54 protein-coding genes, 1 pseudogene and 1 riboswitch (2 of these 56 cut by a window edge) are annotated in these 54,017 nt (G+C 71.9%); of the genes and pseudogenes, 30 read left to right on the top strand and 25 right to left on the bottom strand.

The window, feature by feature from the left end; genetic code table 11:
* Positions 1–526, top strand: the 3' portion of a protein-coding gene (locus tag ACIRPU_RS20800; RefSeq protein WP_403869220.1) for a pentapeptide repeat-containing protein. Its footprint begins 191 nt before the window's first position; the window shows 526 of its 717 coding nt (coding positions 192–717); its start codon lies off the left edge, out of view; the stop codon is at positions 524–526.
* A 193-nt stretch (positions 527–719) separates the two neighbouring features.
* Here ACIRPU_RS20800 and ACIRPU_RS20795 read toward each other — a convergent pair whose 3' ends face one another.
* The gene (locus ACIRPU_RS20795) at positions 720–1,220 is read right to left on the bottom strand and encodes a hypothetical protein (protein ID WP_384108992.1); all 501 of its coding nucleotides are present in this window, start codon (positions 1,218–1,220) and stop codon (positions 720–722) included.
* A 58-nt stretch (positions 1,221–1,278) separates the two neighbouring features.
* On the opposite strand from ACIRPU_RS20795, the gene ACIRPU_RS20790 reads away from it, so the two are divergent.
* Complete coding sequence (locus tag ACIRPU_RS20790) at positions 1,279–2,766, top strand: M1 family metallopeptidase (protein ID WP_403869217.1); 1,488 nt, start codon at positions 1,279–1,281, stop codon at positions 2,764–2,766.
* A 10-nt stretch (positions 2,767–2,776) separates the two neighbouring features.
* Here the strand turns inward: ACIRPU_RS20790 and ACIRPU_RS20785 are convergent, their stop codons facing one another.
* Positions 2,777–3,751 (bottom strand): GNAT family N-acetyltransferase, encoded by a 975-nt coding sequence (locus ACIRPU_RS20785; RefSeq protein WP_403869214.1) that lies wholly within the window; start codon positions 3,749–3,751, stop codon positions 2,777–2,779.
* Positions 3,752–3,880: 129 nt separating this feature from the next.
* Between ACIRPU_RS20785 and ACIRPU_RS20780 the strand changes: the two genes are divergently transcribed.
* On the top strand, positions 3,881–4,459 hold the full coding sequence (locus tag ACIRPU_RS20780) for a carboxymuconolactone decarboxylase family protein (RefSeq protein WP_403869211.1): 579 nt from the start codon (positions 3,881–3,883) through the stop codon (positions 4,457–4,459).
* Positions 4,456–5,325, top strand: coding sequence for an RNA polymerase sigma-70 factor (locus ACIRPU_RS20775; RefSeq protein WP_403869208.1), 870 nt, complete (start codon positions 4,456–4,458; stop codon positions 5,323–5,325). The genes ACIRPU_RS20780 and ACIRPU_RS20775 overlap by 4 nt, the downstream gene beginning before the upstream one ends.
* Before the next feature lie 169 nt (positions 5,326–5,494).
* Here the strand turns inward: ACIRPU_RS20775 and ACIRPU_RS20770 are convergent, their stop codons facing one another.
* Positions 5,495–6,070 (bottom strand): TerD family protein, encoded by a 576-nt coding sequence (locus ACIRPU_RS20770; RefSeq protein WP_355706052.1) that lies wholly within the window; start codon positions 6,068–6,070, stop codon positions 5,495–5,497.
* Positions 6,071–6,275: 205 nt separating this feature from the next.
* On the opposite strand from ACIRPU_RS20770, the gene arfB reads away from it, so the two are divergent.
* Positions 6,276–6,713 (top strand): alternative ribosome rescue aminoacyl-tRNA hydrolase ArfB, encoded by a 438-nt coding sequence (gene arfB, locus ACIRPU_RS20765; protein WP_355706051.1) that lies wholly within the window; start codon positions 6,276–6,278, stop codon positions 6,711–6,713.
* 126 nt (positions 6,714–6,839) lie between these two features.
* The gene (locus tag ACIRPU_RS20760; RefSeq protein WP_403869204.1) at positions 6,840–7,712 is read left to right on the top strand and encodes a sigma-70 family RNA polymerase sigma factor; all 873 of its coding nucleotides are present in this window, start codon (positions 6,840–6,842) and stop codon (positions 7,710–7,712) included.
* Positions 7,713–7,748: 36 nt separating this feature from the next.
* On the opposite strand, the gene ACIRPU_RS20755 is transcribed toward ACIRPU_RS20760, so the two are convergent.
* A complete protein-coding gene (locus ACIRPU_RS20755; protein WP_403869201.1) occupies positions 7,749–8,225 on the bottom strand; it encodes a GNAT family N-acetyltransferase in 477 nt (158 codons plus the stop codon).
* A 50-nt stretch (positions 8,226–8,275) separates the two neighbouring features.
* Positions 8,276–8,866: a flavin reductase family protein gene (locus ACIRPU_RS20750; RefSeq protein ID WP_403869198.1), complete on the bottom strand. Its 591-nt coding sequence runs from the start codon at positions 8,864–8,866 to the stop codon at positions 8,276–8,278.
* A 365-nt stretch (positions 8,867–9,231) separates the two neighbouring features.
* Here ACIRPU_RS20750 and cdgB point away from each other — a divergent pair, with 365 nt between their 5' ends.
* Both cdgB and ACIRPU_RS20740 read left to right on the top strand, forming a co-directional pair.
* The gene (gene cdgB, locus ACIRPU_RS20745; protein ID WP_403869195.1) at positions 9,232–10,899 is read left to right on the top strand and encodes a diguanylate cyclase CdgB; all 1,668 of its coding nucleotides are present in this window, start codon (positions 9,232–9,234) and stop codon (positions 10,897–10,899) included.
* 156 nt (positions 10,900–11,055) lie between these two features.
* Entirely contained in the window at positions 11,056–12,006 is a 951-nt protein-coding gene (locus tag ACIRPU_RS20740) for a carbohydrate-binding protein (protein ID WP_403869192.1), read from the top strand.
* 18 nt (positions 12,007–12,024) lie between these two features.
* Here the strand turns inward: ACIRPU_RS20740 and ACIRPU_RS20735 are convergent, their stop codons facing one another.
* The 3 genes from ACIRPU_RS20735 to ACIRPU_RS20725 all read right to left on the bottom strand — a co-directional run bounded on the left by ACIRPU_RS20735 (position 12,025) and on the right by ACIRPU_RS20725 (position 15,265).
* Positions 12,025–12,954 carry a 1-phosphofructokinase family hexose kinase gene (locus tag ACIRPU_RS20735; protein WP_403869189.1) on the bottom strand — a complete coding sequence of 310 codons (930 nt, stop codon included), beginning with the start codon at positions 12,952–12,954 and terminating at the stop codon, positions 12,025–12,027.
* 146 nt (positions 12,955–13,100) lie between these two features.
* Positions 13,101–14,324, bottom strand: coding sequence for an N-acetylglucosamine-6-phosphate deacetylase (gene nagA / locus ACIRPU_RS20730; protein ID WP_403869186.1), 1,224 nt, complete (start codon positions 14,322–14,324; stop codon positions 13,101–13,103).
* Entirely contained in the window at positions 14,324–15,265 is a 942-nt protein-coding gene (locus ACIRPU_RS20725; protein ID WP_403869184.1) for an ROK family protein, read from the bottom strand. The genes nagA and ACIRPU_RS20725 overlap by 1 nt, the downstream gene beginning before the upstream one ends.
* Positions 15,266–15,430: 165 nt before the next feature.
* On the opposite strand from ACIRPU_RS20725, the gene ACIRPU_RS20720 reads away from it, so the two are divergent.
* The 3 genes from ACIRPU_RS20720 to otsB all read left to right on the top strand — a co-directional run bounded on the left by ACIRPU_RS20720 (position 15,431) and on the right by otsB (position 18,085).
* On the top strand, positions 15,431–16,720 hold the full coding sequence (locus ACIRPU_RS20720) for an ABC transporter substrate-binding protein (RefSeq protein WP_403869181.1): 1,290 nt from the start codon (positions 15,431–15,433) through the stop codon (positions 16,718–16,720).
* Positions 16,721–16,921: 201 nt separating this feature from the next.
* Positions 16,922–17,170, top strand: coding sequence for a DUF3263 domain-containing protein (locus ACIRPU_RS20715; protein ID WP_355706042.1), 249 nt, complete (start codon positions 16,922–16,924; stop codon positions 17,168–17,170).
* A 27-nt stretch (positions 17,171–17,197) separates the two neighbouring features.
* Positions 17,198–18,085 (top strand): trehalose-phosphatase, encoded by an 888-nt coding sequence (otsB, locus tag ACIRPU_RS20710; RefSeq protein WP_403869178.1) that lies wholly within the window; start codon positions 17,198–17,200, stop codon positions 18,083–18,085.
* Here otsB and ACIRPU_RS20705 read toward each other — a convergent pair.
* Positions 18,073–19,485 (bottom strand): trehalose-6-phosphate synthase, encoded by a 1,413-nt coding sequence (locus ACIRPU_RS20705; RefSeq protein ID WP_403869175.1) that lies wholly within the window; start codon positions 19,483–19,485, stop codon positions 18,073–18,075. The two genes, otsB and ACIRPU_RS20705, sit on opposite strands and share 13 nt — an antisense overlap.
* A gap of 116 nt (positions 19,486–19,601) precedes the next feature.
* Positions 19,602–20,546: a glucosyl-3-phosphoglycerate synthase gene (locus ACIRPU_RS20700; RefSeq protein ID WP_355706039.1), complete on the bottom strand. Its 945-nt coding sequence runs from the start codon at positions 20,544–20,546 to the stop codon at positions 19,602–19,604.
* A gap of 169 nt (positions 20,547–20,715) precedes the next feature.
* A riboswitch (SAM riboswitch) is annotated at positions 20,716–20,881 on the top strand.
* Between the two features lie 15 nt (positions 20,882–20,896).
* Here ACIRPU_RS20700 and thrC point away from each other — a divergent pair.
* The 4 genes from thrC to groL all read left to right on the top strand — a co-directional run bounded on the left by thrC (position 20,897) and on the right by groL (position 25,250).
* The gene (thrC, locus tag ACIRPU_RS20695) at positions 20,897–22,213 is read left to right on the top strand and encodes a threonine synthase (RefSeq protein WP_403869172.1); all 1,317 of its coding nucleotides are present in this window, start codon (positions 20,897–20,899) and stop codon (positions 22,211–22,213) included.
* A gap of 134 nt (positions 22,214–22,347) precedes the next feature.
* Positions 22,348–22,623: a ubiquitin-like small modifier protein 1 gene (locus ACIRPU_RS20690; protein WP_171397997.1), complete on the top strand. Its 276-nt coding sequence runs from the start codon at positions 22,348–22,350 to the stop codon at positions 22,621–22,623.
* Between the two features lie 453 nt (positions 22,624–23,076).
* Positions 23,077–23,283 (top strand): cold-shock protein, encoded by a 207-nt coding sequence (locus ACIRPU_RS20685; RefSeq protein WP_062645468.1) that lies wholly within the window; start codon positions 23,077–23,079, stop codon positions 23,281–23,283.
* 344 nt (positions 23,284–23,627) lie between these two features.
* Positions 23,628–25,250: a chaperonin GroEL gene (gene groL, locus ACIRPU_RS20680; protein ID WP_171397996.1), complete on the top strand. Its 1,623-nt coding sequence runs from the start codon at positions 23,628–23,630 to the stop codon at positions 25,248–25,250.
* A 79-nt stretch (positions 25,251–25,329) separates the two neighbouring features.
* Here groL and ACIRPU_RS20675 read toward each other — a convergent pair whose 3' ends face one another.
* The 4 genes from ACIRPU_RS20675 to ACIRPU_RS20660 all read right to left on the bottom strand — a co-directional run bounded on the left by ACIRPU_RS20675 (position 25,330) and on the right by ACIRPU_RS20660 (position 28,217).
* Complete coding sequence (locus ACIRPU_RS20675) at positions 25,330–26,010, bottom strand: Uma2 family endonuclease (RefSeq protein WP_403869167.1); 681 nt, start codon at positions 26,008–26,010, stop codon at positions 25,330–25,332.
* Between the two features lie 58 nt (positions 26,011–26,068).
* Positions 26,069–26,914: a hypothetical protein gene (locus ACIRPU_RS20670; RefSeq protein WP_403869506.1), complete on the bottom strand. Its 846-nt coding sequence runs from the start codon at positions 26,912–26,914 to the stop codon at positions 26,069–26,071.
* Between the two features lie 288 nt (positions 26,915–27,202).
* Positions 27,203–27,394, bottom strand: a complete 192-nt coding sequence (locus tag ACIRPU_RS20665; RefSeq protein WP_403869164.1) for a DUF397 domain-containing protein — start codon at positions 27,392–27,394, stop codon at positions 27,203–27,205.
* Entirely contained in the window at positions 27,375–28,217 is an 843-nt protein-coding gene (locus ACIRPU_RS20660; protein ID WP_403869160.1) for a helix-turn-helix domain-containing protein, read from the bottom strand. The genes ACIRPU_RS20665 and ACIRPU_RS20660 overlap by 20 nt, the downstream gene beginning before the upstream one ends.
* A 115-nt stretch (positions 28,218–28,332) precedes the next feature.
* Here ACIRPU_RS20660 and ACIRPU_RS20655 point away from each other — a divergent pair, with 115 nt between their 5' ends.
* Both ACIRPU_RS20655 and ACIRPU_RS20650 read left to right on the top strand, forming a co-directional pair.
* Positions 28,333–28,566 carry a hypothetical protein gene (locus tag ACIRPU_RS20655; protein WP_403869157.1) on the top strand — a complete coding sequence of 78 codons (234 nt, stop codon included), beginning with the start codon at positions 28,333–28,335 and terminating at the stop codon, positions 28,564–28,566.
* Entirely contained in the window at positions 28,563–28,790 is a 228-nt protein-coding gene (locus ACIRPU_RS20650; protein ID WP_403869154.1) for a hypothetical protein, read from the top strand. Before ACIRPU_RS20655 ends, ACIRPU_RS20650 begins: the two co-directional genes overlap by 4 nt.
* Here ACIRPU_RS20650 and ACIRPU_RS20645 read toward each other — a convergent pair.
* Complete coding sequence (locus ACIRPU_RS20645; protein ID WP_403869151.1) at positions 28,775–29,455, bottom strand: class I SAM-dependent methyltransferase; 681 nt, start codon at positions 29,453–29,455, stop codon at positions 28,775–28,777. The two genes, ACIRPU_RS20650 and ACIRPU_RS20645, sit on opposite strands and share 16 nt — an antisense overlap.
* Before the next feature lie 179 nt (positions 29,456–29,634).
* On the opposite strand from ACIRPU_RS20645, the gene ACIRPU_RS20640 reads away from it, so the two are divergent.
* The 4 genes from ACIRPU_RS20640 (at position 29,635) to ACIRPU_RS20625 (ending at position 35,145) form a co-directional block, all read left to right on the top strand.
* The gene (locus ACIRPU_RS20640) at positions 29,635–30,762 is read left to right on the top strand and encodes an NADH:flavin oxidoreductase (protein WP_403869148.1); all 1,128 of its coding nucleotides are present in this window, start codon (positions 29,635–29,637) and stop codon (positions 30,760–30,762) included.
* Between the two features lie 58 nt (positions 30,763–30,820).
* Positions 30,821–31,675 (top strand): metallophosphoesterase, encoded by an 855-nt coding sequence (locus ACIRPU_RS20635; RefSeq protein WP_403869145.1) that lies wholly within the window; start codon positions 30,821–30,823, stop codon positions 31,673–31,675.
* Between the two features lie 247 nt (positions 31,676–31,922).
* Positions 31,923–33,395: an MFS transporter gene (locus ACIRPU_RS20630; protein WP_403869142.1), complete on the top strand. Its 1,473-nt coding sequence runs from the start codon at positions 31,923–31,925 to the stop codon at positions 33,393–33,395.
* Between the two features lie 151 nt (positions 33,396–33,546).
* Positions 33,547–35,145: a carboxylesterase/lipase family protein gene (locus tag ACIRPU_RS20625; RefSeq protein WP_403869140.1), complete on the top strand. Its 1,599-nt coding sequence runs from the start codon at positions 33,547–33,549 to the stop codon at positions 35,143–35,145.
* Between the two features lie 82 nt (positions 35,146–35,227).
* On the opposite strand, the gene ACIRPU_RS20620 is transcribed toward ACIRPU_RS20625, so the two are convergent.
* A complete protein-coding gene (locus tag ACIRPU_RS20620) occupies positions 35,228–35,797 on the bottom strand; it encodes a hypothetical protein (RefSeq protein WP_403869138.1) in 570 nt (189 codons plus the stop codon).
* Between the two features lie 178 nt (positions 35,798–35,975).
* On the opposite strand from ACIRPU_RS20620, the gene ACIRPU_RS20615 reads away from it, so the two are divergent.
* Positions 35,976–37,502, top strand: coding sequence for a subtype B tannase (locus tag ACIRPU_RS20615; protein ID WP_403869135.1), 1,527 nt, complete (start codon positions 35,976–35,978; stop codon positions 37,500–37,502).
* On the opposite strand, the gene ACIRPU_RS20610 is transcribed toward ACIRPU_RS20615, so the two are convergent.
* From ACIRPU_RS20610 to ACIRPU_RS20600, 3 genes are all read right to left on the bottom strand, one after another.
* On the bottom strand, positions 37,441–38,922 hold the full coding sequence (locus tag ACIRPU_RS20610; protein WP_403869132.1) for a PTS transporter subunit EIIC: 1,482 nt from the start codon (positions 38,920–38,922) through the stop codon (positions 37,441–37,443). The two genes, ACIRPU_RS20615 and ACIRPU_RS20610, sit on opposite strands and share 62 nt — an antisense overlap.
* 16 nt (positions 38,923–38,938) lie before the next feature.
* A complete protein-coding gene (gene murQ / locus ACIRPU_RS20605; RefSeq protein WP_403869129.1) occupies positions 38,939–39,874 on the bottom strand; it encodes an N-acetylmuramic acid 6-phosphate etherase in 936 nt (311 codons plus the stop codon).
* A 77-nt stretch (positions 39,875–39,951) separates the two neighbouring features.
* Positions 39,952–40,845 carry a MurR/RpiR family transcriptional regulator gene (locus ACIRPU_RS20600; RefSeq protein WP_403869126.1) on the bottom strand — a complete coding sequence of 298 codons (894 nt, stop codon included), beginning with the start codon at positions 40,843–40,845 and terminating at the stop codon, positions 39,952–39,954.
* Positions 40,846–40,900: 55 nt separating this feature from the next.
* On the opposite strand from ACIRPU_RS20600, the gene ACIRPU_RS20595 reads away from it, so the two are divergent.
* Positions 40,901–41,284: a hypothetical protein gene (locus ACIRPU_RS20595; RefSeq protein ID WP_355706025.1), complete on the top strand. Its 384-nt coding sequence runs from the start codon at positions 40,901–40,903 to the stop codon at positions 41,282–41,284.
* Positions 41,285–41,291: 7 nt separating this feature from the next.
* Positions 41,292–41,558, top strand: coding sequence for a DUF4031 domain-containing protein (locus ACIRPU_RS20590; protein WP_403869123.1), 267 nt, complete (start codon positions 41,292–41,294; stop codon positions 41,556–41,558).
* Between the two features lie 196 nt (positions 41,559–41,754).
* Here ACIRPU_RS20590 and ACIRPU_RS20585 read toward each other — a convergent pair.
* Together ACIRPU_RS20585 and ACIRPU_RS20580 are read right to left on the bottom strand one after the other, a co-directional pair.
* A pseudogene (locus ACIRPU_RS20585) lies at positions 41,755–42,249 on the bottom strand (GNAT family N-acetyltransferase); the annotation flags it as partial.
* An 11-nt stretch (positions 42,250–42,260) separates the two neighbouring features.
* Positions 42,261–42,905, bottom strand: a complete 645-nt coding sequence (locus ACIRPU_RS20580) for a hypothetical protein (RefSeq protein WP_403869120.1) — start codon at positions 42,903–42,905, stop codon at positions 42,261–42,263.
* A 124-nt stretch (positions 42,906–43,029) separates the two neighbouring features.
* Here ACIRPU_RS20580 and ACIRPU_RS20575 point away from each other — a divergent pair, with 124 nt between their 5' ends.
* Positions 43,030–43,740 carry a copper homeostasis protein CutC gene (locus tag ACIRPU_RS20575; RefSeq protein WP_403869503.1) on the top strand — a complete coding sequence of 237 codons (711 nt, stop codon included), beginning with the start codon at positions 43,030–43,032 and terminating at the stop codon, positions 43,738–43,740.
* Positions 43,741–43,785: 45 nt separating this feature from the next.
* On the opposite strand, the gene ACIRPU_RS20570 is transcribed toward ACIRPU_RS20575, so the two are convergent.
* The gene (locus ACIRPU_RS20570; protein WP_403869118.1) at positions 43,786–45,873 is read right to left on the bottom strand and encodes a HelD family protein; all 2,088 of its coding nucleotides are present in this window, start codon (positions 45,871–45,873) and stop codon (positions 43,786–43,788) included.
* 313 nt (positions 45,874–46,186) lie between these two features.
* Here ACIRPU_RS20570 and ACIRPU_RS20565 point away from each other — a divergent pair, with 313 nt between their 5' ends.
* A complete protein-coding gene (locus tag ACIRPU_RS20565; protein ID WP_403869115.1) occupies positions 46,187–46,369 on the top strand; it encodes a hypothetical protein in 183 nt (60 codons plus the stop codon).
* Between the two features lies 1 nt (position 46,370).
* Here ACIRPU_RS20565 and ACIRPU_RS20560 read toward each other — a convergent pair whose 3' ends face one another.
* On the bottom strand, positions 46,371–48,017 hold the full coding sequence (locus ACIRPU_RS20560; protein ID WP_355706021.1) for a DNA repair helicase XPB: 1,647 nt from the start codon (positions 48,015–48,017) through the stop codon (positions 46,371–46,373).
* 161 nt (positions 48,018–48,178) lie between these two features.
* On the opposite strand from ACIRPU_RS20560, the gene ACIRPU_RS20555 reads away from it, so the two are divergent.
* Entirely contained in the window at positions 48,179–48,733 is a 555-nt protein-coding gene (locus ACIRPU_RS20555) for a hypothetical protein (RefSeq protein WP_403869112.1), read from the top strand.
* A 109-nt stretch (positions 48,734–48,842) separates the two neighbouring features.
* On the opposite strand, the gene ACIRPU_RS20550 is transcribed toward ACIRPU_RS20555, so the two are convergent.
* Positions 48,843–51,482: a helicase-associated domain-containing protein gene (locus ACIRPU_RS20550; protein ID WP_403869109.1), complete on the bottom strand. Its 2,640-nt coding sequence runs from the start codon at positions 51,480–51,482 to the stop codon at positions 48,843–48,845.
* A 288-nt stretch (positions 51,483–51,770) separates the two neighbouring features.
* Between ACIRPU_RS20550 and ACIRPU_RS20545 the strand changes: the two genes are divergently transcribed.
* Both ACIRPU_RS20545 and ACIRPU_RS20540 read left to right on the top strand, forming a co-directional pair.
* A complete protein-coding gene (locus ACIRPU_RS20545) occupies positions 51,771–52,784 on the top strand; it encodes a hypothetical protein (protein ID WP_403869106.1) in 1,014 nt (337 codons plus the stop codon).
* 23 nt (positions 52,785–52,807) lie between these two features.
* Complete coding sequence (locus tag ACIRPU_RS20540; RefSeq protein WP_403869103.1) at positions 52,808–53,455, top strand: HAD family hydrolase; 648 nt, start codon at positions 52,808–52,810, stop codon at positions 53,453–53,455.
* Here ACIRPU_RS20540 and ACIRPU_RS20535 read toward each other — a convergent pair.
* Positions 53,431–53,682: a hypothetical protein gene (locus ACIRPU_RS20535; protein ID WP_355706862.1), complete on the bottom strand. Its 252-nt coding sequence runs from the start codon at positions 53,680–53,682 to the stop codon at positions 53,431–53,433. The genes ACIRPU_RS20540 and ACIRPU_RS20535 overlap by 25 nt on opposite strands.
* 181 nt (positions 53,683–53,863) lie before the next feature.
* Between ACIRPU_RS20535 and ACIRPU_RS20530 the strand changes: the two genes are divergently transcribed.
* On the top strand, positions 53,864–54,017 hold the start of the coding sequence (locus ACIRPU_RS20530; RefSeq protein WP_020130260.1) for a cold-shock protein. It continues 230 nt past the right edge of the window; 154 of the gene's 384 nt are visible here — the first part of the coding sequence; it begins with the start codon at positions 53,864–53,866; its stop codon lies beyond the right edge, outside the window.

Raw genomic sequence — 54,017 nt, 5'->3', positions numbered from 1 at the left:
GGACGGCGGGGGCGCCCGCTTCATGGACTGCGCTCTGACGGGCTGCGCGCTGGACGAGACGCGGTTGCGCCACACCCGCTTCCTCGACTCGGTCCTCAGCGGCATCCGGGGCGTCGGCACCGACCTGGCGGAGGCGACCCTGCGCGATGTCGAGCTGCTCGACGCCCGTCTGGGCGGCACCCAGTTGTACGGCGCCGTCCTGGAACGGGTCGTGATCCGCGGCGGCAAGATCGACTACCTGAACCTGCGCCAGGCGCGGCTGCGGGACGTGGTCTTCGAGTCGTGTGTCCTGGTGGAGCCGGACTTCGGCGGCGCCCGCCTGGAGCGGGTCGAGTTCGTCGACTGCGCCCTGAAGTCCGCCGACTTCACCTCGGCGACCCTGGCCGACGTCGACCTGCGCGGCGCGGTGGAACTCGGCCTCGCGGGCGGCGTGGACCGACTGTCGGGCGCGGTGATCTCCGCGGCCCAACTGCTGGATCTGGCACCCGTGTTGGCGGCGGAGCTGGGAATCAGGGTGGAGGGCTGAGGAAGCGGTGAGAGGCCCCGGGGGCGGGGCGCGGGGCCTGAATGCCGGGGCACGGGGGCTGGGGCCGAGGCGTTGAGGTTGGCGCGCGGTTCGACGTGCGGGGTCCCGGGGCGTGGGGGCCGAGGCGCGGAGGTCGAAGCGCGGGGTCCGGGTCGTGGGGGCCGAGGCGCAGGGTTTCCCGGGCCCTGGAGGGTTACCTCACTCGGGGGAAGCGGGCCTGAAGTGTCCAGATTGCCGGGTTCTCGGCCAGGTCCTCGTGCAGGTCGGTCAGGTCGGCGAGGAGGTCGTGCAGGAAGTCGCGGGCCTCGCGGCGGAGTTCGGCGTGGGAGAAGGAGAGCGGGGGCTCCTCCGCCGGCATCCAGTCGGCCTCGATGTCCACCCAGCCGAAGCGGCGCTCGAACAGCATGCGGTCGGTGGACTCGGTGAAGTCCAGTTCCGCGTACTGCGGGCGGGAGGCGCGGGAGCCCGCCGGGTCCTGGTCGATCAGCTCCACGATGTCGCACAGCGCCCACGCGAAGTCCAGTACCGGCACCCATCCCCAGGCTGTGGACAGCTCACGGTCCGCCTTGGTGTCGGCGAGGTAGACGTCGCCGCAGAACAGGTCGTGGCGGAGGCTGTGGACGTCCGCGCGCCGGTAGTCCTTCTGCGGCGGGTCCGGGAAGCGGTTGGAGAGGGCGTAGCCGATGTCGAGCACGTAGGCGATGGTGTCACGCCCCCGCACGAGAGCCGGTCGGCCCCATAAGATCACTGACATGTCCCGATCGGTACGCCTTGTCCCCGCGGTGGCCGCCGTGGCCGCCGCGGCTCTCGTGCTCGCCCTGACCGCGTGCGACGACGAGGGGGCGCCGGACACCTCGGGCGCCCAGGCCCGGGACGCCTCGGGCGCACCGGGCGTCGGCGACCCGTACTTCCCGAAGGCGGGCAACGGCGGCTACGACGTCTCCCACTACGGCCTCACCCTCGCCTACACCCCCGACGGCAGCCGGCTCACCGGCACCGCCGTCGTCACCGCCCGCGCGACCGAGGACCTCGCCGCCTTCGACCTCGATCTGGCGGGCATGAAGGTCGAGGAGGTGACCGTCGGGGGCGACACGGCCGGGTTCCGCCGGGACGGCCAGGAGCTGATCGTCCGGCCGCCCGGCGCCCTGTCCGACGGGGAGACCTTCGAGGTCCGGGTCCGCTACTCCGGCAGCCCGCGGACGATCACCGACCCGGACGGCTCGAAGGAGGGCTGGCTGCGCACCGCGGACGGAGCGCTCGCCCTCGGTGAGCCGACCGGTTCCATGGCCTGGTTCCCCGGCAACCACCATCCTTCCGACAAGGCGTCGTACGACATCGCCGTGACCGTCCCGAAGGGCCTGACGGCCGTCTCCAACGGCGAGTTGCGCAGTGCGACGACGGCGGAGGACGGCCGTACGACCTTCACCTGGCACACCGCCGAGCCGATGGCGAGTTATCTGGCGACCGTCGCGATCGGCCGCTACACCGTCACCCGCTCCACCCTCCCTCGCTCCACCGGCACCGGCACCGGTACGGCCACCGGCTCCGGCGCCGGGGCGAAGGACGGGCTGCCGGTGTACATCGCCGTGGACCCGTCCCAGGTGGCCGCGAGCCGCAAGGTGCTCGCCCGGCTCCCCGAGGTCATGGAGTGGGCGCAGTACAACTTCGGCCCCTACCCGTTCTCCTCCACCGGCGCGATCGTCGACCGTCCCGAGGACGTCGAGTACGCCCTGGAGACCCAGAGCCGTCCCGTCTACCCCGGCCTCGACCTGGCGACCCTCGTCCACGAGACGGCCCACCAGTGGTTCGGCGACTCCGTCACGCCGAAGAGCTGGCAGGACATGTGGCTCAACGAGGGCCTGGCGACCTACGCCGAGTGGCTGTGGACGGAGGACGAGGGCGGCGACACGGCGGAGGAGACGTTCACGGAGCTGTACGACCACGGCGAGGACGCGTACGAGGACCTGTGGGCGTTCCCGCCCGCGAAGCCGACGAGCGCGGCACACATCTCCGACACCCCCGTCTACCAGCGCGGCGCGATGGTGATCCACCGCATCCGCCGGACCGTCGGCGACGACGCCTTCTACGACATCGTGCAGGGCTGGGCCGCCGCCCACCGCCATGGCAGCGTCGGCACCGCCGACTTCACGGCGTACGTGGAGGAACAGGCGCCGGACGAGGACTTCGACGAGATCTGGGCGGACTGGCTGTACGGGGAGGGCAAGCCCGCCCGCCCGTGAGCCGGCGCCGTCACGCGGGTCCCGGACGGCGGTGGCCGCTCTCCGCCTCCCACGCGTCGAGCAGCCGGGCGAGGCCGGGCGGCCACACCGGCTCCGCCTCCCGCGCGAGCTCCGCACGCGGCCACCAGCGCCAGCCGAGGATGCCGTCCGAGGCGTGGGAGGCCGCGAGGTCGGGCCCGCCGGGTTCGCGACGCGGGCCGGGGGAGACGTAGATGTGCTCGTGCTGGCTGACGAGGATGCCCATGCGGGTGAAGTCGTGTTCCCAGGTGCACAGCAGGGGCCCCGGCTCCAGGTCCGCCCACCCGGTCTCCTCGCGCAGCTCCCGCAGCGCCCCCGCACGCGGCGACTCGCCCTCCTCCAGACCGCCGCCGGGCAGCGCCCAGTGGATGCCGACGTCGGCGTCGTGGTACCGGAAGAGGAGGACGGCGCCCTGCGGATCGACGACGGCGACCCGGGCCGCACGGCGGGACGTGCGCAGCGGTTTGCGCAACACGGCGCAGGGCCGGCCGAGTCGGAGGTCGGGCCGGTGCCCGATGACCTGGTATCCGAGGGCGGTCCAGAAGGCGAGCCCCTCGGGGTTGGCGTCGAGTACGGCGAGTCGCAGGGCGTCGCGCCCGGCCGCCCGGAAGCGGTCCTCGACCTGCTGGACGATCCGCCTGCCGTGTCCTTGCCCCTGCAGGGCCGCGTCCACCATCAGCAATCCGACCCATGGATCGGGATCGGCCGGGTCGGGATGCCGGTCGAGCGTGACCACGACCCCGGTCAGCCGCCCCTGACTGCGGGCGAGGAGCACCTCCACCCCCTCGTGCGCCAGTTCCCGCGCGAGCGCCGCCGCCACCTGCTCCGGCCGGATGTCGTCCGGGTCCGGGAAGTCACCGCTGAGGGCGTGGAACGCGTGCTGGGAGGCGTAGAGCGCGGTGAGTTCGGTGAGGAGGGGCGCGGGGATGTCGTGGTCGACGGTGAGGGGGAGCGCGCTGAGGAGCATGGGGAGCACGCTAGTCGGACGGCCCCGGACTCACGTGGTAGCACCGGATGTCACATTCGCCGACCCGGCGGTGTCTTCATGCCAAACAGGCCGAACGCGCCGAACAGGCCGCCGGACGAGGAGAGCAGCATGACACCGCGTATACCGAAGGCCGAGCTCCCCACCGAGTTGAGGGAGAACCTGATCAAGCAGCTCGGCGCCGTGCCCGAGCCGCTCGAGGTGGTGTTCAACAACCCCGAGGTGGCCCTGTCCAACCAGGAGTTCTCGGCGAAGGTGGGTGCGTGGAACGCGGCCGACGAGAGCCTGAAGACGTTCGCGCACATGGCCGTCGCCGCGCAGGTCGGCTGTAGCTGGTGCCTCGACATCAACTACTTCGTGGCGCTGAACCAGAACCTGGACCTGGCCAAGGCGAGCCAGGTGCCGCGCTGGCGGGAGGCGGACGTGTTCACCCCGCTGGAGCGGGACGTGCTGGAGTACGCCGAGGCCATGACGAACACGCCGACGACCGTCACCGACGAGCTGTCGGCGCGGCTGCTGGACGGGCTCGGCCCGGCGGCGCTGGTCGAACTCACCCTGTTCATCGGCTTCGCCAACCTGTCGACCAGGAGCAACACGGCGCACGGGATCACCTCGCAGGGCTACTCCGACGTGTGCGAGCTGCCGCTGGCCGCGCGTCCTTCGAAGTCCCGGGCAGCGTCGACGGCATGACCGGTTCCCCCTTCGTCACCCATCGCAGCCTGCTGTTCACGGTCGCCTACGAACTGCTCGGGTCGGCCGCCGACGCCGAGGACGTGCTGCAGGAGTCCTGGCTGCGATGGGCCGACGTCGACCAGTCCCAGGTGCGTGACCCGCGGGCGTACCTCGTCCGGATCGTCACGCGGCAGGCCCTCAACCGGCGGCGCGCGTTGTCGCGCAGCCGCGAGGACTACGTGGGTGAGTGGCTTCCGGAGCCGCTGCTGACCAGCCCCGACGTCGCCGAGGACGTCGAGCTCGCGGAGAGCGTCTCGATCGCCATGCTGACCGTGCTGGAGACGCTCGGGCCGACGGAGCGGGCGGTGTTCGTGCTCCGCGAGGTCTTCGACCTGGCGTACGGCGAGATCGCCGAGGCGACGGGCAAGTCCGCGGCCACGGTGCGGCAGATCGCGCGGCGGGCCCGCGAGCATGTGGCGGCCCGGCGGCCGCGGGTGCGGGTGAGCCGGACGGAGCAGAGGGCCGTGGTGGAGCGGTTCCTGGCCTCGTTGCGCACCGGGCGGCTGGACGAGTTGATGGAGGTGATGGCGCCGGACGTGGTGCTGATCGCCGACGGCGGCGGGCTCGCGGCCGCCGCGACGGCGCCGGTCCACGGGGCCGAACCGGTGGCGAGGGTGCTCGCGCGTGCCGACCGGCCGGCGGCGGCCGCGTTCGAGACGACGACCGTGTGGCTCAACGGCGCGCCCGCGGGCCGGTTCGAGATCGACGGCGAGCCGACCGCGGTGAGCGTCGTGGTGGAGAACGGGCGGGTCACCCGGGTCTATCTGATGAGGAACCCGCGGAAGCTGACCCGGCTGGACGAACCGGCCGAACTCGCCAGGTAGGCGGAACTGGTCAGGTGGACCGAACTGGTCAGTGGACCGGACGCGTCAAGAAAGCCGCGGAGCCCCCGGCCGGGTGGCCGGGGGCTCCGATGAGGCGTGCGTGGGCGCGCGACCCAGACGGCGCGACCCAGACGGCGAGACTCAGACCGCGAGACTCAGACCGCGAGACTCAGACGCTGACGCCGAAGTCCTGGGCGATGCCCACGAGGCCCGACGCGTAGCCCTGGCCGACCGCGCGGAACTTCCACTCCGCGCCGTTGCGGTAGAGCTCGCCGAAGACCATGGCCGTCTCGGTGGCCGCGTCCTCCGAGAGGTCGTAGCGGGCGATCTCGGCGCCGCCGGCCTGGTTGACGATGCGGATGTAGGCGTTGCGGACCTGGCCGAAGTTCTGCGAGCGGTTCTCCGCGTCGTAGATCGAGACCGGGAAGACGATCTTGTCGATGTCGGCCGGGAGACCGGCCAGGTTGACGTTGATCGCCTCGTCGTCGCCCGCGCCCTCGCCGGTGCGGTTGTCGCCCGTGTGGACGATGGTCTGGTCCGGCGTCTGCTTGTTGTTGAAGAAGACGAAGTGACCGTCGGAGTAGACCTTGCCCTGCAGGTTGACCGCGATCGCCGAGGCGTCGAGGTCGAAGTCCACGCCGGTGGTGGTGCGGACGTCCCAGCCGAGGCCCACGGTGACGGCGGTCAGGCCCGGAGCCTCCTTGGTGAGCGAGACGTTGCCACCCTTGGACAGGCTTACAGCCATGGTTGGGAGTCCTTCCCTCGTTGCGTACGGCTTCGTACGGGGCTTCGTACGGCCACGAAGCTACAGCTATCCCTATGAACGCAGCGAAGGGTGCTCAAGGTTCCCCGCCACTCCGCGTTTCTTTACTTTCTTTACCAAGGAGGCTTCCGGCGGGTTTCGGAGACCGGGGATATTCGCGTGACGTGGGGGCGCCGCGAGCGGGAACATGGTCGGCATGTCTGGTCCCTATGTCGTCCGCGGCTCCGTCTCGCTTCCCGAGGCCGAGCTCATGTGGCGTTTCTCGCGGTCTTCGGGGCCGGGCGGGCAGCACGTCAACACCAGCGACTCGCAGGTGGAGCTCCGCTTCGACCTCGCGCGCACCGAGGCGCTGCCCGAGGTGTGGAAGGCGCGGGCGCTCGAGCGGTTGGCCGGTCGGCTGGTCGACGGCGTCGTCGCCGTCCGCGCCTCCGAGCACCGCTCCCAGTGGCGCAACCGTGAGACGGCCGCCGTACGCCTCGCCGCCCTTCTCGCCGAGGCCACCGCCCCGCCGCCCAAGCAGCGTCGGCCGACCCGGATCCCGCGCGGGATCAACGAGCGTCGGCTGCGGGAGAAGAAGCAGCGCTCGCAGACGAAGCGGGGCCGGGACGGGCGGGACTGGGGCTGACCGGGCGGGATCGCTCCTGACTGGTACTGATCGAATTTCCCGGCACCTTGCGTGCGCGTGTCACATCTCGGGTGCGCCATCCGTCAGCTACATGACAGTCAACCGCGAGCAGGGATGTGACGAACGATGGCAACAGGCGACGACGACTTCCTCGCCGAGCGCTTCGAGGCGCACCGCAGCCGCCTGCGTGCCGTCGCGCACCGCATGCTCGGGTCCGCCGCCGAGGCCGACGACGCCGTGCAGGAGGCGTGGGTACGGCTCAGCCGGAGCGGTGGCGGGAGCGCGGGCAGGGAGATCGACAACCTGGCGGGCTGGCTGACGACGGTCGTCGGCCGGGTCTGCCTGGACATGCTGCGTTCGCGCCGCTCCCGGGCCGAGGAGCCGCTGGAGCACTGGACGCCGACCTCGTCGGCCGCGTCCTCCGAGGCGGCCGATCCGGCGCAGGACGCGCTGCTCGCCGACTCCGTGGGCGTCGCGCTCCTCGTCGTCCTGGACACCCTCACCCCCGGCGAGCGGCTGGCGTTCGTGCTGCACGACCTGTTCGGCGTGCCCTACGAGGAGGTCGCGAGCATCGTCGACCGGACCCCGGAAGCCGCCCGGCAGCTCGCCAGCCGGGCCCGGCGCCGGGTGCGGGGCGCCCAGGAGCCGGACGTCGATCTCGTCCGGCAGCGCAAGGTCGTCGACGCCTTCCTGGCCGCCGCCCGGGACGGGGACTTCGACGGGCTGCTCGCCGTGCTGGACCCGGATGTCGTGGCCCGCTCCGAGGCCGGCGTGGTCACGGGCGCGGCGGCGGTCGCGTCGGGCGCGTCCAGCTTCGCCTTCGTCGGCGCCGTGGCCCGGCCCGCCCTCATCGACGGCGCGACCGGACTGGCGGTGCTGTTCGACGACCGGGTGGAGCGGACGATCAGCTTCACGTTCGTGCGCGGCGGCCGGATCGCCGTGATCGACGTCGTGGCCGACCTCGGCCGCATCTCCGAACTGGACGTGGCCCTGCTCTAGTCGTGGAAGGCGGGGCGCCGGGGCCGGAGGCGGTGGTCAGTCCAGTGAGAGGACGCCGACCGTCTCCCCCTCGCTGGTCTCCCCGTTCTTCCGGAAGCCCAGCTTGAGATAGAAGTCCTCGGGACCGTTCTCGCCCTCGTGCCAGGTCACGTACAGCTCCTCGGTGCCCCGGCGGCGCAGTTCCGCGGCGACGGACTCCACCGCGAACCGGCCGTAGCCGCGGCCCTGTTCGCCGGCGGCGATGTTCAGCCGCCACAGTCCGGAGCGGACCGGGCCGCCGTCGCCGCGTCCGTTCCAGTCGATGTCGAGAAAGGCCATCAGAAACCCGACGGGCCGGTCGCCGTCCATGATCAGGCGTGGCCAGGCGACCCCCGCGGGATGAACGTGGGCCTCCGCGAGCGACTGCATCACCGGAGAGACCGCGAATTCCTGCTCGGGGCGGACCCGAATGCCGGTCGCGGCTTCGAAGTTCGAGGGAGTGATCTTCTCGAGACGGGGTCCGGGAGTCGTCATACGGGCACCCTAGGCGGACCACTCGTCGGGCGGCCACGGCATTTCCGGCGTCACCCCAACTGCCGGTAACGGCCCCGGAAATGCACCAACGGACCGTCGTCCGCGCTCGGCGCCGACGCGGTGAGCACGCGGCCGATCACCAGGGTGTGGTCGCCGGCCGCGACCCGCTGCTCGGTGCGGCACTCCAGGGTCGCCAGGGCGCCGCCGAGCAGGGGCGCGCCGGCGACCTCGCCGCGGGTGCAGGGGAGGTCCTCGAAGAGCAGCCGGTCGCTGATGCGGCCCTTCATGGCGAAGCGGCCGGCGATGTGCCGCTGGTTCTCGGACAGCACCGATACCGCCCACAGGGGCTGCTCGTCGAGCAGGTCGTCCATCCGGGAGCCCGTGCGCAGACCGACCAGGACCAGTGGTGGGTCCAGGGAGACCGACATGAACGCCGTCGCGGTCATGCCGACGTCCTCACCGTCCGGCGCCCCGGGGTCGTCCGGGTCGAGGGACGGTTCCCGGGCGGTCACCAGGACCACGCCGTCGGCGAGCCGGGACATGGCGGCGCGGAACTCGTCGTTGCTCACCCCCTCAGCATGCCTGGAGAGGGTGTCGGACACGGTCTTGAGCGCAGCAGGCTCGAGTACGTCTGGGGGCATGTCCGAAACGCTAGTGTCCGCGCGGTGCGCGCCGCATCGGTCCTCCGCCCGAGTAGGGTCGTAGGACCGTGGACCGATTTCTTCCGGCTCCCTTTCCGGTGCCCGTCCGGGCCTGTTCGTGTCTGTCCGTGTTCAGGAAACACACAGGAAAACGCGGAAACTCCACTCAAATGTTCATCTTCATCTGTGACTTGAGTCACAAGAAGCATTAATTGTTGACCCTGTGTACCGAGTGGGCAGCGCGCTGTGATTCAGTGGCGGAGGCGTCACAAGGAGACACACACCGACAACACAGCACCAGAAACGACGTTACGCCGAAGACAACCCTTGATTCGCTGCGAAGTCTCGGGGGGAGGGCGAAACACATGGAGACCGAGTCGGAGCCGTACGTCCGCCTTGCGTCCCTGCGACAGCTGCACCAGGTCATGGCCGACATGAACACGGCCCGCAGCCTGGCCGACACCTTGCAGACCGTCGCCGACGGCGTGGTCACGGCACTCGGGTACGAGCTGGCGTGCGTCAACCTCGTGCGCCCGGACGGCGATCTCGTGGTCGCCGCGTTCGCCGGTAATTCGGCCGCCGAGGCCCTCATCACCGGCCGGGTCGGCTCGCGCGACTCATGGGACCGGCGCCTCGCCATGGGGGAGACCTGGGGCGACCTGATCTTCATACCCCACACCGAGGGCTGGGTCCTCGACGACGACGACGTGCCCCAGTGGTACACCGACGGACCCGCCCCCCGCTTCGAGGACGAGTGGCATCCCTCGGACCGCCTCTTCGCCCCCATGTACATGCCCGCCGCCCCCGGCAGCGGGGGCACCTGCGGTGAGCTGATAGGCGTCCTGTCCGTGGACCGGCCGCGCAACGGCCGACGGCCCGGCGCGTGGGGGCGCGAAGCCCTCCAGATGTACGCCTTCCAGGCCGCCATCGCGGTTAGCAACGCGCGTCTACGTGCGAATATGCAGCGGGCACTGGTCCGGCTCGAACGCGAGCAGCAGGCCCTGCGCGCCAGTGAGGAAAGCTTCCGGCAGGCCTTCGAGTACGCCCCCTCCGGCATGGCGATAGCCGAGATGGGCGGCGACCAGCACGGGCGGATACTCCGGACCAACGACGCCCTGTGCCGCCTGCTGGGCCGCCCCGCCTCCGCGATGCGCCGCTACTCCTTCTCCGACCTCGTCCACCCCGAGGACATAGGCACCCTGCTCCGCACCTCCGCCGAGGGCGGGCGCGCCGAACTCCGCCTCGGCCGCCGGGACGGCACCTACGTCTGGGTCAGCCTGCGCAACTCCGTCGTCGCCGACGCGGCCGACGGGCCCCGCTTCCTCCTCACCCACGTCGAGGACATAGAGGACCGCAAGCGCCGCGAGCTCCAGCTCGCCCACCGCGCCTCGCACGACTCCCTCACCGGACTGCCGAACTCCGCCGAACTGCGCTCGCGGCTCTCCGCCCGGCTCTGTCAGCGCCCGCAGTCCACCCTCCCCGCCGCCGTCGACGCCATGGACACGGCCTACGGCCACGCCGCCTTCGACGCCAACGGGCACGGCTTCGACTACCGGCCCGCCGGCGCCGAGTCCTTCGACGGCTACGACCACCATGTGCACACCGCCGCGCCCGAGGAGGGCCGCGACGACGGCACCAAGGGGCTCGCGGTCCTCTTCTGCGACCTCGACGGCTTCAAGTCGATCAACGACCGGTTCGGCCACAACGCCGGCGACGCGGTCCTCATCGAGGTCGCCCGCCGCCTCTCCCGCCAGGTCCGCGACGGCGACACGGTCGCCCGGCTCGGCGGCGACGAGTTCGTGATCCTCGCCGACGGCCTCGGCCGTGCCGACGCGGCCGACCTGGCCGTACGGCTGCGCAACGAGATCATCCAGCCGATCCGCGCCGAGGGCCGGGCCGTGCGGGTGGGCGCGAGCTTCGGCATCGGCTGGGCACATTGCGGGATGACCGCGGACGAAGTGCTGAAGTCCGCCGACGAACGCATGTACGTCGAGAAACGATCTCGTCCCAAACAGCACCGGCGTGCGGGATGATCACCAGGTCAGCGAGCTGATGTGATCAGAGTCACCTGTGTGGGCCATCCGGTGGGGGTGCCACCGTCCGAGTGAATTCGAGGATGGGGGAGGGTAGGCTCGCCAGTCTGACCGCACCATCGCATCCGACCCGCACTTGCTGAGGAGTACCAAGGGATGACGTCCGGCACTAACGGCGCGAGTACGCCCGAGGACGACGACCCGTTCGGCTACCTCTACGCCGACGGCCAGGCCAACGGCGCGCAGCCGCCCTCCGGCGGTGGCTACGGCTACCCCAACTCGGTCAGCAGAGTGCGCGCGGTCGGCGAGCGCAAGTACGGGCAGCAGCAGACCGCGCAGTACGGGCAGCCGCCGACGGTTCCTCAGCAGGGCGCGTACGGCCAGCCGAACGCGCACTACTCGGCGCCCGAGAGCTTCGGCGCGGGCGGCGGGCCCTCCACCGGCCGGCAGCCCGTGCAGGGCGGCGGCGGGCGGGGCCGCGGCCCCAACACCAAGGGCCTGCTGATCGGCGCGGTCGCGGTGGTCGCCGCGGTCGTGATCGGCATCGTGGTCGCCATGGCCAACGGCGACGACGGCTCCGACGACAACAAGGCGAGCGACCAGGTGTCGTCCTCCGCCTCCGCCTCCGCGAGCGCCTCGCCCAGCGAGTCGGCCGACGACGGCGGGAACGAGGCCGAGCTGCCGAAGGCCGACGCGAAGGCGCTGAACCTCGGCGGCAGCGCCGCGCTGGCCTCGGACGTGCAGGGCGCGCAGGCGGCCGGTGGCGTCTACGTCGGCAACCTCAACCAGGTCGGCAACTCCGTCACCTGGACGGTCAACGGCATCCCGTCGGACGGCACGTACACCGTCTTCGCGCACTACAGCGCGGCCGGTGAGGACCAGTCGATGACCCTCACCGTCAACGGCAAGACCTTCGGCAGCAAGCTCAACCTGGGCAACTTCGCCCACGCCAAGGACGGCGACTTCGCCAAGGGTTGGACGAAGACCTACTCCTGGCCCACGCTGACCAAGGGCACCAACACGATCTCGGTCTCCTGCCAGGACGGCGACAAGTGCAACGTCCTGCTCGACCAGCTGTACCTGAAGGCCGGTCAGGTCAAGGACTGACCCGGCTGCCCCCGGGGTTCAGGCCGCGGTGACCTCCGGGATCACCGTGAGCCGCCCCAGCAGCTCCTCGTAGGCGGAGTGGTCGAACTCGCCTGCCACCGGGGCCAGTACGGTCGCCGCGGACAGGGCGAGGGCTCGGGCCAGGCGCTCCGGCCACGGCAGACGGTCGACCAGGCCGGAGAGCAGCCCGGCGGCCAGGGAGTCGCCGGCACCCGTCGGGTTGCCGTGGATCCGGGCGGGCGGGACCGCGCGCCAGCGGCCCTCCGGGGTCGCCGCGACCAGCCCCTCCACGCCCAGCGAGGCCACGACGGCGTGCGCGCCGCGCCGCCGGGCGTCCTGGGTGGCCCGCAACGGCTCGTGCGAGCCGGTGAGTTCGGCCAGTTCGGTGGCGTTCGGCTTGACGATGTCCGGGCGGGCGGCGACCCCCCGGCGAAGCGGTTCCCCGCTCGTGTCCAGCAGGACCGGGACGCCCGCGGCCCGTGCCGTGCGCACCAGGACCGCGTACGCGCCCACCGGCACGCCCGGCGGCAGGCTGCCGCACAGGGCCACCGCGTCGGCGCCGGCGAGCAGCCCCTCGTACGCCTCCTGGAAGGCGGACCACTCGGCCGGCGCGATCACCGGGCCGGGTTCGTTCAGCTGGGTCGCGTCGCCGGTGCGGGCGTCGACGACGGCGACCGTGCGGCGGGTGGTCCCGGCGACCGGCACGAGCGCGTCCACGATCCCGGTCGCGGCGGTGAGGCGTTCCTGGACGACGCGGCCGGTGGGGCCGCCCACGAAGCCGGTCACCGTCACCTGGTGGCCGAGCGCCGCCAGCACCCGGGCGACGTTCAGCCCCTTGCCGCCGGGCCGTTCCCGCACGTCGGTCACCCGGTGCGTGGCGTGCGGCCGCAGCGCGGGCACGCGATAGGTGAGGTCGAGAGCGGTGTTCAGGGTGACGGTGAGGATCACCTGGCCCGACCTCCCCTGATGGCGTGTCCGCATGTCCGCATGAACGGTTCCGGAACTCTTCCGGTCTTCGGAGGCCTGATCATGCCAAAGAGACGGCGACCGGCCCAGAGCGCGGGTCGGCCACCGTCCCTGTGCGGGGGGACGTTTCAGGCCAGTTGGGGATCCACCACCCAATCCCCCTTGCGCATCACGCCCTTCAGTTCGAAGTTCTCGTCCAGCAGGACCAGGTCGGCGTCCTTGCCCGGCTCCAGCGAGCCCACCCGGTCGTCGACGCCCAGCAGCCGGGCCGGGTTGGCGGACAGCGCGGCGACCACGTCCTCGACGGACAGCCTGTCGATCGTCACCGCCCGCTGGAAGGCGCGGTCCTGGGTGAGGGTGGAGCCCGCGATCGAGCCGCCCTCCACCAGCCGGGCCACGCCCTCGCTGACCTCGACCTCCAGCGGGCCGAGCAGATAGCGGCCGTCGCCGATGCCGGCCGCGTCCATCGCGTCCGTGATGAACGCCACCCGGCCCGGACCCGCGTGACGGAACGCCAGCTCCAGGGCGGCCGGGTGCAGGTGGGTGCCGTCGTTGATGAGCTCGACCGTCACCCGCTCGTCCTCCAGGAGCGCGGCGATCGGGCCGGGGGAGCGGTGGCCGAGCGGCGGCATCGCGTTGAAGAGGTGCGTGGCGACGGTGGCTCCGGCCTCGATGGCCTGCACCGTCTGCTCGTACGTCGCGTCCGTGTGACCGACGGCGGCGATCACGCCGTGCTCGGCGAGCAGCCGTACGGAGTCCAGGCCGCCGGGGAGTTCCGTCGCCAGGGTGACCATCCGGGCCTGGCCGCGCGCGGCGTCGATCAGCTTGCGCACCGCCGCCGGGTCGGGGTCGCGCAGCAGCGCCTCGGAGTGCGCGCCCTTGCGGCACGGCGAGATGAAGGGGCCCTCGAAGTGGATGCCGGCCAGGTCGCCCTGCTCGGCCAGCTCGCTCAGCAGGCCGGCCTGCCGGATCAGGATGTCCATGTCGTCGGTGACGGTCGAGGCGACGAGGGTGGTGGTGCCGTGCAGCCGGTGGGTGTGGATGGCCTGCTGGACGTCCTCGGCCGGGCCGGAGAAGGAGGCTCCGCCGCCGCCGTGGTTGTGCAGGTCGATGAAGCCGGGGACCAGCCAGTGGCCGGTCACGTCGATCACCGTCGCGGTTCCCTGCGGGGTCCCGTGCGGGGCTTCGGCGGCGATCTTCGTGCCGTCGATCGTGACGCGGCCGTCCGGGACCGTGCCCGTGGGCAGTACCACCCTGGCGCCGGTGAGTACCTGCCTCCGTGCGCCGGTTGCGGGCTGCGGGCGCGCTGCGGCTTGTCGCGCAGTTCCCCGCGCCCCTGAGGGGGTGGCCATCAGGTTGCTACCTCCATACCGTCGGTTGTGTCGAGGAGATCCCAGGCCAGTAGGCCCGCACCCAGGCAACCCGCGCTGTCGCCCAGGGCCGCCGGGACTATCTCGGGCAGCTTCTGGAAGGTCACCCGGTGGCGGACCGCGTCCCGTAGTGGTGTGAACAAGGTTTCCCCCGCCTCCGCGAGGCCGCCACCGATGACGAGCGTGCGGGGGTCGAGCAGGGTGAGGGCGGTGACCAGGCCGTCGGCGAGCGCGTCCACGGCCGTCTGCCAGATCCGGACGGCGTTCGGGTCGCCGGACATGACGGCCTTCGCGCAGTCCGCGGCGTCCGCCTCCGGGTCTCCGCAGGCCGCCGCCCAGGCCTCGCTGACCGCCGCCGCCGACGAGAAGCGCTCCAGACAGCCGTGCTGTCCGCACGGACACGGGATTCCGCCGGGCCGTACGACGATGTGGCCGATCTCGCCCGCGAAGCCGTGGGCGCCGGCCTCGACCCGGCCGTCGACGCCGATCGCGCCCGCGATGCCGGTGCCCAGCGCCACGAACAGGAACCGGTCCGCGCCCCGGCCCGCACCGATCCGGCCCTCGGCGAGGCCACCGGTGCGCACGTCGTGTCCGAGGGCCACGGGGGCGCCGAGGCGGTCGGCGAGCAGGGCCCGCAGGGGTACGTCCCGCCAGCCCAGGTTGGCCGCGTAGGCGGCGACGCCGTTCGCCTCGTCGACGATGCCGGGCACGGCGACGCCCGCCGCGGCCGCGGGTTCGCCGAACTGCCGGGCGCCGTGTCCGCGCAGCTCGGCGGCGAAGTCGAGGATGCCGGCGACGACCGCGTCGGGTCCGCGCTCGCGGCCGGTGGGCCGGCGGGCCCGGTGCAGCAGTGCGCCGTCCGCGCCGACCAGTGCGGCCTTCATCCCGGTGCCGCCCACGTCGAGGGCGATGACATGTCTCACGGGGACAGTGTGGACCGAGGAACGGCAAGAGGTCTAGTCCACTCACGTCTCTTGGGGGTACCGTGCCGCCGCGGAGGCCCGAAAGAGGTCTAGTCCACAGGGGTGGTGTAGACCTTAATCCGGATAACGGTCCATTGGTATGATCAATCAATTGGGAGCATCACGGTGCAGCGGCGGGCACGGAAGTCAGGAACGATCACGGGAACGGTCGCGGGGGTGTCCGCCCTCGGCATGGCCGCGGTCCTCACCGGCTGCGGACTGACCGGAGACTCCGACGACGTCACGCTGAGACTCGTCGCCGCCGACTACGGCGACAGCAGCGCCAACAGCTCGAAGAAGTACTGGGACAAGCTCGTCGAGGCGTACGAGAAGGACCACCCCGGCGTCACCGTCGACGTGACCGTCTACTCCTGGAACGACGTGGACGCCAAGGTCAAGGCGATGGTCGACGCGGGCAAGGCCCCCGACATGGCCCAGATAGGCGCCTACGCCGACTACGCGGCCGCCGACCGGCTCTACCGGGTGAGCGATGTGCTCTCCATCCCCGTCGAGGCCGACTTCGTCTCCCAGCTCGCCAACGCGGGCGAGGTGCGCGGGGTGCAGTACGGCATGCCGTTCGCCTCCTCCACGCGGCTGCTGTTCTACAACAAGACCCTCTTCGCGAAGGCCGGCCTGACCCCGCCCACCACCTGGGCCGAGCTCGCCGAGGACGCGAAGGCGCTCAAGGACGAGGGCGTGAAGTACCCGTACGCGCTCCCCCTCGGGCCCGAGGAGGCGCAGGCCGAGACCCTGCAGTGGCTGCTCAGCGGCGGGGGCGGCTACACCCAGACCGTCAGCGCCTACAGCATCGACTCCACCGAGAACGTCGAGACCTTCGACTGGCTGAAGGACGACCTGGTCGGCAAGGGCCTCACCGGGCCGGTCGCCCCGGACAAGCTGAACCGGGCCGCCGCGTTCACCGCGTTCGCCGCCGGCGACGTGGGCATGCTCAACGGGCACCCCTCGCTGATGAAGGCGGCCGAGAGCAAGGGCGTGAAGTTCGGCATGGTGCCGATGCCCGGCGTCGCCGGCCCGACCAAGGTCTCCATGGGCGTCGCCGACTGGATGACCGCCTTCAAGCAGAACGGGCACGCCGAGCAGGTCGGCGACTTCCTCGACTACGTCTACAGCGAGAAGAACGTGCTGGACTTCTCCCGCGAGTACGACCTGTTGCCGGTCACCAACTCGGCCTCCCAGGTCATGAGCGCGGCCAAGGAGGACGCCGACCTCAAGCCGTTCCTCGACCAGCTCGCGCTCTCCGAGACCTACCCCGTCGGACGGACCTCCTGGGCGAAGGTCAGCGCGGAGATCAAGAAGCGGATCGGCCAGGCCGTGACCGCGAACGGCAGCCCGGCCGACGTGCTGGGCGGGCTCCAGACCACGGCCGCGACGCTGGACGTCGGCTCCGACGGCTGACCGGGGCCACCGGGTGGCCCGCTGAGCCGGGCTGCTGAGCCGGTTCCGCTGGGCCGGGTGCTGGGCCGGGCTGCTCAGCCGAGACGCTGAACCGGGCCGCTCAGCGGGCCGGCTGAACCGGGCCGCTGAACCGGGCCGCTGAACCGGCCCGCTGAGCCGGGTCGCTGAGCCGCTGTCGGTGGCGGGCGCTACCGTGCGGGCATGGAGCGGCGAACGGAAGCGGACGAGCTGGGGGCGGGGGAGCGGGACATCCTCGCCCTGGAGCGGCGCGGGTTCTCCGGCCCCGGCGCGAAGGAACGGGCGATACGCGAGGAACTGGACCTGTCCCCGGTCCGCTACTACCAACTCCTCAACGCCCTCCTGGACGACCCGCGCGCCCTGGCCCACGACCCGGTCACGGTGAACAGACTGCGCAGAGTGCGGGAGGCCAGGCGGGGGGAGCGTCAGTAGCCGGCGCGCGTTGGCTATCGTCGCCGTATGGGCACCCACGAGACGCACTCCACGGAACCCGAGCCCCTCTCTCTCCCCGTTCCGGTCACCCGGGCGGGCCGCGCCGCACTCGACGCGATCGTCGGCCGGCCCTCCACCACCCTCGTCGCGCTCGACTTCGACGGCACTCTCGCCCCGATCGTCGAGAACCCGGAGGACGCCCGGGCGCACCCCGACGCCGTCCCCGCGCTCACGGCCCTCGCGCCGAAGGTCGCCGCCGTGGCCGTCATCACGGGCCGGCCCGCCGAGGTCGCCGTACGGCACGGCGGGTTCGCCGGGGCCGAGGGACTGGAGCACCTCTCCGTCCTCGGCCACTACGGCGCCGAACGCTGGGACGCCCGCACCGGCGCCCTCAGCGCCCCCGCCCCGCACCCCGGAGTGGCCGCCGTCCGCGCCGAACTCCCGCGGGTCCTGGCCGCCGCCGGGGACCGGTCGGGTGTCTCGGTCACCGGGGTCTCGGTCGAGGAGAAGGGCGGCCGGGCCGTCGCCGTCCACACCCGCCGCGCCGCCGACCCCCGGGCCGCCTTCGAAGCCCTGCGGGCCCCGCTCACCGACCTGGCCACCCGGCACGGCCTGATCGTCGAACCCGGCCGGATGGTCCTGGAGCTGCGCCCGCCGGGCATGGACAAGGGCGTCGCCCTGCTGGAGCACATCCGCGAGACCGGCGCGCGGTCCGTCCTCTACGCCGGTGACGACCTCGGCGACCTGCCCGCCTTCGCCGCCGTCGAGAAGCTCCGCTCGGACGGCTTCCCCGGACTGCTGGTGTGCAGCGGCAGCACCGAGGTCGGCGAACTGGCCGAGCGCGCGGACCTCGTCGTCGATGGCCCCGCCGGCGTCGTACGGCTGCTGCGGGAGCTGGCCGCTCAGCTCGGCTGAATCTCCCGCAGGGCGTTCAGCTGGTCCAGGAACCACTGGGCCGGGGGAAGCGCGGTCGCCGCCGCGGACAGCCGCTTCGTGCGCTCGGCCCGCTCCTCCGGCTTCATGGTCAGCCCCTCGTGCAGGGCGCGGGCGGTCTCCAGGACGTCGTACGGGTTCACCGTGATCGCGTCCTCGCCCAGTTCCCAGTAGGCCCCGGCCTCCCGGGACAGGACCAGCGCGCAGCCCTCGTCGGAGACGACCGGGACCTCCTTGGCGACCAGGTTCATGCCGTCGCGGATCGGGTTCACCAGGGCCACGTCGGCCAGTCGGTAGGCGGCCAGGGAGCGGGCGAAGTCGTCCTTGAGGTTCAGCAGGACCGGGGTCCAGCCGGGCGTGCCGTACCGGTCGTTGATCTCCTCGGCCAGGCGCCGCACCTCGGCCGTGTAGTCGCGGTAGACGGCGAGGTCCTGGCGGGAGGGGTAGGCGAAGGCCACGTGGACGACCTGTTCGCGCCACTCCGGGTGGTCGTCGAGCAGCTGCCGGTAGGCCAGGAGCCCGCGCACGATGTTCTTGGACAGCTCGGTGCGGTCGACGCGGACGATCGTCTTGCGGCCCTCGCCGATCTCCGCCCGGAGGGCCGCCATCCGCTCGTCGACGTCCGGCCGGTGCGAGCGCTCCCGCAGGAAGTCCGCGTCCGCGCCGAGCCCGTGCACGCCGATCCGCGTCCTGCCGGGGCCGCCGACGAACTCCGTACAGCACGCGGTGAACGCGTCCGCCCAGCGCCGGGTGAGGAAGCCCAGACGGTCCGCGCCGAGCATGCCGTGCAGCAACTGCTCGCGGATGTCCCCCGGCAGCAGCGCGAAGTAGTCCACCGGCGCCCACGGCGTGTGCGAGAAGTGGCCGATGCGCAGGTCGGGGCGCAGCTCGCGCAGCATCCCCGGCACCAGACACAGGTGGTAGTCCTGGACGAGGACGGCCGCGCCGTCCGCCGCCTCCTCGGCCAGCGCCTCGGCGAACGCCCGGTTGTACGTCTCGTACGACGCCCACTGGCGGCGGAACTCCGCGTCGAAGGCGGGCTCCAGCGGCGTCTGGTAGAGCAGGTGGTGGATGAACCAGAGGACCGAGTTCGCGATGCCGTTGTAGGCGTCCGCGTGCACGTCGGCCGGGACGGCCAGCATGCGCACGCCCTCCTCGCCGACCCCGCGCCGGACCGCCTCCCGGTCGCCGTCGGTGAGCGCCGAGCACACCCACAGGGCGCCCGCGTCGGGCCCGATGGCCGACAGGCCGGAGACCAGCCCGCCGCCGCCGCGTTTCGCGTGCAGCGAGCCGTCCTCGCGCACCTCGTAGGAGACGGGGCCGCGGTTGGACGCGACCAGCACCTCGGCGGCCGGAGCGGCAGTGTCGTGCGTGGAAGCCATACGCCCAACCTAGCCCGGTCGGGAAACGCTCAAACGTACGGTCGCGCTGTGTGGACGGGCCGTGTCCGGCCGTGTCGCCGCTGTCGGCGGCATGCCGTATACGGCCCGTCCTGCGGTCACGCGACCTTGCGGGTCGCGTACTCCGCGATCTCCGCCATCGGCGGCCTTTCCTCGGTGTCCACGGAGTAGGTGCGCGGCTCGAAGCCGTCCGTGCTCCGTTCGAACTGGGTGAGGGACGGGCGGATCAGATGCCCGCGGGCCAGCCGGAGCTGGGCGGTGCGGTAGATGGCCGCCGCCATCCGGCCCAGCGCCTGGCCGTCCTGGTGACGGTGCTTGCGCACGCCGATGTCGACCTGGGCCAGGGCGTCGAGGCCCACCAGGTGCAGGGCGTCGACCAGCATGCCCAGTTCCACGCCGTAGCCGACGGGGAACGGCAGCTGCTCCAGCAGACTGCGGCGGGCCGCGTACTCCCCGCCGAGCGGCTGCACGAACCCGGCCAGCTGCGGCCAGTGCATGTTGAGCAGCGGGCGGGCCATGAGCTCGGTGACCCTCCCGCCCTGGCCGGCCGCGCCGCCCAGCGGACGGTCGTACATGCCCTTGACCAGGTCCACCCCGGGGTCGGTGAGCAGCGGGCCGACGATCCCCGAGACGAAGTCGGAGGAGAACTCCCTCAGATCGGCGTCGATGAAGCAGACGATGTCCCCGGTGGTGACCAGCAGGGAGCGCCACAGGACCTCGCCCTTGCCGGGCACGGCCGGTATGCGCGGCAGGATGTCGTCCCGGTGGACGACCCGCGCGCCGGCCGCCGCGGCCACCTCGGACGTACGGTCGGTCGATCCCGAGTCGACGACCACGATCTCGTCGACGAGCGGGACCTGGTGCATGAGGTCGTGACGGATGATCGCGACGATGTCGCCGACCGTCTCCTCCTCGTTCAGCGCGGGAAGGACGACGGACACCGACTGGTTCGTGGCGCGTTTCGCGGCCATGATCCTGTGGAGCGGACGATCGGTCACGGCCCAGGAGCGGGTGGCCAGCCAGCGCTCAGTTTCTTGAAGCACAGTCTGCGGCTCCTCACTGTCGTGATCACACCGGGTGCACAGGAGGTGACCGTGTGATCCATCTCGCGGTTCGGACGACTATCTCAACTGTCCTGGCCTTCGGTTACAGTCTTGAACAACGCGGATGACCATCGCATGTCCGAGGTCGCCCCCGTCCACAACTTCATACCGCTCATCCAGAGGGGCAGAGGGATACGGCCCGATGAAGCCCCGGCAACCCTCCAGCCGGTCTCGTGACGCTCACCGCTCCATGCGGTGATCGCTCCGCGAGGCTCCCGGCTCGGGAAGGTGCCAAATCCGTCTCACGGCGAAATGCGTCGTGAGGAAGATGAGGAAGGGCCTCGCCTCACATGGCTGCGCAGACTGTTGCAAGCACGACTGTTGCAAGCACCACCGACTCTACGACGTCCTCTGCCGTCGACCTCGGTCCGGCCGCGGCGTTGAACTGCCGCGAGTGCGGTCACCGCGTGCCCCTCGGCCCGGTCTTCGCCTGCGAAGAGTGTTTCGGCCCGCTCGAGATCGCGTATGACTTCTCCTCCTACGACACGGAGGAGCTCCGCAAGCGCATCGAGGCGGGACCCGCGAACATCTGGCGCTACGCGCCGCTGCTGCCCGTCCCGGCGGACGTGGCCGACAAGCCCAACATCAACCCCGGTTGGACCAAGCTCGTCCAGGCCGACAACCTCGCCCGCGAGCTGGGCGTCGACGCCGGCAAGCTCTTCGTCAAGGACGACTCCGGCAACCCGACGCACTCCTTCAAGGACCGCGTCGTCGCCCAGGCCATCGAGGCCGCCCGCGCGTTCGGCTTCACCACGCTCTCCTGCTCCTCCACGGGCAACCTGGCCGGTGCCGTCGGCGCCGCCGCCGCCCGGGCGGGCTTCCGGTCCTGTGTGTTCATCCCGCACGACCTGGAGCAGGGCAAGGTCGTCATGGCCGCGATCTACGGCGGCGAACTCGTCGGCATCGAGGGCAACTACGACGACGTCAACCGCTTCTGCTCCGAGCTCATCGGCGACTCGGCGGGCGAGGGCTGGGGCTTCGTCAACGTCAACCTGCGGCCGTACTACGCCGAGGGTTCCAAGACGCTGGCGTACGAGATCTGCGAGCAGCTCGGCTGGCGGCTGCCGGACCAGCTGGTCGTGCCGATCGCCTCCGGCTCGCAGCTGACGAAGATCGACAAGGGCCTCCAGGAGCTGATCAAGCTCGGGCTGGTCGAGGACAGGCCGTACAAGATCTTCGGCGCGCAGGCCGAGGGCTGCTCCCCGGTGTCCGTCGCCTACAAGGCCGGGCACGACGTGGTCCGCCCCCAGAAGCCGAACACCATCGCCAAGTCGCTGGCCATCGGCAACCCGGCTGACGGTCCGTACGTCCTCGACATCGCGCGGCGCACCGGTGGCGCGGTGGAGGACGTGAACGACGAGCAGATCGTCGACGCGATCAAGCTGCTGGCGCGGACCGAGGGGATCTTCGCGGAGACCGCCGGTGGGGTGACGGTGGGTGTGACGCGCAAGCTGATCGAGAACGGTCTTCTCGACCCGACCGGGACGACCGTCGTCCTCAATACGGGTGACGGACTGAAGACCCTGGACGCGGTGGCCGGCACCGGGCTGACCGCGACCATCCGTCCGAACCTCGACTCCTTCCGCGAGGCCGGCCTCGCGTCATGAGCGGGGCGCTCCGCTGTAAGACCGTATGTGTGCTGCGGGCCGGTGTGGGCCGGTCGCGCCCACGCGGCGGCAGCCGCACGATCCGCACGGCCCCGCGCCCCTGAGGCCGTCTACCCGACCGGAGATCACCAGACATGAGCGTCAACGTCCGCATCCCCACCATCCTGCGCACCTACACGGGCGGGCAGGCCGAGGTGAAGGCCGAGGGGGCGACCCTCGGTGAGGTCATCGCCGACCTGGAGAAGAACCACACCGGTATCGCCGCCCGGGTCCTGGACGACCAGGGCAAGCTGCGCCGGTTCGTCAACGTGTACGTGAACGACGACGACGTCCGCTTCGAGCAGGGTCTGGAGACGGCCACCCCGGACGGCGCCGGCGTCTCCATCATCCCGGCCGTGGCCGGCGGCTGACCGACGGTCAGTACCCACTGGTAGTAACCGTCGGTAACATCGATTACCGAGCGTTCATCGAATTGCCCTCTCCGCGATAGAAGCGGAGGGGGCAATTCAGTGTGGTTGAGCGCGGTACAGTTGGGGAAGCCGGTCCGGATCACCGGATCCGGAGCCTTTGATTTCTGCCCCGCGCCCGACAAGAAGCAGCCAATGTGTGCGCCTCTTTCGTGGCTTTTGCGGCTTATGTAGGGCCCGACTTGCCCTCAATTCAGGCGAATTCTCGCCACATTACGGATCCCGCCCGTCCGGAATTCTCGTCCAAGTGACCTGTTGCAGAGGGCAGTTGGACAGATACATTCGGCCGCGGTCGACGCGTTCCGGCGCACGCCCCCAAGCCAACCGGGGGGTGAGGTCTGACCCGGATCCGCGAAGTGTGGGTCCGTGCAAGGGCCAGTAATAGGGGAGTTAGGCATGGCTCAGGGCACCGTCAAATGGTTCAACGCGGAGAAGGGGTACGGCTTCATCGCGGTCGACGGTGGTGCGGATGTTTTCGTCCACTACAGCGCGATTCAGATGGACGGCTACCGCACCCTGGAAGAGGGGCAGCGGGTCGATTTCGAGATCTCGGCTGGCCAGAAGGGGCCGCAGGCGGACATGGTCCGGCTCGCGACCGGCTGAAGCACGCGCCGACTGAAAGCGTCGTTCTTCTGTACAACTGACGAAGGGCTCGCACCCCCACGGGGGGCGAGCCCTTCGGTCTGTCCGGGGACGTCCGCGAGGCGTCGGCGAGACGTCCGCGAGGGGTGTCCGCAAGGGTGCCGGTCCGGCGGAGGCGCTTGCACTCTCATGGGTCGAGTGCTAATCATTGCGTTAGCACTCTGAAGGTGAGAGTGACAACGAGGACCGGGTCGGTGAGGCCCGCAGGCCAGGTGGGGCAAGGAACCACGAGGCCGGCGAGCCGTCCGTCGCGGGCGCCAGCGCGGTCCGGAGCAATCCACCCCAGTCCGGGAGGACCACTTCACATGGCCAAGATCATCGCGTTCGACGAGGAGGCACGGCGCGGCCTCGAGCGCGGCATGAACCAGCTCGCGGACGCCGTGAAGGTGACGCTCGGCCCCAAGGGCCGCAACGTCGTCCTCGAGAAGAAGTGGGGCGCACCCACGATCACCAACGATGGTGTTTCCATCGCCAAGGAGATCGAGCTCGAGGACCCGTACGAGAAGATCGGCGCAGAGCTGGTCAAGGAAGTCGCCAAGAAGACGGACGACGTCGCCGGTGACGGTACGACCACCGCGACCGTCCTCGCCCAGGCCCTGGTCAAGGAAGGCCTGCGCAACGTAGCCGCCGGCGCCAACCCGATGGCCCTCAAGCGCGGTATCGAGAAGGCCGTCGAGGCCGTCTCCGGTGCCCTGCTCGAGCAGGCCAAGGATGTCGAGACCAAGGAGCAGATCGCTTCCACGGCCTCCATCTCCGCCGCCGACACCCAGATCGGCGAGCTCATCGCCGAGGCGATGGACAAGGTCGGCAAGGAAGGCGTCATCACCGTCGAGGAGTCCCAGACCTTCGGTCTGGAGCTGGAGCTCACCGAGGGTATGCGCTTCGACAAGGGCTACATCTCGGCGTACTTCGCCACCGACATGGAGCGTATGGAGGCCGTCCTCGACGACCCGTACATCCTGATCGCGAACTCCAAGATCGCCAACGTCAAGGACCTGCTCCCGCTCCTCGAGAAGGTCATGCAGGGCGGCAAGCCGCTGCTGATCATCGCCGAGGACGTCGAGGGCGAGGCGCTGTCGACGCTGGTCGTCAACAAGATCCGCGGCACCTTCAAGTCCGTCGCGGTCAAGGCCCCGGGATTCGGCGACCGCCGCAAGGCGATGCTGAACGACATCGCCATCCTCACCGGTGGCGAGGTCATCTCCGAGGAGGTCGGTCTCAAGCTCGAGAACACCTCCATCGACCTCCTGGGCAAGGCCCGCAAGGTCGTCATCACCAAGGACGAGACCACCATCGTCGACGGTGCCGGCTCCTCGGACCAGGTCGCGGGTCGGGTCAACCAGATCCGCGCCGAGATCGAGAACAGCGACTCGGACTACGACCGCGAGAAGCTGCAGGAGCGCCTGGCGAAGCTCGCCGGCGGTGTCGCGGTCATCAAGGCCGGCGCCGCCACCGAGGTGGAGCTCAAGGAGCGCAAGCACCGCATCGAGGACGCCGTTCGCAACGCGAAGGCCGCCGTCGAGGAGGGCATCGTCGCCGGTGGTGGCGTTGCGCTCATCCAGGCGTCCGCCGTCTTCGAGAAGCTGGAGCTCGAGGGTGACGAGGCGACCGGCGCCAACGCCGTGCGCATCGCGCTCGAGGCCCCGCTGAAGCAGATCGCCGTCAACGGTGGTCTCGAGGGTGGCGTCGTCGTCGAGAAGGTCCGCAACCTGCCCATCGGTCACGGCCTCAACGCCGCGACCGGCGAGTACGTCGACATGATCGCCGAGGGCATCATCGACCCGGCGAAGGTCACGCGCTCCGCGCTGCAGAACGCGGCCTCCATCGCCGCGCTGTTCCTCACCACCGAGGCCGTCATCGCCGACAAGCCGGAGAAGGCGTCCGCGCCGGCCGGCGGCGGCATGCCGGGCGGCGACATGGACTTCTGATCGACCTCACGGTTGATCGCCTGTCCTACGGACCGAGGGCGGCACTTCCCCGAAACGGGGGGTGCCGCCCTCGGGCGTTTCAGTCGGCGAACTGCTTGAGCTGCTCGGTGTCGAGGGTGATACCGACAGGAGCCGGAAGCGGCACGGTGGCACCCCAGGAGTAGGACACGGACTGCTGGTAGCGGCCGTCCTTGGGCTCGCTGAACACGACGACCGTGTTGTTGTCGCGGTCGACGAGGAGGTAGACGGGAATGGCCGCTCCGGCGTAGCCGACGGGCTTGTCGATACGGTCGCGCTGGTCGGTGTCGCGATCGTGGGAGGTGATCTCCACAGCCATCAGCGTGCCGTCCGGGGCGGACCACTCCCCGTCTTCGACGAAGTGGTTCACCGGCGCGAGGAAACCGTCCGTGCGGGCGCGACCCTTTCGGTATGTCTCGGCTTTGACGCCGCGCTCGGGTGCGAGGTCCAGATCGGGGCGTTGGTGCATGCACTGGCGCAGCAGCCACATGAAGATCGACGTGTGCTTGCCGTCCGGCATCGCCTTGACTACTACCTTTCCGTTCACGTACTCGAGCCGCACGGTCTCAGGCGCGGACGCAGCAAGCTCCTCGAACTCCTCGACGTCGAGCGGCCCGTGGCGGATGCACAGCCTCCCGCCGAGAAACTCCAGCCGGTCACGAAGCTCCCTCGGAGCTCTCTCGACGAGTTCTTCGAAGTCCTCCACGGACATCTGAGGGCGTTCTTCGATGTCAGGGGTCATGGCGTCGCCTCCTTCCCTCCATCGTGCCCGGGGTGGCGTCGTCGGACCGTAGGAGCCGTCATACGGGTGTCCTGTCCTGTCGTTTCACTGACATGGCAGCCCGGATCTCCCCCGCGCGGGCGTGGATCGCGGGGGCGGGCAGGAGTGCGGCGGGGCGTGTGGGCGTGTGCTCGCCCCGGCAGCCGCGGCACACGCCCCCTGGCAGGGCCTCCGGGTGTCCCGGGACTCCGCACTCCGCGCACTCCAGACGACGGCGGGGCGGGCGCGGGGCCGGTGGCGGCGGAGGCGGGACCTTGTCCGTCAGGCGGCGGTGGAGCAGGGCGGCGGGGCTGTGGACCGGGGTCGGCAGACCGGCGGTGAGGGCGGTGCGGAGCGTCTCCTCCGTGGCCCCGCGCGCGAACCACTCCTCCACCAGCGGGGCGAGTCGCGCGCAGTCGGCGGCGGAGAGGGACAGGGCGGGGGCCGTGCGGCCGAGGGCGGCCAGGAGGACGTGGGCGCGGGAACGGGTGGGACGGGTGCCTTCAGGGGCAGGCCCCGGGTCCGGGTCCGGTGGTTCTCCGGGGGCGTCACCCCGCGTGAACCTCGCCCACCAGCCGTCGTCGCGTGCGGTACGGGTGAACCACGTTCGGGTGATCCAGCGGTACTCGCCGGAGGTCGATTCCACGCGTTCCCGGCCCCGCCTCAAGTGCCCCGCCTGCTGGATGCGGTTGAGGGCGGTCCGCAGGGCGCACTGGCCGTACGGCGTCGTCTTGGCCAGCGTCTTCACGGAGATGTCCGTGCCGTCGGGCAGCCGGTCGAGGTACGCGGCGATCGCCGCCTCACGGGGCGGGAGGTGCGTGAAGTCGTGACGGGTGCGGGCGAGTTGGCCCGGCGCGGTCCGTTTGCCGTAACCCGGATTGGCCATCGGGTGCGGGGATGCGTGCGCGGACTGGGGGTCAGTACTAAGCTTGGCGTCAGCCACGGATCGAGCCTCGTTCGATCTTGTAGGTCAAGCCCCCGCAGGTGTTGGTAGCACCTGGCGGGGGCTGTTTCGTTATGCGCACGCTAGAACGTGGTGACCTTCCGTGGCAAGTCGGTCGCTCCGCGTCAACTTGCCGGGTGGGAGGGTGGGTTGAGGCCCTCCACCCGTTCCCTGGAAAGAGGGCTCGACGCTGGACGCTTGAGCCTCGGGACGGTCGCGAAGGACGACGGATCAGTCGTTCTTGAGGTTCTCCACGAACGCGGACCACGCCTCGGCCCGGAACGCGAGCCTCGGGCCGAGGGGGGTTTTGGAGTCCCGGACGGGGACGAGGGGGGAGCGACCGGTGGCGACTTCGAGGCAGTCGCCGTTGTCGGCACCGCTGTAGCTCGACTTGTACCAGGACTCACGGCTGTGTCGCGTCATGTGTCCAATCCTCTGCCACGGATCCCAGCAGGGCCAGGGAATCCTGTGGAGAGAGTGCGCTGGCCCTGATCAGGTCGAACGTCAGCTCATGGCGGGCGACAGTTGCCGGGTCGTCCATCAGGCGTCCCACGTCGATGCCTTCGACGTATGAGAGCGGAGGCGCGTCGGGGAAGTACATGAGCTTGATGCCGCTTACCTGAGATCCGATGGCGCCTGCACTGAACGGGAGCACCTGCATGATGATCCGCCGTCGCTGGGCGAGGTTCGCCACGTGTTGGAGGGCCTGTGCCATGACGGCCGTTCCACCGACAGGGCGGCGCAGGGCGGCTTCGTCGAGGACCGCCCACAACAACGGGGTTGTTGGATCGTCGAGAAGGCGGGTTCGGGCCATTCGCATGGCTACCAGTTCGTCGATTCTCGCGTCTGGCTCTGTAGGCCAGTAGGCGCGGAACAGGGCCTCCGCGTAGCCAGGCGTTTGCAACAGCCCGGGAAGCAGGGTGGGTGTGAACTGCCTGATCGACGAAGCGAGTTCCTCTGCTTCCACTGCCTGGGTGAAGTGGTGTGCGTACTTGGAGTTCGTGGAGGCCATGCAGTTGCGCCGGAAGAAGCCGTTGGTGCCCAGGGTTTCGTCGATCTTGACGGCGTACTCCAGGAGCATCCGTCGCGTCCCCGCCTCCAGTTGCCCGATGAACGAGCCGCTGACGAACAGCAGCTCGCCCAGGTTCGCCTGACTCAGCCCCTTCTTCTCGCGGGCGTGCCGCAACTCCGCACCCAGTAGTGCTCGGGGGGACGATGACGGATCGAGGTCCTTCGGTCCTGGCATGGCGACTCCCTGTCACACAGGTGGGTTTGTTGGGACGCCGTATCTGGCCAGGTTAGAAGCCGGGCGGCCACGCTGTGTGGTGAACGGGAACACTCAGCGTGGAGGGATTGGCGCAATGGAGATGCCCAGAACATCGGCGGGGGACCGGCCCGCCCGGACGGTCCAGGAGGCCGTGGAGCAGTTGCGGGAGGCTTTGCGCGAGGTGGGGATCATCCTGCCGTCGCTGCGGATCGACCCCGTCTCGGGCGCGCACGGCGACCCGTACGCCCTGGTGGATCTGGGCCGCTGCAACCTCGGCGTGGCCTCGCGACTGGCGGCGGCGCTGCGCGGGGCGGGGGGTGACGCGTGAGCGGGGCGTACGTCAGGGACGTCGGGAGCGGGCGGATCGGGGAGGTCATGGAGCGGCTGGCGGATCGGGTGGTGCTGCGGCCGGTGGGGGGCGGGCGGGAGTGGGACTGTCCGCCGGCGGACGTGGGGGAGGTGGCGCCTGCCGAGGTGTTGCGGGAGCGGGTGCGCAGGCTGAACAGAGACACCCGCTCCCGTGGGGCGGCCGTCGGTCAGGAAGCGGTGTAGTACGAGGCGATGGCGGGCTGGCCCGTGTAGTTGGGGCCGGCGGTCGGATCGGCGCCCAGGTAGTGGAACGGGAGGCGGACGGTCCGGCCGCCTCGGAGGATGAGGCGGTGGTGCCGGGAGTCGTACGCGTAGCCCGCCGCGCGCAAGGCCGACACCACCGGCTTCGCGGCGGACGAGCCGTCGGCGTGGCGTATCGACTCCGGGTCGAGGTGCGCGGCCAGCAGGCCGTCCTCGGTCAGCCAGGACGCGGCGCGGGTGAGCAGGCCGAGCTGGTCGCCGACGTAGTGCAGGCCGTGGACGCAGGTGATCAGGTCGTAGGTCCGGGCCGGGGTCCAGGAGGAGACGGAGGCAACCACCTCCTCCATGGAGGCCGGGGTGGGCAGCGGGGCGAGCGGGCCCACCAGGTCGACGGCGGTGAGGACCGCCCCGGCGGGCAGGGCGGACGCGGCCTCGCGCAGGGCGCGGCCCTCGCCGCTGCACAGGTCAAGCCAGGAGGGGGCGGGACGGTGCGCGAGGTGGGCCAGGAGGTCGACGCCCAGTTCACGGGCGTAGCTGTTGACGCCGGTGAGGCCGCGCTCGCGGTTCATGGTGTTGTTGGCGACCACGGAGGACCGTTCCAGCTCGGGGGAGGAGAGCAGGGAGGGGAGCGGCGGGGGCTTCGGCATGGCGTCATTCTCGTGGCCGGGACGGGTGGCCGGGACGCGCGGCCCGAGTGCGTGGTCGGGATCACAGTGGCTGTCTCCCGGGGCTCGGAATGGCTCGGAGGGCCGGGGGGTTTCAGTGGGAGAGATACTCAATGCATGTGCACATACCCACCGGTCCATAGTCCCGAGGAGCCCCCCACGTGAGCATCACCCCGCCCGCCGCCACGCGCGCCGCCGAGATCCTTGCCCGCCCGGTGTCCATCAACGGACTCACCGTCCCGAACCGCATCGCCATGGCGCCCATGACGCGGATGTTCTCCCCGGACGGCATTCCCGGCGAGGACGTCGTGTCGTACTACGGCCGTCGGGCCGCCGCCGGTGTCGGCCTCATCGTCACCGAGGGGACGTACGTCGGGCACGATTCCGCGGGGCAGAGCGACCGGGTACCCCGGTTCCACGGCGCGGAGCAGCTCGCGGGCTGGGCGAAGGTCGCGGAGGCCGTGCACGCGGGCGGCGGGACGATCGTGCCGCAGCTGTGGCACATCGGGATGGTGCGCAACCAGGGTGAGCCGCCGTACGCGGACGCGCCCGCCGTCGGCCCCTCCGGTATCCGTGTCGACGGCACCGAGGGCACCGGCAAGGCGATGACCCAGCGCGACCTGGACGACGTCATCGGCGCGTTCGCCGAGGCCGCGGCCGCCGCCGAGCGCATCGGCTTCGACGGCGTCGAGCTCCACGGCGCCCACGGTTACCTCCTGGACCAGTTCCTGTGGGCCGGCACCAACCGCCGCACCGACGCCTACGGCGGCGACGCCGTGGCCCGTGCGAAGTTCGCCGCCGAGGTCGTGGCCGCCGTCCGCGAGACCGTCTCGGCCGAATTCCCGATCATCTTCCGCTACTCGCAGTGGAAGCAGGAGGCGTACGACGCCCGGCTCGCCGAGACGCCGGAGGAGCTGGAGGCCATCCTCGCCCCGCTCGCCGCCGCCGGTGTCGACGCCTTCCACGCCTCCACCCGCCGCTACTGGCTCCCGGAGTTCGACGGCTCGGACCTCAACCTCGCGGGCTGGACGAAGAAGCTCACCGGCAAGCCCACCATCACGGTCGGCTCGGTCGGCCTCGACGGCGACTTCATCAGGGGGTTCGCGGGCGAGGGCTCCCCGGTCAAGGGCATCGACGACCTCCTCGACCGGCTGGAGCGCGACGAGTTCGACATGGTGGCCGTCGGGCGGGCACTGCTCCAGGACCCGGAGTGGGCGGCCAAGGTCCTCGACGGCCGGCTGGACGAGCTGAAGCCGTACGACGCCGCCGCGCTGCGCACCCTCAGCTGAGCGAGACCTCGAAGAGCGACACCTCGCGGAGCGTCAACTCGCGGGTATGGTCCGGGAGATGAGAATCCTTCATCTCTCGGACACCCATATCGGCCGCGTCGACGGGCCCGACGGCCGTCGGGTCGACGCCGCCGACTCCCTGCGGCTCCTCCTCGGCGAACTCCGTCACCAGCGGGACGTGGACGCGGTCGTCGTCACCGGCGACCTCGCCGACGACGGCTCGGTGGAGGCGTACACGACCGTACGGGAGCTGATCGGCGACTTCGCGCGCTCCCTGGACGCGCCCGTCTTCTACACCACCGGCAACCACGACGAGCGGTCCGCCTTCACGAAGGTGCTGGGCAGCGGGCACCCGGACGCCGTCCTCGACTTCCCCGGCGCCGAACGGGCCGCCGTCAGCACGGTGGGCGGCTGGCGGCTCGTCACCCTGGACTCCCTGGTGCCGGGGCAGGTGTACGGCCGCATCGGCGCAGGCCAACTGGACTGGCTGCGGGACGTGCTGAGCACCCCGGCCGAGCTCGGCACCGTCGTCGCCTTCCACCACCCCCCGATCAGCCTCGACCTCTCGGCGACCCAGCGGGCCTTCGGGCTGCGCGACCCCGAGGGGCTGGCGGAGGTGATCCGGGGGAGTGACGTCCGTGTGCTGCTCACCGGGCACTTCCATCTCCAGCTCTTCGGGCTGCTGGCCGCCGTGCCGGTGTGGGTGACGCCCGGGGTGGTCAACCGCATCGACCTGACCACCGCGCCCGGCACCGAACGGGCGGTGCGTGGGGCGTCCGCGTCCCTGGTGGAGCTGGGCGGGGCGACGGGGCCGATGTTCCACACCCTGCACGCACGGGATCCGCGGGCCCACGAGACGGTCTACGAGCTGGACGAGGAGCGGACCAGGGAGATCATCGCGCGGCACGGCTGAGGCCCGGGCGGGTTTCTCCTCGGGCGCCGTCCACCCCATGAGCCGCGTCCACCCTTTCAGCCGCGTCCGCCCCTTCAGCCGTGTCCACCCCTTCCGCCTCGTCCGCTTCCTCCGCCTCTTCCGATGCCGGCGTTCTCCCTGTTCAGCACGGGCACGGGAAATTTAGCTTGCTTAACTCAATCAATCTGCATAAGCTTGCTTGAGTCAAGCAGTTCACATCCCTCGTGCATCCGACGGAGGCCCTGTCATGTCCGACGCCCTTGCCCGACCCGCTGCGGCGGGAACATCCGCCCCACCGAGGTCGAACGCCGTGGTGGCGGTGCTGGCCCTGGCCGGGATCGTCGTCTCGCTGATGCAGACCCTGGTCATCCCGATCGTCCCCGAGCTGCCCAAGCTGCTGGACGCGCCCGCCTCCGACACCGCCTGGGCGGTCACCGCCACGCTGCTCGCCGCCGCCGTCGCCACCCCGGTCGTGGGGCGGCTCGGCGACATGGTCGGCAAGCGGCGGATGCTGCTCACCAGCATCGTGCTGCTGGTGGCCGGCTCGGTGGTCTGCGCCCTCGCCGACTCCCTCGTCCCGATGATCATCGGTCGCGCGCTGCAGGGCCTGTCGGCCGCCGTGGTGCCGCTGGGCATCAGCATCCTGCGGGACACGGTCTCCGCCGAGAAGCTCGCCGGTTCGACGGCGGTGATGAGCGCCTCCCTCGGCGTCGGCGGCGCGCTCGGGCTGCCCACCGCCGCGTTCATCGCGGACAACTGGGACTGGCACATCCTCTTCTGGACCTCCGCCGCCCTCGGCGTCGTCTCCTTCCTGCTCGTCCTGGTGTGCGTGCCGGAATCGCAGAACCGCGTCGGCGGCCGCTTCGACCTCGTCGGCTCGCTGGGCCTGTCGGCCGGTCTGGTCTCGCTGCTGCTGGCCGTGTCCAAGGGCGCCGACTGGGGCTGGACCTCCGGCACGACGCTGGGCCTGGGCGTCGCGGCCGTCCTGATCCTGGCCGCCTGGGGCTGGTGGGAGCTGAAGGCCAAGCAGCCGCTCGTGGACCTGCGTACGACGGCCAAGCCCCAGGTGCTCTTCACCAACCTCGCCTCGATCGCCCTCGGCTTCTCGATGTTCGCGATGTCCCTGGTCCTGCCGCAGCTGCTCCAGCTGCCCGAGCAGACCGGCTACGGCCTGGGCAGGTCGATGCTGACCGTCGGCCTGGTGCTGGCCCCGCAGGGCCTGGTCATGATGGTCATGTCCGCCGCGTCCGCCAAGGTCACCAAGGCCAAGGGCCCCAAGGTCACCCTGATGATCGGCGCGCTGATCGTCGCCTCCGGCTACGGCCTGAACATCCTGCTCATGTCCGAGGTCTGGCACCTGATCCTGGTGTCCTGCATCATCGGCGCCGGCATCGGCTTCACCTACGGCGCGCTCCCGGCCCTGATCATGGGCGCCGTGGACCCCTCCCAGACAGGCGCGGCCAACAGCCTCAACACCCTGATGCGGTCCCTGGGCACCAGCTTCGCCAGCGCCATCGCCGGTGTGATCCTCGCCCAGATGACCACCGACTTCGGCGGCTACGCCCTCCCCTCGGAGAACGGCTTCAAGGTCATCATGGCCATCGGCGCCGGCGCGGCCCTGGCCGCCTTCCTCCTCGCCACGTTCATCCCGAAGCGCAAGGCCCCGGCGGGACTCTCGGTGGTGCAAGGCGCCGAGGAGACCGCCCCGGTCAAGGCGTGAACGCCGACCGACTGCCGGAAGGCAACTGAACTGCCGGAAGCCGCTGACCTGTCGGAGGCGGCTGTCACCCACACGAGGGGTGGCAGCCGTCTTCGGCACTTTCCCCGATCACCGCCCGTTCCATGAGCAGCCGCCAATTCAGGAGTGATCAATGACGACACCCGACGCCACCGACGCCACTGACCGGCTCGTCGCCCGCACCGCCGCCGGCGCCGTACGAGGCCGCCGCGAGGAGGACCTGACGGTCTTCCGCGGCATCCCCTTCGCCGCGCCCCCGGTCGGCGAGGCCCGCTTCCAGGCCCCCCGCCCGCCCCACCGGTGGGACGGGATACGGGAGGCGTACGCCTTCGGGCCGCCGCCCCCGCAGGAGGCGGGCATCCAGGGCCGGGCGGGGATCCTGGACGCCCCCACCGGCGACGACTGGCTGACGGTCAACGTCTGGACACCGGACACGGAACCGGACACGTCGGCCGCCCGGCCGGTGATGGTGTGGATCTACGGCGGCGCCTACAAGCTCGGCCACTCCGGCAGTCCCGGTTACGACGCGCAGCACCTCGCCCGCGCCGGCGACCTGGTCATCGTCACCTTCAACTACCGCGTCGGCATAGAGGGGTTCGCGCGGATCGAGGGCGCTCCCGCCAACCGGGGGCTGCTGGACCAGGTCGCCGCGCTGGAGTGGGTGCGGGACAACATCGCGGCGTTCGGCGGCGACCCGGGCCGGGTGACCGTATTCGGCGAGTCGGCGGGGGCCGGTTCGGTGGCCGCGCTGCTGGCCATGCCGAGTGCCCGGGGCCTGTTCGGGCGGGCCATCGCGCAGAGCGTGCCCGGCACCTACTTCTCCGACGAACTGGCCCGTGACCTCGCGAGCGCGATCGCCGCGGAGGCCGGACTGCGTCCGACGGCCGCCGACCTGGCCACGGTGGACCCGCGCACGCTGACCGAGGCCGGTGCGGCGCTGGGCGCGAAGATGGCCCAGCGGGTCAACCGGTGGGGGCAGGCCGCGCCCACGGTCACCCCGTTCTCTCCGGTGGTCGACGGCGAGGTCCTGCCGACCACCCCCTGGGAGGCGCTGGCGGCGGGCGCCGCTCGGGACGTCGAGCTGATCGTCGGACACAACGCGCAGGAGTACCGGCTGTTCCTCGTCCTGGGCGGCCTGCTGGGCAAGGTGACCGAGGAACAGGCGACGGCCGTGCTCCGGCTGTTCGCGCCGGGTGGGGGACCGGAGGGCGAGCAGGCCTACCGGTCGGCCTTCCCGGACGCGGATCCGGGCGAGCTGTACGAGAGGGTGCAGTCGGACTGGCTGTTCCACATACCCTCCCTGCACCTGGCCGAGGCGCAGGTGGCGGGCGGTGGCCGGGCCCATGTCTACGAACTGACCTGGCCGGCCCCGGGAGCCGGCGGCGTCCTGGGCGCGTGCCACGGCCTGGACATCCCGCTGCTGTTCGGCACCTACGCGGCGGACCTCGGGAACCTGCTGTTCGCGGGGGCGCAGGTGACGGACGAGGCCCGTGCCCTGACGGCGAGCTTCCACCGGTCGTGGACGTCCTTCGCGCGGACGGGAGACCCGGGCTGGCCGGCCTACGACCCGGAGCGGAGGCTGGTCCAGGTGCTGGACGCCGAGCCGGAGGTGCGCCCGTACCCGGAGGAGACGTCCCGCAGGCTGTGGGAGGGCCACGGCTTCCCGCCGCTGCCGTTGCTGGACGGAAGCGTCTCGGACGGCGTCGAGGGCAGTGTCCAGGGCGGCGTCTAGGGCAGTGCCGGAGACGGTGTCGAGGGGGCGGTGCCGGGGGGTGCCGGGGACCGGCGCCAGCGGCTGAGAGGGCCCCGAACGCCTAGAGGTTGCCGAGGGGTTCGATGTCGACCTTCACCGGGGTGCCCCAGATCCGCAGCACCTCGTAGTCGGTGAACTCGTGCACCAGGCGGTAGGCCATCGCGGCCCGGGACCCGCGGCGCAGGGCGGCGATGTAGAGCTCGGCCTCTCGGCGGTCCCGGCGCGGCGTCCCGCAGAGCTGCCACTCCTGGCCGTTCCACAGCTCCGCCAGCCAGCGCTGCTGGGGCTGTGGGCGGTCGGCGCGGGTGCCGTAACGGGAGGGGGTGGGGGTGGTGTAAGGCGCCTGCGGGGCGGGGCCGTTGAACTCGGCGCGGCGGGCCGCCCGGCGGCGGGTCTCGCAGAGCAGGCACAGGTCGGGAGCCGCCTCGTCGACCGGGCCGTGCGGGTGCTCGGCGCAGCGGGTGGTGGGCGTGGCGCCGACGACGCTGTCGTCCAGCAGGTCCAGGGCACGCCGCAGATCGGCCTTGACCTCGTGCAGCCGGGTGTCGGGGGTGTCGGCGGTGAGCGCTTCGCCGTGCTCGCCGAGGAGTCGGAGGGCGCGGCCGAGCGCGGTGAGCTGGGCGTGGTTCATGGCTCCAAGGGTAGGGCGGCGCGGCGGACGGCTGCTCTCGGCCAATCTGCGCCCCCCGGCTGTGATTGTTGACAATTTCGGTGACGATTCAGGGGGGTGGGTGGTAGCAAAGGAGCGACGGCAAGAGCTGCCTACTGAAGAGACGGATGTGAAGCGAGTGAAGCGCAGGACTGTGGTCATGGGGCTCACCGCGGCAGGGGCCGTGCCCGCCCTCGGGTTCGCCCCCGAGGCCGCCGCGGCCGCTCAGGGCAGGGCTGCCGCTCAGGGCAGGGCTGCCGCGGGCTCCGGGGCGGCTGCCGACGCCTCCCTGGTCTTCGACCCCACCGCCTACACCGAGCAGACCATCAGCATCAAGGACACCACCGGCACCGCGCACAGCGTGACCTACCGCTTCTTCAAGGTCGCCAGTTACGTGGCGAATCCGGTGAACGCGGCCTACCAGTCCCTGAACGTCAGCGCCCCCGTGTCCATCGACGGCACCGCCGTGGACGCCTCCGACGCGCCCATCCTCTTCGCCAACGCCGTCGGCGGTTACATGCCGTCCTCCGTCGCGAACGCCACCGGGATCAGCGCGTCCGGCATGGGCGGCGGCACCAGCCGGCAGGGGCTGGCGCTGGCCGCCGGGTACGTCGTCGTGGAGCCCGGCGCCCGCGGCCGTAGCCTCGTCGACGCGAACGGCACGTACTACGGCACCGCGCCCGCCGCGATCGTCGACCTCAAGGCGGCCGTGCGCTACCTGAAGTTCAACAAGGGCCGCGTTCCCGGCGACGTCGAGCGGATCGTCTCCTCCGGCGTCAGCGCCGGAGGCGCCCTCTCCGCGCTGCTCGGCGCCTCAGGCGACAGCCCGCTGTACGACTCCTACCTGGCGGAGATCGGCGCGGCGGACACCTCCGACGCCATCTTCGCCAGCGGCGACTGGTGCCCCATCACCGACCTGGAGCACGCCGACGCCGCCTACGAGTGGTGCTGGGGCGCCAACCCGCCGGCCTCCGGCGCGACGGTCGACGCGACGATCTCCGCCGACCTGAAGGCCCAGTACACGGACTACCTGGCGTCCCTGAAACTGCGCGCCAGGGGCTACGGCGCCCTCACCGCCCGCAACCTCGACACGTACATCCTGGAGACGTTCATCCAGCCCTCCGCCACCACGTACCTGGCGGCCCTGACGGACGCCGCCCGCGACGCCTACCTCGCCGCGAACCCCTTCATCACCTGGTCCGCGGGCAAGGCCGGCTTCACCTGGGCGGACTTCCTCACCCACGTCGGCGCCCGCAAGAAGAGCGCCCCCTCCTTCGACGGCTTCGACCTGTCCACGCCCGAGTGCAACCTCTTCGGCACCGGCACCACCAAAGCCCGCCACTTCACGCTCTACAGCCTCCGCCACGAGGCCGGCGACAGCGCCCGCCTGGACACCGACCTCCCCGCCAAGCTCCACCTGATGAACCCGATGTACCACCTCGTCGACAAGGTCAACCCGCACCGCGCGAAGCACTGGTGGATACGCCTCGGCACGAAGGACAGCGACACCTCGCTGTCCGTGGCCGCCAACCTCGCCACCCGCCTGACCGCCCTCGGCGACGACGTCGACACGTCCTACTACTGGGACGCCGGCCACGGCGCCGACCTGGACCCGGGCGCCTTCGTCAGCTGGATCGGCGAGGTGTCGGGCCACCAGGGCCACCGCTCACGCTCCCGCGGGAAGTAGCGCCGGCCGTCACGTCGTCGGTGACGCGGGCGGTGACACGGTCGGTGACGCGGTCGGTGACGCCGAAGGCGTAGGTCGCCGCGAAGCCGACCGCGTACCCCGTCAGCAGTCCGCCCGCGTAGACCGCCGCCGTCAGGCCCAGTCCCCGGTTGCCCGCCAGCAGCGGGAACAGGGCCCAGCCGGACGGGCCGATCGCCGTCGCCCCCACCTTGTCGCCGAGCATCGCGAAGTAGCCGACGAAGGCCCCGCCGGCCGCCCCGCCCGCGCAGGCGGTGAGGAAGGGGCGGCCCAGCGGGAGCGACACCCCGTAGATCAGGGGCTCCCCGACGCCCAGCAGCCCGGCCGGGAGCGCCGACCTGATCGTCGTCCGGATGGACGCGTCGTGGCGCAGCCGGACGTACACCGCCAGCGCGGCGCCGACCTGGCCCGCGCCCGCCATCGCCAGAACGGGCAGCAGAACCGTGTAGCCCTGCTGGTCGATGAGGGTGGTGTGGATGGGGATGAGGGCCTGGTGCAGGCCGAGCATCACCAGCGGCAGGAAGAGGCCGCCGAGCACCAGACCGGCGAAGGCGCCCGTCGTCGCCAGCAGCCAGTTCGCCGCCGTGCCGATGGCCGAGGACATCGCGCCGGCCGCGTACATCAGGCCGTACAGCGTGCAGAGCCCGGTGACGAGGACCGTCAGGGTCGGGGTGAGGAGTACGTCCAGCGCCTCCGGGACCCGGCCGCGGCACCACTTCTCGACGCGGGTCGCGAGGAACGCGGCCGCCAGCGCGCCGAGGACCCCGCCCTGGCCGGGGGCGAGGGTCACCCCGAACGCCGTCACCTTCGCGACCCCCGGGTAGACGACGATCGCCGCGACCGCACCGCCCAGGATCGGGGTGCCGCCGAACTCCTTCGCCGTGTTGTGGCCGACGAAGACGGCGATCAGCGCCATGAAGGCGGAGGCGACGGCGGCCAGGGCGGGGCTGAGGCCGGGCAGCCACCCGGCGTTGACCAGCAGACCGTTGACCCCGGCGAGGATCCCGCAGCCGATGAGGGCGGGGATCAGCGGGACGAACACCGCGGCCAGCCGACGCAGGCCGGTCTTGAACGGAGTCGCGTTGCCCCTGCGCCGCTCCTCCCGCAACTCGGCCCCCCGCGCGCCCAGTTCGTCGGCGGTGGACGGCCGGGCGAGCAGCTGCTCGAAGTCGGCCGTCACCCGCGTCACCACGCCCGGCCCGAGGACCACCTGGTAGGAGCCGTCGTCCACGACGACCCCGAGCACCCCGGGCACCGCCCGCAGCGCCTCCTCGTCCGCGCGGGACGGATCGGCGAGGCCCAGCCGCAGCCGGGTCATGCAGTGGGCGACGGACGTGACGTTCGCCGGGCCGCCCACCAGGGGCAGGATCGCGGCGGCTGTGGAGGAGGAGTCGATACGCATCCCCCGAGCGTGCGGCTCAGCCGGCCGCCGCACCGAGCGCGGCGCGCAGATGGCCCCCGGACTCCTCCAGAAGGCGGGCGGCCGCCGGACCGTCCACCCCGGCCAGCAGGGCGAGGATCGCGTTCTTCACCTCGCCGTCGGTGGCCGCGAGGGCGGCCTCGATCTCCGGCTCGTCCGCCCCGGTCGCCAGCGCCACGATCCGCCGGGAACGGGCCCGCAGCTTCTCGTTCGAGGCACGGACGTCGACCATCAGGTTCCCGTACGTCTTGCCCAGCCGGATCATCGTGATCGTCGAGATCATGTTCAGCACCAGCTTCTGCGCCGTGCCCGCCTTCAGCCGGGTGGAGCCGGTGAGCAGCTCGGCCCCCACGACCACCTCGATCCCGTGCTCGGCGACGTCGGCCAGCACACTGCCCGGGTTGCAGGCCAGCCCGACGGTCAGGGCGCCCCGGGACCGCGCGTACCGCACGGCGCCGACGGCGTACGGGGTGCGACCCGAGGCGGAGACACCGACCACGGTGTCGTCGGGGGTGAGCGCGAGGGCGGCCAGATCCGCTTCGGCGAGCTCCTCGGAGTCCTCGGCGCCCTCGACGGAGGTGACCATGGCCGACGGGCCGCCCGCGATCAGCCCGACGACCTGGCCGGGCGCGGTGTTGAAGGTCGGCGGGCACTCGGAGGCGTCGAGCACCCCGAGCCGCCCGGCGGTACCGGCGCCGGCGTAGACCAGCCGGCCCCCACGTGCCATGCGCGCGGCGACCGCGTCGATGACGGCGGCGATCTGCGGGAGCCGCGCACCGACGGCGGTGGGGACGTCGGAGTCCTCCCCGTTCATGAGCCGGGCGATGTCGAGGGTGGGGAGCCGGTCGATCTCGGCGAGATCGGAGCGGAACGCTTCGGTGGTGAGGGATTCGAGCGCGGCGCGCAGCTCACTGGGGTCGGGCTGGGAGGTCATCTGGAAGGGCTCTTTCCGGTGCGGGTCGGACGACTGTCTGCAACAACGGCCTGCGCAGCTGTCTGCACCTTCACGGTCTACCGGTGCCGGTGGGCCAACGCCTCGTACGACGCGGCCAACGCCGGCGCGGCCGTCGCGTAGGTCCGCTGGGCCACCCCCACGAACAGGCAGTCGACCACCAGCAGCTGACTCGTCCGGGACGACATCGCCGCCGGACGCAGCTCGCTCTCCCGCGCGGTCGACGTGGCCAGCACATGATCGGCGTACTGCGTCACCGCGCTCTTCGGCCGCCCGGTGACGGCGACGGTGGTGGCCCCGCGCTCGAACGCCACCCGCAGCGGTTCGATGACGTCCCGCGTCGCACCGGAGTGCGTGATGGCGATCGCGAGGTCACCGGCGGCCAACTGGACCGCGTTCGTCACCGCGAGGTGGGTGTCGCTGTGGGCGTGCGCGATGAGCCCTATCCGCAGCAGCTTCTGGGTGAGGTCCTGGGCGACCAGCCCGGACGCCCCGACGCCGTACACGTCGACGCGCCGTGCGGTCGCCGCGGCGGTGACGGCCGCCTCGAGCTGGCCGGTGTCGAGGGCGGCGGCGGTGTCGGCGAGGGTCTGCCGCTCGTCGCGGGCGAGTTTGGCGACCACGTCCGCCAGCGGATCGTCGACCGCGATGTCGGTGGTGATGGCGGGCGCCCGCCCGGACCGCTGCTGCGCCGCCAGCCCGGCGAGGGCGAGCCGCAGGTCGCGGTAGCCGGGGTAGCCGAGCAGACGGGCGGTGCGCACGACGGTCGCCTCGCTGGTGCCGGTGCGTTCGGCGAGACCGGTGACCGTGAGGGCGGCGCAGCCCGCCGGGTCGTTCGCGACGGCTTCGGCGACGCGCCGCATGGAGCGGGTCAGGGAGGGGGCCAGGGTGCGGACCTTGGCGGCGAGGGCGGCGGGATCGGGATTGAAGGTTTCCTTCACTACCTTGGTCACCTCTGAAAGCTATTTTCTGTTCGGGCTCGGGGTCAAGAGTGCGCACAATGGGGGCATGGACCCCATCAGCCCCCTGGAACAGGCGTTGCACACGGCACGCGCCCTCGTGCTGGCCGATCTGGCCTCGGGCGAGGTCGCCGCGGCGGATGTGGTGTCGCTGGTCGAGGACTCCGTGGTGCAGCGGCGCTGGTGGGTCGAGCAGTGGCCGGACGGCGTGGCGTTCGTGGCGGGGCTGGTGGCGCAGGACGTGCAGGACGCGCTGCTGGAGCGGCACGGGCGCTGGCCCCTGTGCCCGGTCTGCGGCTCCGGCGACCCGCACGCCCTCGAGGTCGAGCCCGAACTCGGCCCCGACCCGCACTGGGTGTGCCACCAGGCCGGCGTGAAGGTCGCCTCGGTGGGCTCGCTGGGGCCGGTCCTGGGAGGCGAGCCGTCCTCGTGAGGCTCCCGTGACCGTCTACATCGACCCGCCGGACTGGCCGGGCCACGGCCGTATGTGGTCCCACCTCGTCAGCGATGTCTCGTACGCCGAACTGCACCTCTTCGCCGAGGGGTTGGGCGTCCCGCGGCGCGCCTTCGAGCGCGATCACTACGACATTCCCTCGCACCGCCACGCCGAGGTGGTGGCGGCCGGCGCGGTCGAGGTGACCAGCCGCGAGGTGGTGCGCCTGCTGACAGAGTCCGGGCTGCGCAGACGCAAGGGCGCCGGGAGGTAGAGCGCGCCGGAGCATGCCGCCCGGGAGGCGGGACGCGGGGAGCATGCCGCCCGGGAGGTGGCGTGACCGGTAGGCGGGGCGCCCGGTAGGCAGGGCGCGGGACGCATGCCGTCCGCAAGCCTGGGCGGCGGGGCGGTAGGGCGCCCGGGGCGTAGGGCGGCGGGAGGCCGGCGGGTGGGGCGGGTCGGCGGGTGTCCTAGGGCAGGTGCTCCCGGCCGCGCAGCTCGTACGCGTCCTCCTCGTCGCCCGCGGTGACCTTCACGAACCCGGCCCGCTCGAGCACGCCACGGGAGGAAGCGTTGGCGTGCTCGACGACGGCGAACAGGCGTCGTACGTCGTCCCGCGCCAGCGCCCAGCCGGCCAGCGCGCGCAGCGCCTCCGTCGCGTAACCGTGGCCGCGGGCGGCCTCGACCAGGTCGTAGCCGACCTCCGTGCGGCCGTCCTCGTCGGGAGCCGAGTGGAAGCTCATGCTGCCGACGGCCCGGCCGTCCTCCCGCCGCACCAGGACGTACATGCCGAACTCCGGACGGTGTACGCCGGACACGAACGCCTTCGCGATCATCCCGGCGGCGTCCCGGGTGCCCTCGAACGGTTCGCCCCCGAGCCAGGTGAAGCCTCCGCCGCCGCCCGCCCGCAGTCCGGCGGCGGCACTGGGCGAGATGCCTTCGAGGGTGAGGCGGTCGGTGGGGATGCGCGGGATGGTCACGAGGCGAGCAGTTCCAGTTCGCCCCGCAGGTTGTAGCGGGCCGTGGCCTCCCACCGCTCGCTCCCGTACGAGGTCCTGAACAGCCGGGGCAGCTCGAGGAGCCGGCGCAGGACGTCCGCCCGGCCGGCCCGGAAGGCGTCGTTCGGGACGAAGTGGTACTCCTCGCGGACGGCGGCGGTGTAGGCGGCGTACGCGCTCGGCGGTGCGGCGAGGATCGCGAGGTCGGCGTCGCACAGGACCTGGCCGTCGAGGTCGTCGTCGGCCGGATCGTGGGTGACGGTGAGCCGGACGAGCCTCGCGACCTCGGCGGTCCGCTCTGGCGACACCCCCGCCTCGGGCAGGGCGCGCTCGGCGAGGCGGGCGGAGCGCTCCTCGTTCTCGGACCGGTCGGGCAGATACACGGCGTCGTGGAACCAGGCGGCCAGCCGGACGACGTCCGGGTCGGCGGCGTGCTGCGCGAGTACGTCGACGCGGTCGAGGACCTCGGTGAGGTGGGTGAGCGTGTGGTAGCGGCGCTGCGGCTCCTGCCAGCGGGCGAGGAGGTCGTCGGCGTACGGCGCCGGGTCGGGGCCGTCGGCCGGGCCCCTGGTCCTGTCCAGGGTGTGGCTGAAACGGGTGCGCAGGGCGTCGAGATCGGCCATGGCCCCATTGTCGCGCGTGCGGCCGGGGTTCTCCGGCGTATTGTTGAATTGGACTAGACCTGTAGTCGGCCCGATGAAGCCGATGAAGCCGACGAACGCGATGAACGCCGACGAATGGGGTGCCATGAGCATGCGTGCAGTTCTGGAGGTGATCGCCCTCGACGTCGAGGACGCGGTCGCCGCCCAGACCGGAGGCGCGGACCGCCTCGAGCTGGTCACCGACATGGCAGCCGACGGGCTCACCCCGCCGGTCGCGGTCTTCGCCGGCATCAGGGCCGCCGTCGACCTCTCCCTGCGCGTGATGCTGAGACGCTCCGAAGGCTTCGCGGCGGGAGCCGCCGAGGAGGTCGGCTCCCTCGTACGGGTCGCCGGCGAGCTGCGGGCGGCCGGCGCGGACGAGTTCGTCCTCGGGTTCCTCGACGCGGAGGGCGGGGTGGACCTGACCGCGGTGGAGCGGGTCGTCGCCGAACTGGACGGCTGCCGCTGGACCTTCCACCGCGCCCTCGACCACGCCGCCGACCGCGACGCCCTGCGCAAGCAGCTGGACGGCCTGCCCGGACTGGACACCTACCTCACCGCCGGTGCCGCCACCGGCGTCGACACCGGCCTGCCCACCCTCCTCGCGGAGGCGGCACGGCACGGGGAACAGGGCTACGAGCAGCAGCTCCTCGTCGGCGGCGGCCTGCGCCTCGACCATGTGCCGGTGCTCAGGGCCGGGGGCGTCGACGCCTTCCACATCGGCGGCGCGGCCCGGCCCGACGGCTGGACCGGCCCCGTGTCGGCGCGGGCCGTGGAGGAGTGGCGGCGAGCGGTGGACGGCGAGCGGGGCGAATAGGTCGGGCGGCCCGGGTGGACCGAGCGGGGTCGGGGTCGGGGTGGGTCAGGCGAGTTGGGGCGGCAGGGGGGCCGCGTGGGTCACGATCAGGCCCGACACCGCTCGGGTCAGCGCCACGTACAGCCGTCGCAGGCCCGTCCGCTCGTCCGGTTCGCCGTCCACCACCGCCTGGGGCTCGTCCAGGACGACGTAGTCGTACTCCAGGCCCTTGGCCAGGGAGGCCGGGACCAGGGTGAGGCGGGTCTCGGCCGTCGTCTCCTCGCCCGGGGAGAGGTGGCCGATGCCCGACCCGGTCAGTGCTTCGGCCAGCGCCGGGATCCGGGCGTCGGCCGCGATCAGGCCCGTCGAGCCCTCGTTGCGCAGCAACTCCTCGCAGGCCGCGACGACCTCGGCGTCGCCCACGACCGGCCGGAGGTCGAAGAAGCCGGGATTCTCGCGGACCGAGGCGACGGGCGTCAGGCCCGGCGCGATGTGCGGGAGCAGGCGCGAGGCGTAGGTGATGACGTCCGTCGGCACGCGGAAACCCGCCGTCAGTTCCTCGATCACCGCGTCCGCCTTGCCCAGGTGACCGAGGGCCTCCTGCCAGCTGCGGGTCGCCCACGGGGTGGTGCCCTGCGCCAGGTCGCCCAGCACGGTCGCCGAACCCGTCGTGCAGCGCCGGCCGACCGCCCGGTACTGCATGGGGGACAGGTCCTGCGCCTCGTCCAGGACCACATGACCGAGGGAGTGGGTGCGCTCGACGAGGTCGGTCGCCTCGTCGATCAGCACCGCGTCCGCCGCCGACCACCTGGCCGCCTTCACGGTCCGGGCCGGCCTTCTGCCGGATCCCGGCGCCGCCCACAGGATCGTCTTCTGCTCGTCCTCGCTCAGCACGCCCTTCGCGTGTTCGGCGAGGAACTCGGCGTCCGTGAGCAGCCGGAGCACCAGCTTCGCCGGATCGACGGCCGGCCAGACCTCCTTCACGGCCGCCTTCACCGCGCTGTTGCGGGCGACGGCGTCCTGCACCCGGTCGTCCGGGGCCTCGCCCGAGCGTTCCATCTGCACCAGGATCGCGTGCGCGATGCGCTGCGGCAGGGCCTCGCGGGCGGCGCCGTAGCGGATGTCCCGCTCCAGCAACTCCTGGACCATCTCCTCGATTTCGTACGCCGGGAGTCGCCACCGCCGCGAGCCGCGTACGACGACGAGCGGTTCGCCCGGCTTGCCGACATGCGAGTACACGGCCCGCCGCAGCACCTGCGCCATCCTCGCGTCGCCCTTGACGACCGCCGCCGCCGCGTCGTCCGTGCCCCGCACCTCCACATGAGCCACCAGGTCGTCGACCGTGCCCTGGCGCACCGCCAACTCGCCCAGCGCGGGCAGCACTTGCTCGATGTACTGGAGGAAGGACCGGTTCGGCCCGATGACCAGCGTGCCGGTGCGGGCGAGCCGCTCGCGGTGGGCGTACAGCAGATACGCCACCCGGTGCAGACCGACGGCCGTCTTACCGGTGCCCGGCCCTCCCTGGACGCAGACCGTCCCGCCCAGCCCGCTGCGCACGATCTCGTCCTGCTCGGGCTGGATGGTGGCGACGATGTCACGCATCGGTCCGACACGGGGCCGCTCGATCTCCCGCTGGAGCAGCTTGCTGGTCCGCGCCGTCTCCGCCGGGTCGGACAGGTGCTCGTCCTCGTAGGCGGTGAGGTCGCCGCCGGTGTAGCCGAAGCGGCGGCGCAGCCCGACGTCCATCGGGTCCTTCTTCGAGGCCCGGTAGAACGGCTGCGAGACCGGCGCACGCCAGTCGATGACCATCGGGTCGCCGGCGCCGTCGTGCACATGCCGACGCCCGATGTAGAACTGCTCCCCCTCCGCGCCCTCCGCCTGATCGGCGCCGGGGGCGTGCAGGTAGTCGAGCCGGCCGAAGAACAACGGGGTGTGGCTGAGGTCGGCGAGCGCCTTGATGCGCTCCTCGATCTGGCGCTCCAGGATCTGGGCGTTGACCCAGTTCGCGGTGACGTCCTTGATGTCGAGGGCCTCCACGTCCTCGCGCATGGCACGCAGGGCGCCCCGGGACGAGGAGAGGTGGGCGCGTTCGCGGGCGAGCGGATCGTCGTCGACAGGCGTGGACGACGTGGACGACGTGGACGACGTGGACAAGGGGGTGCCTCCGGACCGGCTGAGGGGGCGCTGCGGTGAGTCCGTCCGGTTTCCGTCCGGACGGCGGCACTCCGGGAAGGGAGGCGGGCAAGAGCGGAGATTGTAGGTGAACGGGGAAGGCGCGTGCCAACGCATTTATCCGGCCGCGCCCTCGGCGGAACCCCTCTCCGGGCCCGTGCGACCTCTCCGCACCCCTGCCCCGCGGCCCTCCGTCCCGTAGGGGAGACCCCGCCCGCAGGGGTACCCGAGGAGTACGCCGAACGGGGACCTGGGGCCGATGCCCGCTTTATGCCCCGGAGCCCATCATGGAGACATGAGTGCAGCGACCTTCACCCCGGCCCCCGGTCGCCCGTCCGGCGCGACCTCCCTGTCCGACACGCACCGCCACCGCCTCGGCGACGCCCTGCGAGCCATGAAGGTCTTCGTGCGCGCCGCCTTCGACGTGATCATCCTGGGCGAGTACGGCGAGGAAGCGGGCGTCCGCCGCCGCAGGTGACTCAGGCCTCACCCGCGAGCAGCTCGTCCGCGTCCATGATCCGGTACGCGTAGCCCTGTTCCGCCAGGAAGCGCTGGCGGTGCGCCGCGAAGTCCTGGTCGAGGGTGTCCCGTGCCACCACCGAGTAGAAGTGGGCCTGGTGACCGTCCGCCTTCGGGCGCAGGACACGGCCCAGGCGCTGGGCCTCCTCCTGGCGGGAGCCGAAGGTGCCCGAGACCTGGATGGCGACCGTGGCCTCCGGCAGGTCGATCGAGAAGTTCGCGACCTTGGACACCACCAGCACGCTGATCTCGCCCTCCCGGAAGGCGCCGAAGAGCTTCTCGCGCTGCGCGTTGGTGGTCTCGCCCTTGATCACCGGGGCGTTCAGGTGCTCGCCCAGCTCGTCCAGCTGGTCGATGTACTGGCCGATGACCAGGATCTGCTGCCCGGCGAAGCGGCGGACGAGCGCCTCCGTCACCTTCCGCTTCGTCGCCGTCGTCGCGCAGAAGCGGTACTTCTCCTCCGCCTCGGCGGTCGCGTACGCCAGCCGCTCGGAGTCCGTCAGGTTGACCCGGACCTCGACGCAGTCGGCGGGCGCGATGTAGCCCTGCGCCTCGATCTCCTTCCACGGCGCGTCGAACCGCTTCGGCCCGATCAGGGAGAACACGTCCGACTCACGGCCGTCCTCGCGGACGAGGGTCGCGGTCAGGCCGAGGCGGCGGCGCGCCTGGAGATCCGCCGTGAACTTGAAGACGGGCGCGGGCAGCAGGTGCACCTCGTCGTAGAGGATGAGCCCCCAGTCCCGGGAGTCGAACAGCTCCAGGTGCGGGTAGACGCCCTTCCGCCGGGTCGTCAGCACCTGGTACGTGGCGATGGTGACGGGCCGGATCTCCTTCCGCGTCCCGCTGTACTCGCCGATCTCCTCCTCGGTCAGCGACGTCCGCTTCACCAGCTCGTGCTTCCACTGGCGCGCGGAGACGGTGTTCGTGACGAGGATCAGCGTGGTCGACTTCGCCTGGGCCATCGCCCCGGCGCCGACGAGGGTCTTGCCCGCACCGCACGGCAGCACCACGACGCCGCTGCCGCCGTGCCAGAAGTTCTCCACCGCCTGCTTCTGGTAGGGCCGCAGCGCCCAGCCGTCCTCGTCCAGCTCGATCGGGTGGGCCTCGCCGTCGACGTATCCCGCGAGGTCCTCGGCCGGCCAGCCCAGCTTCAGCAGCGTCTGCTTGATCTGCCCGCGCTCGGAGGGGTGCACGGCGACGCTGTCCGGGTCGATCCGGACGCCGACCAGCGGAGCGACCCGCTTGGAGCGCAGGATCTCCTCCAGCACCGGCCGGTCGGTGGTGGTGAGCACGAGCCCGTGCGCCGGGTGCTTGCTCAACGTCAGACGGCCGTAGCGGTCCATCGTCTCGGCGATGTCGACGAGCAGCGCGTGCGGCACCGGGTAGCGGCTGTACTGCACGAGCGCGTCCACGACCTGCTCGGCGTCGTGCCCGGCGGCCCGCGCGTTCCACAGGCCCAGCGGGGTCAGCCGGTAGGTGTGGATGTGCTCCGGCGCCCGTTCCAGCTCCGCGAACGGCGCGATGGCACGACGGCAGTCGTCCGCCTGCTCGTGGTCGACCTCCAGGAGCAGAGTCTTGTCCGACTGGACGATCAGCGGTCCGTTCACGTACGCCATCCCTTCCGCACGGGCCAAACCTCCAGTGTGCCGTACGGACCGCCGTGGCGGTGGTCCGCTTCTTCCCGGCGGCCCTGCGCAACCCTGACCTGCGTTCGTGGGTCTGACCGTGGGAGCAGCGCGATGGACGCGACGCGGTGGGGAGTCACGGTATGTCGGTCCTGTCGTTCCGCAGGGGTGCGGTCGGCGTGGGAGCCGCGGCGGTGCTGGCGGCCACGGGCACCTGGGTGATGTGGCCCGCGGACATCGATGGGCGGCTGTGGAGCGAGGTGCGGCCGGTGATCGAGGCCAGGATCGCGGCGGAGTCGCGGGGGAGCGGCTACGGCGAGACGGTGCCCGCGATCGAGGCGCGCTGGTTCTGCCAGGCGAAGGCGCTCGAACTGGAGGAGCACGCGGGCGAGGTGCGGGCGGGCGTCAACACGCTGTGCGTCGAGTACGGGGTGCAGGACGACAGCCTGGTCGAGTGCGGGGCCGGACAGTATCCGCAGGTGGTGCGGCTGGAGCGGGACGACGCGGCCGCCGGGGGCTACCGGGTCGTCGCCCGGGAGGAGCCGCCGGACGGCGACGGCTACGGGCGGTGGACGGAGTCCCACTTCGGGGCCTTCGCCAGGTCCTCCCTCCAGGACCCGATGTCGTCCCGCCCCTTGGAGGCCACGGCCCGCGCCCACTTCGGCCTCCCCGCGGACGCCTCCGTCGGAGAATGCTGAACCACCGACCCCTGGCCCGCCGTCGACACCTCACATGACGACGACCGGCTTGGCGACCACCGCCCCTGGCGGCCATGGGCCCGGCGGACCCGGCCGGCCGGGGGCTGGGTCAGTCGTCCGCCAGTTCCGCCACTCCTGTGATCCGGTGCAGGGGGTAGGTGCGGACCTCGTCCGCCGTGTGGTCGTACGCCGTCACGAAGCCGCCCTCCACCCGGACCGGGGCGATGACGCGCTGGCTGGCGGTGCCCTCGGCGTTGACGTAGCCGATCCACAGGGCCTCGCCGGTGAGAACGGCGGCCTGCACGGTGGCGAGGGTCTCGGCGGAGCTGGTCCGGGGGAGTTGGCCGGGGGCGAGCGGAGCGGCGTCCTCCGTCGGCTTGCGGGGGGTCGTGGCGGCCAGGTCACCGGCCCTGATCGCGCGGATCGCCGCGGTGAGCAGGGTGGTGTCGGGCACCGGCGGACCGTCCGGCACCGGCTCGGGAGCCGTGCGGGGCGGGGTGCGGTGGGCGTGGGCGCGGCTGATCAGGACGTCCCCCTCGGCCGACTCGGCGGCGGGCGCGAAGCCCATCGAGCGCAGGCCGTCGAGGAGGGTCGCCGGGTCGGCCTGCGTCGCGAGCACCGTCGGGGCCAGGCGGCGCAGACGCAGGGGGGCGGCGCGCTTGTCGGCGAGGATCTCGTTGAGCAGGGCGTCGTCGTCGCAGCGGACGTAGGCCGAGGCCGCGCCCACCCGCAGATGGCCGTGCCGGCGGGCCACGTCGTCGATGAGGTACGCCAGCGGCTGCGGCACCGGCGTACGGGAGTGCTCGGTGAGGAAAGCGTGCAGGTCGGAGGCGCTTCGGCCGGCGTCCAGGGCGCGGCGCACCGAGCCGGGCGTGAACCGGTAGACGGTCGCGCCGCCCTTGGACTCGACGTCCGCGAGGACGCTCAGCACATCGGCCAGCGGGCGCCGCAGCGGCCCGGGGGCGACCGCGGTCAGGTCGGCCTGGAGCAGGACGTGGTCGAGGGGCTCGGGGAGCAGCGGGGCGAGCAGACGGGCGGCGGCCGCGGTGGCCACGGCCTGCTCGGGAGGCGAGAGGGGCGCGGTCAGGGACGCGGCCGGGGACCCGGCGGCGGTCGCCCGGTGCGGGGCGGGCAGCTTGTCGCCGGGGCCGGTCGGGCCGGTCGGTCCGGTCCGAGCGTCGGCGGTGACGGCGGCGGCCGGTCTGGTCGCGGACCTTGCGCCCAGCAGGGCCCGCCCGTGCGCCGACAGCGCGCCCCGGCCGGTCACGCCCAGGAGCTCGGCCTCCATCAGGGTCCAGCGGGCCAGCCGGGACCGCAGGTCGTCGTCGCCCTGCGACCCCTGCGCACTCTGGTGACCCTGACCCTGACCCTGCGGACTCTGCTGGCCCTGCGGTCCGCGCAGCGGCCGCTCCCAGCGCAGCCGGGCCAGCACCGCCTCCTGGTCCGGTGCGGCGCCCTCGGGCAGCCCGGCCAGCAGGGTCAGCACCCGATGGCGCACCTCGGGCGCGGCGGACCGGTCCAGGCCGGGCCCCAGCGCCGACAGCGCCCGCTCCTTGAGATCCCGGCCGCCGACCACCCCGGACGTCCGGGTCGCCGCCAGCCACGCCTGCGCGAGCTGCGCCCACCGGTCGGCGGGCGGCCGTTCCAGCCAGTCGTCGTACTCCGGGGTGGCCGCGTACCGCTCGTCGGCCTCCCCGTCGGAGGCGAGCAGCCCGGCCGCGTACGCCAGCTCGACCCAGAACGCGGCCATCGGCTCGGACACGTCGAGGGCGACGGCCGTCCGCTTGAGGTCGCGCACGCTCAGACCGCCGGCCCGCAGGACCGCGGGGCCGCCCTCGTGCCAGTCCTTCAGCAGCTCCTCCACGGTCGCCAGCGACGTGTACGCCTGCCCGGCCGCCGTCGAGTCCACCACCTGTGGAGGATGCGTGGCGGCCGCCTCGACGGCGGGCGGCACGGGTTCGGCCGTGCGGTGCGCCCGGCCCTCGCGCAGATGCAGGGCGACCTCGCGGGGCAGTACGACGGTCCCGGGCGCCGTCGGCAGCAGCAGTCCGCGATCGAGCAGCCAGCGCAGCCGCGCCGCCGGATCGGCCGTGACCTGCCCGTACGGAGGCCCCCACATCAGCCGCTTCAGGATGTCGACGGAGTCGGCGGGCGCGCTCGCGAGCAGGGCGGTCATCTTCTTGCGGTGGGTGAACAGGGCGGTGAGCGCGCCGACTGCGGACACCGAGTCGTGCGTGGACGGCAGCCCGGCCGTCGCCACCAACTCCTGGATCCGGCCCGGTGACATGCCCGCCGTCGCCTCCCGCACGCTCGGCCCGAGCCCCGTCGGGGACGGGTGCTGCGCGGACGGGGCGAGCAGTTCACGGGCGGTGCGGACGAGACGGAGGCAGCTTTCGTCACCCCAGACCAGGGCCTGTTCCCGCAGGGCCGCCAGGGCGCCGGGCAGCGCGTCGGCCACCACCGGGTCGCGGGTGTCGCCCGCCATCAGCCCGAGCAGTTCGGGGTACGTCGCAGGGTCGCCGGCCACGGCCAGCGCCTCCGCGGTCTGGAGGGCGAACCGGTCGAGCCGCTCCAGCGCGCGGACGACGGAGGCGCGGGTGCCGGCGCGGGTGGCGAGCTGGGTGAGGTCGGTGGGGACCGGGGTGATGAGGTCGGGGCGGGCGCGCAGGAGTGCGGCAAGGGAAGCGTCGTCCCGGGCGCGGAGCGCTGCCGCTAGGGAGCGGGGGGCCCGCTGGTCCTCGGTGCTCATCTTGCCCACGGTAGCGGTTGGCGTCCCCTGGGGGCTGCGCCCCCAGCCCCCCGCTTCGGCCCTGAAGGGGCCTCGTCCTCAAACGCCGGACGGGCTGGAGGGTGTGGGCCGGCGCTCGATCGCCGACGTCGCGTCGGCTGGAGGGTGCGGGCCGGCGCTCGATCGTCGGTCTCGCGTCGGCTGGAGGGTGTGGGCCGGCGCTCGATCGTCGGCCTCGTGGAACGATCGTTGATGTCGGCCGATGGTCCATGGGCCGGTTTGCGTGGGGCTGCGCGATAGCGTCTTCCCGTGGGGATCGAGAGCGACCAAGTCGTCTATGAGTATCTGAGCCGGGTCGGGGACGTCGCGCAGCAGCGGCAGTTGTCGTCGGCCACGCGGATGCGGCTCGTCTCCGAGCTGCGCAACGAGATCGACCGGCGCCGGGCGAAGGCGGCCGTCGACTCTCCCGCCGCCGTCCGCCGCATCATCGACCGCCTCGGCAGTCCCGACGACATCGTCGCGGCCGCGGCCGACCGGGGCGGCGGCGCGCCGCAGACGCCGGAGCCCTCCGTGCCCGTACAGCGCGACCGGGAGGAGGAGCCGGAGCGGTCGAAGGGGATCCGGCGGGTCGTGCCGCGGCCCCGGACCGGCGCGCCGCCCCCCGCCGCCCCCTCCGACGCGGCGTCCCCGCCGCACCGCGCCCCCGCGCACGAGCTGGGCGACAGCCGTGAGACGCCTGACTGGTGGCTGAACGAGCCGACCCCGCTGGGCATCGGCGAGGACGTGCCGGGGTTCGTCGGCGGAGTGGAGATCCCGGATCTGCTCAAGCCCCCGCGGCCCAGGAAGCTCGAGGAGGAGCGGGAGAAGCGGGAGCGGGAGGAGCAGGAGGGGCAGGGCGAGGGGGAGTCGGGGGAGGACGAGGGCGGTGGGCGGTCGCGTCGGCGTCGGTTCCGTCTCCTTCGGCGTTCGCCTTCCGCCGAGCGGGCCCGCTGGAGCAACCCCCTGCTGCTGATCGCCGCCGCCTGTCTCGTCGTCGGCGCGGTGCTCGGGAACTGGTTCGCGCTGATCCTGGGGTGGCTCATCGCCTACGCCTCGCGCCGGCTGACCGAGCGGGAGACGAAGTTCGCCGTCATGGGGCTGCCGGGGCTCGCGCTCACGGCCGGGCTCGTCTGGCTGTGGGGGCGGTCCGAGGGCCGCTGGGGCGACCCCATCGCGGACGGGCACATGAACGACGCCGTCGCCCAGACCTGGCCGTGGGTGATCCGGGGCGCGGCCGTGGCGTCGGCGCTGTTCCTGGTCTGGCGGTCACAAAAACCGAGGTAGGAAGGGTGTACCGGCCAGGCAGAATGGGCCGTATGACGTCACCCGTGCTCACCGTCGGCTTCGATCTCGACATGACCCTCATCGACTCCCGGTCCGGTATCCGCGCCACCTATGTGGCGCTCGCCGAGCGGACGGGGACGTACATCGACGCCGATCTGGTGGTCACCCGGCTCGGGCCGCCGCCCGAGACCGAGCTGGCCCACTGGTACCCGGCGGAGCGGGTCGCGGCCGTCGCCGACCTGTACCGCTCGCTGTACCCCGAGCACGGCGTCACCGGCGCGAGCGCGCTGCCCGGCGCCCGCGAGTCGATCGCGGCGGTGCGGGCGGCAGGCGGGCGGGCGATCATCGTCACGGCCAAGCACCAGCCCAACGCCGAGCTCCAGGTGGAGCATCTGGGCCTCGGTCCCGACGCGGTCATCGGCGATCTGTGGGCCGAACAGAAGGCGGAGGCGCTGCGAGAGCACGGCGCGAGCGTCTACGTCGGCGACCACGTGGGCGACGTACGCGGCGCGCGCGCCGCCGGCGCGCTGTCGGTGACCGTGCCGACCGGGCCGATCGGTGCGGAGGAACTGCGGGCGGCCGGTGCGGATGTCGTGCTCGCCGACCTCACCGAATTCCCGGCCTGGCTCGCCGGTCACCTCGAGGCCTACCGTGCGGCGCCCCGCGCCTGACGCCGGCCCGCGGCGACGGATCGCAGGACGCCGGCGCCCGCGACGAGGAATCCGACGCCCATGAGCATGCTCAATCCGAACATGTACGTCGGAAAAGGCGTCGTATCGAGGAGCAGTGGGGCGACTGTGACCAGTGTGGCCACAGCGCCGACGAAGAACACGATGGCGCCGGCACGGATCAGTCGGTCACCGGGAGCGGCGGAATTCGTTTGGGTTTTGTCACGCACCGGACCAGGGTAGTTCCCTGCGCGAAGGAACAACCGGGGGACGTCTTGTCACCGGCCCGAAGACCATTAGCCTTGGTACCGGCGGGTCGTGGACGACCCGCCCAAGTGCTATCCAGAGCCGTTCAGAGCTGTTTCGGAGTCCAGAAGCAGCTTTCCGACGAGTACGAGGACGAGGACAGACGTGCCTACCGGCAAGGTCAAGTGGTTCAACAGTGAGAAGGGCTTCGGCTTTCTCTCCCGCGACGACGGCGGTGACGTCTTCGTCCATTCCTCCGTCCTGCCTGCCGGAGTCGAGGCGCTGAAGCCGGGCCAGCGAGTGGAGTTCGGCGTCGTCG

This window comes from Streptomyces sp. NPDC102259, from assembly GCF_044766465.1.
Lineage (GTDB): Bacteria > Actinomycetota > Actinomycetes > Streptomycetales > Streptomycetaceae > Streptomyces.
This window is presented reverse-complemented; position numbering and strand designations above follow the sequence as displayed.

What these genes read in the sequence shown, in the direction of transcription:
- ACIRPU_RS20790 (WP_403869217.1), top strand. Translation starts at nt 1,279, where the DNA reads ATGTCCCGATCGGTACGCCTTGTCCCCGCGGTGGCCGCCGTGGCCGCC.
- ACIRPU_RS20785 (WP_403869214.1), bottom strand. Translation starts at nt 3,751, where the DNA reads ATGCTCCTCAGCGCGCTCCCCCTCACCGTCGACCACGACATCCCCGCG.
- ACIRPU_RS20780 (WP_403869211.1), top strand. Translation starts at nt 3,881, where the DNA reads ATGACACCGCGTATACCGAAGGCCGAGCTCCCCACCGAGTTGAGGGAG.
- ACIRPU_RS20775 (WP_403869208.1), top strand. Translation starts at nt 4,456, where the DNA reads ATGACCGGTTCCCCCTTCGTCACCCATCGCAGCCTGCTGTTCACGGTC.
- ACIRPU_RS20770 (WP_355706052.1), bottom strand. Translation starts at nt 6,070, where the DNA reads ATGGCTGTAAGCCTGTCCAAGGGTGGCAACGTCTCGCTCACCAAGGAG.
- arfB (WP_355706051.1), top strand. Translation starts at nt 6,276, where the DNA reads ATGGTCGGCATGTCTGGTCCCTATGTCGTCCGCGGCTCCGTCTCGCTT.
- ACIRPU_RS20760 (WP_403869204.1), top strand. Translation starts at nt 6,840, where the DNA reads ATGGCAACAGGCGACGACGACTTCCTCGCCGAGCGCTTCGAGGCGCAC.
- ACIRPU_RS20755 (WP_403869201.1), bottom strand. Translation starts at nt 8,225, where the DNA reads ATGACGACTCCCGGACCCCGTCTCGAGAAGATCACTCCCTCGAACTTC.
- ACIRPU_RS20750 (WP_403869198.1), bottom strand. Translation starts at nt 8,866, where the DNA reads ATGCCCCCAGACGTACTCGAGCCTGCTGCGCTCAAGACCGTGTCCGAC.
- cdgB (WP_403869195.1), top strand. Translation starts at nt 9,232, where the DNA reads ATGGAGACCGAGTCGGAGCCGTACGTCCGCCTTGCGTCCCTGCGACAG.
- ACIRPU_RS20740 (WP_403869192.1), top strand. Translation starts at nt 11,056, where the DNA reads ATGACGTCCGGCACTAACGGCGCGAGTACGCCCGAGGACGACGACCCG.
- nagA (WP_403869186.1), bottom strand. Translation starts at nt 14,324, where the DNA reads ATGGCCACCCCCTCAGGGGCGCGGGGAACTGCGCGACAAGCCGCAGCG.
- ACIRPU_RS20715 (WP_355706042.1), top strand. Translation starts at nt 16,922, where the DNA reads ATGGAGCGGCGAACGGAAGCGGACGAGCTGGGGGCGGGGGAGCGGGAC.
- otsB (WP_403869178.1), top strand. Translation starts at nt 17,198, where the DNA reads ATGGGCACCCACGAGACGCACTCCACGGAACCCGAGCCCCTCTCTCTC.
- ACIRPU_RS20705 (WP_403869175.1), bottom strand. Translation starts at nt 19,485, where the DNA reads ATGGCTTCCACGCACGACACTGCCGCTCCGGCCGCCGAGGTGCTGGTC.
- thrC (WP_403869172.1), top strand. Translation starts at nt 20,897, where the DNA reads ATGGCTGCGCAGACTGTTGCAAGCACGACTGTTGCAAGCACCACCGAC.
- ACIRPU_RS20690 (WP_171397997.1), top strand. Translation starts at nt 22,348, where the DNA reads ATGAGCGTCAACGTCCGCATCCCCACCATCCTGCGCACCTACACGGGC.
- ACIRPU_RS20685 (WP_062645468.1), top strand. Translation starts at nt 23,077, where the DNA reads ATGGCTCAGGGCACCGTCAAATGGTTCAACGCGGAGAAGGGGTACGGC.
- groL (WP_171397996.1), top strand. Translation starts at nt 23,628, where the DNA reads ATGGCCAAGATCATCGCGTTCGACGAGGAGGCACGGCGCGGCCTCGAG.
- ACIRPU_RS20675 (WP_403869167.1), bottom strand. Translation starts at nt 26,010, where the DNA reads ATGACCCCTGACATCGAAGAACGCCCTCAGATGTCCGTGGAGGACTTC.
- ACIRPU_RS20670 (WP_403869506.1), bottom strand. Translation starts at nt 26,914, where the DNA reads ATGGCCAATCCGGGTTACGGCAAACGGACCGCGCCGGGCCAACTCGCC.
- ACIRPU_RS20665 (WP_403869164.1), bottom strand. Translation starts at nt 27,394, where the DNA reads ATGACGCGACACAGCCGTGAGTCCTGGTACAAGTCGAGCTACAGCGGT.
- ACIRPU_RS20660 (WP_403869160.1), bottom strand. Translation starts at nt 28,217, where the DNA reads ATGCCAGGACCGAAGGACCTCGATCCGTCATCGTCCCCCCGAGCACTA.
- ACIRPU_RS20655 (WP_403869157.1), top strand. Translation starts at nt 28,333, where the DNA reads ATGGAGATGCCCAGAACATCGGCGGGGGACCGGCCCGCCCGGACGGTC.
- ACIRPU_RS20645 (WP_403869151.1), bottom strand. Translation starts at nt 29,455, where the DNA reads ATGCCGAAGCCCCCGCCGCTCCCCTCCCTGCTCTCCTCCCCCGAGCTG.
- ACIRPU_RS20635 (WP_403869145.1), top strand. Translation starts at nt 30,821, where the DNA reads ATGAGAATCCTTCATCTCTCGGACACCCATATCGGCCGCGTCGACGGG.
- ACIRPU_RS20630 (WP_403869142.1), top strand. Translation starts at nt 31,923, where the DNA reads ATGTCCGACGCCCTTGCCCGACCCGCTGCGGCGGGAACATCCGCCCCA.
- ACIRPU_RS20625 (WP_403869140.1), top strand. Translation starts at nt 33,547, where the DNA reads ATGACGACACCCGACGCCACCGACGCCACTGACCGGCTCGTCGCCCGC.
- ACIRPU_RS20620 (WP_403869138.1), bottom strand. Translation starts at nt 35,797, where the DNA reads ATGAACCACGCCCAGCTCACCGCGCTCGGCCGCGCCCTCCGACTCCTC.
- ACIRPU_RS20615 (WP_403869135.1), top strand. Translation starts at nt 35,976, where the DNA reads ATGGGGCTCACCGCGGCAGGGGCCGTGCCCGCCCTCGGGTTCGCCCCC.
- ACIRPU_RS20610 (WP_403869132.1), bottom strand. Translation starts at nt 38,922, where the DNA reads ATGCGTATCGACTCCTCCTCCACAGCCGCCGCGATCCTGCCCCTGGTG.
- murQ (WP_403869129.1), bottom strand. Translation starts at nt 39,874, where the DNA reads ATGACCTCCCAGCCCGACCCCAGTGAGCTGCGCGCCGCGCTCGAATCC.
- ACIRPU_RS20595 (WP_355706025.1), top strand. Translation starts at nt 40,901, where the DNA reads ATGGACCCCATCAGCCCCCTGGAACAGGCGTTGCACACGGCACGCGCC.
- ACIRPU_RS20580 (WP_403869120.1), bottom strand. Translation starts at nt 42,905, where the DNA reads ATGGCCGATCTCGACGCCCTGCGCACCCGTTTCAGCCACACCCTGGAC.
- ACIRPU_RS20575 (WP_403869503.1), top strand. Translation starts at nt 43,030, where the DNA reads ATGAGCATGCGTGCAGTTCTGGAGGTGATCGCCCTCGACGTCGAGGAC.
- ACIRPU_RS20565 (WP_403869115.1), top strand. Translation starts at nt 46,187, where the DNA reads ATGAGTGCAGCGACCTTCACCCCGGCCCCCGGTCGCCCGTCCGGCGCG.
- ACIRPU_RS20555 (WP_403869112.1), top strand. Translation starts at nt 48,179, where the DNA reads ATGTCGGTCCTGTCGTTCCGCAGGGGTGCGGTCGGCGTGGGAGCCGCG.
- ACIRPU_RS20550 (WP_403869109.1), bottom strand. Translation starts at nt 51,482, where the DNA reads ATGAGCACCGAGGACCAGCGGGCCCCCCGCTCCCTAGCGGCAGCGCTC.
- ACIRPU_RS20540 (WP_403869103.1), top strand. Translation starts at nt 52,808, where the DNA reads ATGGGCCGTATGACGTCACCCGTGCTCACCGTCGGCTTCGATCTCGAC.